This is a genomic window from Paraburkholderia caledonica (genome assembly GCF_000383275.1).
Lineage (GTDB): Bacteria > Pseudomonadota > Gammaproteobacteria > Burkholderiales > Burkholderiaceae > Paraburkholderia > Paraburkholderia caledonica.
This window is the reverse complement of sequence record NZ_KB911051.1, coordinates 57,672-115,342: the sequence shown is the minus strand read 5'-3', so window position 1 is coordinate 115,342 and position 57,671 is coordinate 57,672. Positions and strand designations below refer to the sequence as shown.

General features: G+C 60.1%; 50 protein-coding genes and 3 pseudogenes (1 of these 53 only partly in view). 26 read left to right on the top strand and 27 right to left on the bottom strand.

Features of this window, described 5'->3' with window-relative positions:
- From H281_RS0131965 to H281_RS0131950, 4 genes are all read right to left on the bottom strand, one after another.
- On the bottom strand, positions 1–8 hold the 5' end (the start) of the coding sequence (locus tag H281_RS0131965; RefSeq protein ID WP_020071203.1) for a hypothetical protein. 721 nt of this gene lie to the left of the window's left edge; only the first 8 of its 729 coding nucleotides appear in the window; it begins with the start codon at positions 6–8; its stop codon lies off the left edge, out of view.
- A 21-nt stretch (positions 9–29) separates the two neighbouring features.
- Entirely contained in the window at positions 30–896 is an 867-nt protein-coding gene (locus H281_RS0131960) for an NmrA family NAD(P)-binding protein (RefSeq protein WP_020071202.1), read from the bottom strand.
- 91 nt (positions 897–987) lie between these two features.
- The gene (locus H281_RS0131955; protein ID WP_020071201.1) at positions 988–1,395 is read right to left on the bottom strand and encodes an MAPEG family protein; all 408 of its coding nucleotides are present in this window, start codon (positions 1,393–1,395) and stop codon (positions 988–990) included.
- 16 nt (positions 1,396–1,411) lie between these two features.
- A complete protein-coding gene (locus H281_RS0131950) occupies positions 1,412–1,705 on the bottom strand; it encodes a hypothetical protein (protein ID WP_020071200.1) in 294 nt (97 codons plus the stop codon).
- 184 nt (positions 1,706–1,889) lie between these two features.
- On the opposite strand from H281_RS0131950, the gene H281_RS0131945 reads away from it, so the two are divergent.
- Both H281_RS0131945 and H281_RS0131940 read left to right on the top strand, forming a co-directional pair.
- Positions 1,890–2,855: a GlxA family transcriptional regulator gene (locus H281_RS0131945; RefSeq protein ID WP_020071199.1), complete on the top strand. Its 966-nt coding sequence runs from the start codon at positions 1,890–1,892 to the stop codon at positions 2,853–2,855.
- A gap of 387 nt (positions 2,856–3,242) precedes the next feature.
- Positions 3,243–5,591 (top strand): PAS domain S-box protein, encoded by a 2,349-nt coding sequence (locus tag H281_RS0131940; RefSeq protein ID WP_020071198.1) that lies wholly within the window; start codon positions 3,243–3,245, stop codon positions 5,589–5,591.
- Between the two features lie 297 nt (positions 5,592–5,888).
- On the opposite strand, the gene H281_RS0131935 is transcribed toward H281_RS0131940, so the two are convergent.
- Complete coding sequence (locus H281_RS0131935; RefSeq protein WP_020071197.1) at positions 5,889–7,064, bottom strand: acyltransferase family protein; 1,176 nt, start codon at positions 7,062–7,064, stop codon at positions 5,889–5,891.
- A gap of 243 nt (positions 7,065–7,307) precedes the next feature.
- Between H281_RS0131935 and H281_RS37075 the strand changes: the two genes are divergently transcribed.
- Positions 7,308–7,598 (top strand): hypothetical protein, encoded by a 291-nt coding sequence (locus tag H281_RS37075; protein ID WP_164701970.1) that lies wholly within the window; start codon positions 7,308–7,310, stop codon positions 7,596–7,598.
- A 304-nt stretch (positions 7,599–7,902) separates the two neighbouring features.
- Here H281_RS37075 and prpR read toward each other — a convergent pair whose 3' ends face one another.
- Positions 7,903–9,810: a propionate catabolism operon regulatory protein PrpR gene (gene prpR / locus H281_RS0131930; RefSeq protein ID WP_027805123.1), complete on the bottom strand. Its 1,908-nt coding sequence runs from the start codon at positions 9,808–9,810 to the stop codon at positions 7,903–7,905.
- 146 nt (positions 9,811–9,956) lie between these two features.
- Between prpR and acnA the strand changes: the two genes are divergently transcribed.
- From acnA to H281_RS0131910, 4 genes are all read left to right on the top strand, one after another.
- Entirely contained in the window at positions 9,957–12,653 is a 2,697-nt protein-coding gene (gene acnA / locus H281_RS0131925) for an aconitate hydratase AcnA (RefSeq protein ID WP_020071195.1), read from the top strand.
- Positions 12,650–13,522, top strand: coding sequence for an isocitrate lyase/PEP mutase family protein (locus H281_RS0131920; RefSeq protein ID WP_020071194.1), 873 nt, complete (start codon positions 12,650–12,652; stop codon positions 13,520–13,522). Before acnA ends, H281_RS0131920 begins: the two co-directional genes overlap by 4 nt.
- Positions 13,523–13,532: 10 nt before the next feature.
- Complete coding sequence (locus H281_RS0131915) at positions 13,533–14,765, top strand: MFS transporter (protein WP_338117955.1); 1,233 nt, start codon at positions 13,533–13,535, stop codon at positions 14,763–14,765.
- 340 nt (positions 14,766–15,105) lie between these two features.
- On the top strand, positions 15,106–15,678 hold the full coding sequence (locus H281_RS0131910; RefSeq protein ID WP_020071192.1) for a carboxymuconolactone decarboxylase family protein: 573 nt from the start codon (positions 15,106–15,108) through the stop codon (positions 15,676–15,678).
- Between the two features lie 441 nt (positions 15,679–16,119).
- Here H281_RS0131910 and H281_RS0131905 read toward each other — a convergent pair whose 3' ends face one another.
- Complete coding sequence (locus H281_RS0131905; protein ID WP_027805122.1) at positions 16,120–17,610, bottom strand: MmgE/PrpD family protein; 1,491 nt, start codon at positions 17,608–17,610, stop codon at positions 16,120–16,122.
- 825 nt (positions 17,611–18,435) lie between these two features.
- Here H281_RS0131905 and H281_RS0131895 point away from each other — a divergent pair.
- The 3 genes from H281_RS0131895 (at position 18,436) to H281_RS0131885 (ending at position 21,219) form a co-directional block, all read left to right on the top strand.
- Positions 18,436–19,161 (top strand): GntR family transcriptional regulator, encoded by a 726-nt coding sequence (locus H281_RS0131895; RefSeq protein ID WP_020071189.1) that lies wholly within the window; start codon positions 18,436–18,438, stop codon positions 19,159–19,161.
- Between the two features lie 182 nt (positions 19,162–19,343).
- Positions 19,344–19,661, top strand: coding sequence for an alpha/beta fold hydrolase (locus tag H281_RS0131890; protein ID WP_020071188.1), 318 nt, complete (start codon positions 19,344–19,346; stop codon positions 19,659–19,661).
- Position 19,662: 1 nt separating this feature from the next.
- Positions 19,663–21,219 carry a hybrid sensor histidine kinase/response regulator gene (locus H281_RS0131885; RefSeq protein WP_020071187.1) on the top strand — a complete coding sequence of 519 codons (1,557 nt, stop codon included), beginning with the start codon at positions 19,663–19,665 and terminating at the stop codon, positions 21,217–21,219.
- Positions 21,220–21,566: 347 nt separating this feature from the next.
- On the opposite strand, the gene H281_RS35675 is transcribed toward H281_RS0131885, so the two are convergent.
- The gene (locus H281_RS35675; protein ID WP_020071186.1) at positions 21,567–24,137 is read right to left on the bottom strand and encodes a hybrid sensor histidine kinase/response regulator; all 2,571 of its coding nucleotides are present in this window, start codon (positions 24,135–24,137) and stop codon (positions 21,567–21,569) included.
- Between the two features lie 451 nt (positions 24,138–24,588).
- Positions 24,589–24,768, bottom strand: a pseudogene (locus tag H281_RS37395) (FUSC family protein); the annotation flags it as partial.
- A gap of 1,263 nt (positions 24,769–26,031) precedes the next feature.
- Between H281_RS37395 and H281_RS0131860 the strand changes: the two are divergent.
- Both H281_RS0131860 and H281_RS0131855 read left to right on the top strand, forming a co-directional pair.
- The gene (locus tag H281_RS0131860; protein ID WP_020071182.1) at positions 26,032–26,289 is read left to right on the top strand and encodes a hypothetical protein; all 258 of its coding nucleotides are present in this window, start codon (positions 26,032–26,034) and stop codon (positions 26,287–26,289) included.
- A 316-nt stretch (positions 26,290–26,605) separates the two neighbouring features.
- Positions 26,606–27,469, top strand: a complete 864-nt coding sequence (locus H281_RS0131855; RefSeq protein ID WP_027805121.1) for an LD-carboxypeptidase — start codon at positions 26,606–26,608, stop codon at positions 27,467–27,469.
- A 213-nt stretch (positions 27,470–27,682) separates the two neighbouring features.
- Here the strand turns inward: H281_RS0131855 and H281_RS37575 are convergent, their stop codons facing one another.
- Positions 27,683–27,979 carry a VF_A0006 family four-cysteine protein gene (locus H281_RS37575; RefSeq protein ID WP_338117956.1) on the bottom strand — a complete coding sequence of 99 codons (297 nt, stop codon included), beginning with the start codon at positions 27,977–27,979 and terminating at the stop codon, positions 27,683–27,685.
- Positions 27,980–28,411: 432 nt separating this feature from the next.
- On the opposite strand from H281_RS37575, the gene H281_RS0131845 reads away from it, so the two are divergent.
- Both H281_RS0131845 and H281_RS0131840 read left to right on the top strand, forming a co-directional pair.
- Positions 28,412–28,927: a hypothetical protein gene (locus tag H281_RS0131845; RefSeq protein WP_020071179.1), complete on the top strand. Its 516-nt coding sequence runs from the start codon at positions 28,412–28,414 to the stop codon at positions 28,925–28,927.
- Positions 28,928–29,039: 112 nt separating this feature from the next.
- On the top strand, positions 29,040–29,387 hold the full coding sequence (locus H281_RS0131840; protein ID WP_020071178.1) for a hypothetical protein: 348 nt from the start codon (positions 29,040–29,042) through the stop codon (positions 29,385–29,387).
- Between the two features lie 64 nt (positions 29,388–29,451).
- Here H281_RS0131840 and ligD read toward each other — a convergent pair whose 3' ends face one another.
- Positions 29,452–31,419 (bottom strand): DNA ligase D, encoded by a 1,968-nt coding sequence (ligD, locus tag H281_RS35125; RefSeq protein WP_020071177.1) that lies wholly within the window; start codon positions 31,417–31,419, stop codon positions 29,452–29,454.
- 573 nt (positions 31,420–31,992) lie between these two features.
- Here ligD and H281_RS0131825 point away from each other — a divergent pair.
- From H281_RS0131825 to H281_RS36275, 3 genes are all read left to right on the top strand, one after another.
- Positions 31,993–32,187, top strand: a complete 195-nt coding sequence (locus tag H281_RS0131825) for a YqaE/Pmp3 family membrane protein (RefSeq protein ID WP_020071176.1) — start codon at positions 31,993–31,995, stop codon at positions 32,185–32,187.
- Between the two features lie 80 nt (positions 32,188–32,267).
- Complete coding sequence (locus tag H281_RS0131820; protein WP_020071175.1) at positions 32,268–33,095, top strand: hypothetical protein; 828 nt, start codon at positions 32,268–32,270, stop codon at positions 33,093–33,095.
- 412 nt (positions 33,096–33,507) lie between these two features.
- Positions 33,508–34,341, top strand: a complete 834-nt coding sequence (locus H281_RS36275; RefSeq protein WP_020071174.1) for a hypothetical protein — start codon at positions 33,508–33,510, stop codon at positions 34,339–34,341.
- Positions 34,342–34,535: 194 nt separating this feature from the next.
- Here H281_RS36275 and H281_RS0131810 read toward each other — a convergent pair whose 3' ends face one another.
- Positions 34,536–34,985, bottom strand: coding sequence for an SET domain-containing protein (locus H281_RS0131810; protein ID WP_020071173.1), 450 nt, complete (start codon positions 34,983–34,985; stop codon positions 34,536–34,538).
- Positions 34,986–35,100: 115 nt separating this feature from the next.
- Here H281_RS0131810 and H281_RS0131805 point away from each other — a divergent pair, with 115 nt between their 5' ends.
- The 6 genes from H281_RS0131805 (at position 35,101) to H281_RS36270 (ending at position 40,614) form a co-directional block, all read left to right on the top strand.
- On the top strand, positions 35,101–35,385 hold the full coding sequence (locus H281_RS0131805) for an H-NS histone family protein (protein ID WP_020071172.1): 285 nt from the start codon (positions 35,101–35,103) through the stop codon (positions 35,383–35,385).
- Positions 35,382–35,972: a nucleoside 2-deoxyribosyltransferase gene (locus tag H281_RS35115; RefSeq protein ID WP_020071171.1), complete on the top strand. Its 591-nt coding sequence runs from the start codon at positions 35,382–35,384 to the stop codon at positions 35,970–35,972. Before H281_RS0131805 ends, H281_RS35115 begins: the two co-directional genes overlap by 4 nt.
- A 31-nt stretch (positions 35,973–36,003) precedes the next feature.
- A complete protein-coding gene (locus tag H281_RS0131795) occupies positions 36,004–36,921 on the top strand; it encodes a tyrosine-type recombinase/integrase (protein WP_020071170.1) in 918 nt (305 codons plus the stop codon).
- A 72-nt stretch (positions 36,922–36,993) separates the two neighbouring features.
- Entirely contained in the window at positions 36,994–37,461 is a 468-nt protein-coding gene (locus H281_RS0131790; RefSeq protein ID WP_020071169.1) for a hypothetical protein, read from the top strand.
- A 159-nt stretch (positions 37,462–37,620) separates the two neighbouring features.
- Positions 37,621–39,102: a 3'-5' exonuclease gene (locus H281_RS0131785; RefSeq protein ID WP_020071168.1), complete on the top strand. Its 1,482-nt coding sequence runs from the start codon at positions 37,621–37,623 to the stop codon at positions 39,100–39,102.
- Between the two features lie 117 nt (positions 39,103–39,219).
- Complete coding sequence (locus H281_RS36270; RefSeq protein WP_164701968.1) at positions 39,220–40,614, top strand: DUF746 domain-containing protein; 1,395 nt, start codon at positions 39,220–39,222, stop codon at positions 40,612–40,614.
- Between the two features lie 103 nt (positions 40,615–40,717).
- Here the strand turns inward: H281_RS36270 and H281_RS0131770 are convergent, their stop codons facing one another.
- From H281_RS0131770 to H281_RS0131710, 12 genes and pseudogenes are all read right to left on the bottom strand, one after another.
- Positions 40,718–40,996, bottom strand: coding sequence for a hypothetical protein (locus H281_RS0131770; protein ID WP_020071165.1), 279 nt, complete (start codon positions 40,994–40,996; stop codon positions 40,718–40,720).
- Positions 40,993–41,476: pseudogene (locus tag H281_RS35510) on the bottom strand (DUF2778 domain-containing protein). Before H281_RS35510 ends, H281_RS0131770 begins: the two are co-directional and overlap by 4 nt.
- 264 nt (positions 41,477–41,740) lie before the next feature.
- Positions 41,741–42,691 (bottom strand): deazapurine DNA modification protein DpdA family protein, encoded by a 951-nt coding sequence (locus H281_RS0131760; RefSeq protein ID WP_020071164.1) that lies wholly within the window; start codon positions 42,689–42,691, stop codon positions 41,741–41,743.
- A 104-nt stretch (positions 42,692–42,795) separates the two neighbouring features.
- Positions 42,796–44,598: an adenine nucleotide alpha hydrolase family protein gene (locus tag H281_RS0131755; RefSeq protein WP_020071163.1), complete on the bottom strand. Its 1,803-nt coding sequence runs from the start codon at positions 44,596–44,598 to the stop codon at positions 42,796–42,798.
- Between the two features lie 66 nt (positions 44,599–44,664).
- Entirely contained in the window at positions 44,665–45,048 is a 384-nt protein-coding gene (locus H281_RS0131750; protein WP_020071162.1) for a hypothetical protein, read from the bottom strand.
- Between the two features lie 84 nt (positions 45,049–45,132).
- A complete protein-coding gene (locus H281_RS0131745; RefSeq protein WP_020071161.1) occupies positions 45,133–45,351 on the bottom strand; it encodes a hypothetical protein in 219 nt (72 codons plus the stop codon).
- Positions 45,352–45,406: 55 nt separating this feature from the next.
- Positions 45,407–45,613, bottom strand: coding sequence for a hypothetical protein (locus tag H281_RS36265; protein ID WP_084690223.1), 207 nt, complete (start codon positions 45,611–45,613; stop codon positions 45,407–45,409).
- Positions 45,614–45,644: 31 nt separating this feature from the next.
- Positions 45,645–45,830: a hypothetical protein gene (locus tag H281_RS0131740; RefSeq protein ID WP_020071160.1), complete on the bottom strand. Its 186-nt coding sequence runs from the start codon at positions 45,828–45,830 to the stop codon at positions 45,645–45,647.
- Positions 45,831–45,905: 75 nt separating this feature from the next.
- Positions 45,906–48,227, bottom strand: coding sequence for a nuclease SbcCD subunit C (locus H281_RS0131735; RefSeq protein WP_020071159.1), 2,322 nt, complete (start codon positions 48,225–48,227; stop codon positions 45,906–45,908).
- 246 nt (positions 48,228–48,473) lie between these two features.
- A pseudogene (locus tag H281_RS35100) lies at positions 48,474–49,031 on the bottom strand (metallophosphatase family protein); the annotation flags it as partial.
- Between the two features lie 374 nt (positions 49,032–49,405).
- Positions 49,406–50,866 carry a recombination directionality factor gene (locus H281_RS0131715; protein ID WP_020071155.1) on the bottom strand — a complete coding sequence of 487 codons (1,461 nt, stop codon included), beginning with the start codon at positions 50,864–50,866 and terminating at the stop codon, positions 49,406–49,408.
- Positions 50,863–51,129, bottom strand: a complete 267-nt coding sequence (locus H281_RS0131710) for a DUF7696 family protein (RefSeq protein ID WP_020071154.1) — start codon at positions 51,127–51,129, stop codon at positions 50,863–50,865. The genes H281_RS0131715 and H281_RS0131710 overlap by 4 nt, the downstream gene beginning before the upstream one ends.
- Before the next feature lie 641 nt (positions 51,130–51,770).
- Between H281_RS0131710 and H281_RS0131705 the strand changes: the two genes are divergently transcribed.
- The 3 genes from H281_RS0131705 (at position 51,771) to H281_RS0131690 (ending at position 54,215) form a co-directional block, all read left to right on the top strand.
- On the top strand, positions 51,771–52,355 hold the full coding sequence (locus H281_RS0131705; RefSeq protein ID WP_020071153.1) for an AcaB family transcriptional regulator: 585 nt from the start codon (positions 51,771–51,773) through the stop codon (positions 52,353–52,355).
- A gap of 926 nt (positions 52,356–53,281) precedes the next feature.
- Positions 53,282–53,674 carry a bactofilin family protein gene (locus H281_RS0131695; RefSeq protein ID WP_020071151.1) on the top strand — a complete coding sequence of 131 codons (393 nt, stop codon included), beginning with the start codon at positions 53,282–53,284 and terminating at the stop codon, positions 53,672–53,674.
- 28 nt (positions 53,675–53,702) lie between these two features.
- A complete protein-coding gene (locus tag H281_RS0131690) occupies positions 53,703–54,215 on the top strand; it encodes a hypothetical protein (RefSeq protein WP_020071150.1) in 513 nt (170 codons plus the stop codon).
- 97 nt (positions 54,216–54,312) lie between these two features.
- Here the strand turns inward: H281_RS0131690 and H281_RS0131685 are convergent, their stop codons facing one another.
- From H281_RS0131685 to H281_RS0131675, 3 genes are read right to left on the bottom strand one after another with little or no spacing between them, the layout of a single operon-like run.
- Positions 54,313–55,041, bottom strand: a complete 729-nt coding sequence (locus H281_RS0131685; protein WP_020071149.1) for a hypothetical protein — start codon at positions 55,039–55,041, stop codon at positions 54,313–54,315.
- Between the two features lie 16 nt (positions 55,042–55,057).
- Complete coding sequence (locus H281_RS0131680; protein ID WP_020071148.1) at positions 55,058–56,749, bottom strand: ATP-dependent helicase; 1,692 nt, start codon at positions 56,747–56,749, stop codon at positions 55,058–55,060.
- 12 nt (positions 56,750–56,761) lie between these two features.
- Entirely contained in the window at positions 56,762–57,631 is an 870-nt protein-coding gene (locus H281_RS0131675) for a hypothetical protein (protein WP_020071147.1), read from the bottom strand.
- Positions 57,632–57,671 lie beyond the last annotated feature (40 nt).

The window sequence follows — 57,671 nt, the reverse complement described above, 5'->3', positions numbered from 1 at the left end:
GATTGCATCAGCTCGCTCTCCGATCAGAGTTACGCGAAGGCCGCGCGGTTTCGCTCGACAAACTTGGGCACCGACTCCGGCTTGTGGCCGGTGATCCGCTCCACGATGTCGTTGGTCCCGGCCATGTCGCCGCGCGCGTGCTGCTGGACGATCCCCTTGAGGTGCTCCGCGCCCCAGGCGAAATCGCCCCCGAACACGATCTGGACCCACTCTTCCGGCGACACCTGCCTGTAGCGAACCTCCTTGCCGAGGGTCTTGGAAACGGCCTCGGCGATCTGCGGAGGGGCCAGCTCGACGGGTCCGAGCAGCGGATACGTCTTTCCCATGTGCTCAGCCGGATCGGCCAGGAGCACCGCGATGACCTCGGCCTGGTCGCGCGCGGAGATCGGCGCGAACTTGCCGTTGGGACCGAACGGCACGGTGTATTCGCCGTCCCGGATTTTGTGCCGGAAGTAGAGCAGCCATTCGTTGAAGGCGGTCGGCCGCAGATGCGTGACCGGCACCCCGCAGCGATCGAAAACCAGTTCCGCCAGCCAATGCTGGATGGCGGAATTGGCGATGGCGTCTTCGCGGCAGGTTCGCTGCGAAATGTTGACGATATATTCGACCTTGGCATCGAGGGCGGCCTGCGCGAAATCGACCGTCGCCTGCACGATGCCGGGTGCGACCGGATAGCAGAAATAGGCGCGCTGGATGCCCTCGAACACGGGCTGAATCGCCCGGAAGTCGAGAATGTCGGCCGCGACCACTTCCGCGCCGAGCGCCTTCAGCTTCTCCGAGCGCTCGTCTTCCTTGCGGACGAGCGCGCGAACGGGAAAGCCCCTTTCCACGAGGAGCTGCGTCGCAATGCTGCCGGTCGATCCAGCGGCACCCGAGATTAGAATTTTGGGCTTCATAGCTAAGTCCTTCAGTAGTGTTGCAATCGGATCAGCGACCCGCGGCAGCGGTTCGGGTCGTGCACGGTACAAGAGATTGAAAGGCGATCAGTCAGGCATGGCCGAGCACAGCGGCGGCGATGACCAGCGTCGCGCCAACGCCGACGACGAAGGCGAGCGTGCGCACGACAGACAGGCCAGCGGCGTAGACAACGTAATGAACGACCCGCGCACCGAGGTAGGTTTGTGCCGCCAGCACCGTCATCGGCGTGCTCACCCCGATCATCGCGAGGATGATGACGAGCGGGGCGAACACGGCGAAGTTCTCGACCGCATTGGCGTGCGCGCGTCGCGCCCGCTGAGCCCACGCCGGATCGGCCGGTGCGCTCGGGTTGGCGGGATCGCCCAACGTGCGGCCGGCCCCACGGGTCAGGGTGCGCGCGCCCATGTAGGGCACCCACATCAGAGCTGTCAGAACGGCCGTGAGCGCCAGATAGTAGATTTCCGGGGCGAGCTTCATAGGCAAAACCCCCGAGTTACTTGCCCTGAAGGAGCATGCCGAGGGGCTTCAGCGGCCCGATCGGCAGGAACTCGAAATCGAGGAAGCCGGCAGAGGCCAGCGGCATCGCGCTGACGGTCGCCTTCGCTTCGTCGACCGAAGCGACGTTCATGAAGAAGACGACGCCAGGCTTGTCTTCCGTGAAATAGAACTGCTCGATCTTACCTTCGAGGTAAAGATTGAGCGTGTGCGGCACTTCCTTCGGCATGATCTGCTTGCGATCTTCATCAGTGATCGGCTTTACGCCTTTTCCAATCGCTAGAACTTTCATGGGTAATCGCCTTTGCAATGAGGTGGTTGAGTGAGGACTCAAGTGTGAGCCCACTGCCTCGCAAGACGAACAGTCGTAAACGACAACTTTGATATCGTTCGCGCCACGTTGGAGTCACCGATTTGTGTCACCCTGTCGGGCGACGCGATATAGTCGCAAAGAGACATTTAGGTTCGGTTACGCCATGCGTATATTCTTGCTCGCCCTCGACGGCGTATTTGACACGGGTCTGACCGTGCTTCTTGACGCGCTCGGGCTCGCCCATAAATTCGCCGCCCAGCAAATGGGCGGGTCGCTGACTTTCGACGTTACGATCGTGGGCATGCGCAAGAAGGTCCGGTCCGGGCAAGGACTGGCGATTCCCGTGGAAACGGTAACCTCGGATATGAAGCCGGACTGGGTCATCGTTCCAGCATTGAATACAGGGACACCTGATCTGCTAATCCCGGCACTCCAACGGCGGGATGTGAAGGAGGCTATGGCGCAGCTCGTGAAATGGCATGATGGAGGCGCGCAGATTTCGGCATCCTGTATCGGCACGTTCCTTCTGGCCGAGGCCGGGTTGCTCGACGGCGGGGAGGCGACCACGACCTGGTGGCTCAGTCCGTTGTTCCGGCAGCGGTACCGAACGATCCGGCTCGACGAGACTCGGATGCTTGTGCCCTCGGGCAAGATCGTTACTGCCGGAGCCGCTATGGGGCATCTGGATCTAGCACTTTGGCTAGTGCGCAAGGCCAGCCCGGAGCTGGCGGCTGTCGTGTCACGCTATCTGCTTGCCGACTTTCGTTCGTCGCAAGCGCCCTACATCATTCCAAATCATCTGGCACAAGCAGATCCCGTCATCCAGCGCTTCGAACGGTGGGCGCGGGACAATCTGAAGGAAGGCTTCTCGCTAGCAAACGCAGCCCGCGCACTTGCTACGAGTCCTCGGACATTGCAACGTCGCTGCCAGGCCGTGCTCGGGAAATCACCGCTCTCCTACTTCCAGGACCTGCGCGTGGAACGCGCAAGATCGCTCGTTCACGGCAGCAACCTTGACCTTGACGCAATCGCAGCGGAGGTGGGTTACGTCGATGGGGCGACATTGGGAACTCTCTTGCGTGACCGCTTGGGAAGAGGGGTGCGCGAGTTGCGCGCTGACTTGCGCTGACAACCGTTGAACGGTGCACCGCTAAACGGGCCATGTAGTGCACGAATAACGGCAACGGCCGAACAAGCTAATGTCCTTCGTCTGCAATCGAACGGCCGCAAACTGCGGACCAAGCGTTGTCTGAGTCTTCAGGCGAAGTAGTGGACGGATGACGGATCGTGGCCTAATCCGGCAGTCAGCAAACAAGCGTCGCCGGCCAACCCGAAGTATTGGCGAACGGGTGAAATCGACCCACAACGAACGACAGGCATGCGTAGACTAACCGGCAGCTGAAGACACATAACGGGCCACTTGCGGCCGCAGCTGCACTCCTCTTTTTAAAAGCTGCCTAGGATAAAATGTCGACCGAATATTTCTTTGCAGAGACATTCAAACAGGGAGTTGCATATGCCGAGCATCCGGCAGGTGTTCAGTACGATGCGAAACTGGGGGGACGAGTGGATAGCTTCCGTCTCTGACTACTCGATCTGTGCGATCTCGGTGGAAGGCCGGATTCTGACATGGAATGCCGGTGCCACGGCCATCCACGGATATCAGCCGGACGAGATTATCGGCCATATGCTCGACATCCTTTATACGGAGGATGATCGACAGAAACAGGCGCCGTCGGCGGCCCTCGAAACCGCCCGTCTGAGAGGCCGCCACAACACCGAAGGGTGGCGCACCCGTAAGGACGGCACGACCTTCTGGGGCAGCGAGCTGATTACCGCACTGCATACGGACGGCGGAGAACTCGTCGGTTTTGTGAGCATCGTGCGCGACATCTCGGACAACAGGGCTGCGCACGAGGCCGTGCTGGACAGTGAGCGGCGCTTCCGCATGCTGGTCGACGGCGTCACTGACTATGCAATTTACATGCTATCGCCGGAAGGCGTGGTCACAAACTGGAACTCCGGCGCGCGGCACATCAAGGGCTACTTCGCCGAAGAAATCGTCGGCTCGCATTTCTCGCGCTTTTTCACGCCGGAAGATGTCGCGACCCGAGAGCCACAGCGCGAACTGACGGCCGCGGCGAGAGATGGCCGCTTCGAAACCGAAGGATGGCGGGTCAGGAAAGATGGCACCCGTTTCTGGGCGCACGTAGTGATCGATGCCATCCGCAACGACGATGGAACGCTCGCCGGCTTTGCGAAGATCACCCGTGACGTGACTACGCGGATGGAAGCGGACCGGCTTCTGGAAGAGACCAGGAAGGCCCTCTTCCAGTCACAGAAGATGGAGGCCGTCGGTAAGCTCACAGGCGGGGTCGCGCACGATTTCAACAACGTGTTGCAGGTATTGCGCGGCAACCTCGAATTGCTGGACAGCCGTCATGGCCGCGACGTTTGGACCCGCGAGCGGCTAGACAGGGCTGACGATGCAGTGGATCGCGGGGCGAAACTGGCCTCCCAACTGCTCGCCTTTGCGCGGCGCCAGCCTCTGCAACCGGTTGTGATCAATCCGGCGCCCGCGCTACGGCGCATGGATGATCTCCTGCGGCGCGCAATCGGAGAGGAGATCGAGGTTGAGACGATCGTCGCTGGCGGCCTGTGGAACACGCTGGTGGACATTCATCAGCTGGAGAATGTCATCCTCAATCTGGCAATCAACGCACGCGATGCGATGCCGGGCGGTGGAAAACTGACCATCGAACTGGCTAACGCGATGCTCGACGATGACTACGCAGCCGGGTTGCCCGACGTGCCAGCAGGCCAGTACGTCATGCTCGCCGTGACCGACACCGGCACAGGCATGCCGCCCGGTGTGCTTGAGCGGGCCTTCGACCCATTCTTCACCACGAAGCCTGAAGGTTCGGGAACCGGCCTCGGTTTAAGCATGGCCTATGGATTCATCAAGCAGAGCGGCGGACATATCCGCCTCTATAGCGAGATCGGCCATGGTACGACCGTCAAGATCTACCTGCCGCGGTCGACCGAAAAGGCAATCGAACCTCCTCCGAGACCAAGCGTCAGGTTGCTGGGCGGCAAAGAAACCATCCTCGTCGTGGAAGACGATCTGAAAGTCCAGTCTACCGTTGTCGATACGCTGTCGGCCCTTGGCTACAGCGTGCTGAAGGCAGACGACGCGGAGCAGGCGCTGAGTGTGATCCGCAGTGGCATCCATATTGACCTGCTTTTTACGGACGTCGTCATGCCCGGGCCCGTGCGCAGTCCCGACATGGCCGCCCAGGCGATCCAGCTGCTGCCGCGCCTTAAGGTGCTTTTTACTTCTGGCTATACTCAGAACGCGATTATTCATGGTGGACGGCTGGACCCGGGCGTTGAACTATTGAGCAAGCCGTACAGCCGCGAACAGCTCGCCTACAAGATTCGCCAGATGCTTGGCCCTGCCGGTGCCACGGATATAGGTACGGACGCAACCCCGCCGACAGAAAATGCCAGCACGGCATGCCTGAGGGTGCTTGTGGTCGACGACGACCCTGCGCTACTAGAAGCCACGAGCGAACTGGTCGAAATACTCGGGCACGCTGCTGCAACAACTGTCTCGCCGGAGATTGCGCTGCGTTGGCTTGCAGAACAGCCATTCGACGTGTTGTTCGCTGATCTCGCAATGCCCGGCATGGCTGGAACCGAGCTTGCCGAAAGAGCCGTTGAGTTGCGGCCGGCGCTGCAGGTCGTTTTTGCCTCGGGCAACGAAGTGCCTGATGTCCACGCGTTTCCATTCCGCTGTCGGACGTTGCGCAAGCCGTATACCCTGGAAGAACTGGGCCAGGCACTGGACAGTTCCGGCCCTTAGCCGCGCTTCTGGACGTCTGCGCAACGGGAGGGACGAATGACGCTTCCTGGCCGGCTGGGTGAGGCTGCCAACGACCGCTTACGGGCGTTCGAGTTGCAAAACCTTAACTGGCTGACTGACCGCTTGCGAGGAAGTAGCCTGATCGAGTGGGTCGACTAGCAGGGCCTGCGCGTCCCGTCGCTCGATTGAAGCGGACGTCGTCGTCGAGATGCGGCGTTTCGGGCGCATGACCATCCATCCCCAGCTTTAGCACGATAGCGCGCAACGCACGATACCCCCGCAATCAATGGGTTGATCTCAAACCCTGTCCCCGCGCGCAGAATCGAGCGGGGTTGTGCTGCCGTGTATGGCGCGTTGGGTAACCGACCCACCTCGAGAGCGCGTGACCCTTTGCGTTGTGAGGTGCTTTGCAAAAGCGTTACCTCGGTCTTCGACGAATCTGTTGGATACCATTGACAGTGGGACTGCGACGAGCAGCGTCAGCACGCCCAGCAACGACGCCATCAGCAAAGGGTTATGTTGAATCGCAACGGTTCCAAACATGGCCACCAGGGCTGCCGCAATGCCAAACACGATCGGGAAATGAAGAACATAGATGCTGTACGAGATCTTGCCGATGTAGCCGAAAAGACGGCCATCAAGAAGTGGAATCTGTTTTTTGTTGTGGAACAGACAATATACGATCAGAAAGGCAATGAGGATCTCGATCGTTTCAATGGTCTTTAGACCGATCCTCGTTTCCAGGGCGATTCTGGCATACATCAGGAGTGGTACCAGAGCCAGACCAATCAGCCGGTAATTGACGTTGCCGGATGCACGTGATGAGGGGATGACGGCTCCGAGACTGAAGGCTAACGCGTAATGGAGCGAAAAGCTCCGTGGAATCGGCGCGAACGCAAGCAACGCAATCAGAATGATAAACGGCGCGCGCGTGCGTTGATTCGTGACCATCAGGAAGATCGCGGGAAACATAACCGAATAGAACAGTTCCACCCGCAACGTCCACATCGGCCAGTTCAAATGTACATAAATAGCGGCCAGCGACAGTAGCACTGATCTGGCATCGATCTGGGACGGATATGCGTCGAGAGCCCAGGCACTGTATGCAGGTGACGATAGTCCCGTTTTTATAAGGGGCCAAAGACAGAGCGTCAGTGCGATTGAAACCCACAAGGCGGGATAAATACGGAACAACCGCTTGATATAGAACGCCTTAATCCACGACCTATCGGGGGCGCCTGATACGGCTTGCAAGGACAGCGCTAGCACGCAGCCACTCAGCACAAAGAAAATTTCGACAGCGGCCTGTCCATTCAATGTCCTGTCAACTAGTGTCGATATGAACTCTTCAAGCGAACTGGAGCCGTACCGTCCCAAGATCAACCGGTGAAGATCAAAAATTGTCCAAACGTGCGTACCTACTACCGCGAGGCATGCAACACCACGTAGCGACGTAAAGCTCCTTACATTCATTTGACTCCCTCGACTTTGATCCTGGGCCCCGTGCTTCGACAGAGATCGGTGGCGCCTCTCTTTAACGCCTTCATAAAGCGCTGCTCGTCGGTGATTAAGTTGCCAGGCCGTACGAACCCGAAGAATCGCCGAAACGCATCCACAGGAGGAAATCAGTCTATCGGAACGAGATTCTCCGTCTCCCGGACTGTCGTTATGTCTGGAGGTGTTGGCCGGAACTGAAGATTTATCGCTGTGCGCAGGATGCATTTCATTCCCGGCGAACTCGTGCCAAGCATTTTTGGAGCGGACCGAAATCTTATACGAGGCGCGCGCAATATCGCATTCCGCGAATCGCAAGTTTATAATTGTTATCGTCTCAATTCTGAAATCATCGCCTCCACAACGGAAAAGTCAGACAAGGCGTGTTGGGTGAATATAGCAATGATCAAGCGGAAAGCTGCCGGTTCCGCCTTTAATCAAGACAATTCTGATGCCCAGTTCGATGCTCGCATCCATGCGAAATCGTTGTGCTCTTTCCCTGGAAAAGGCTGACGTTTTTTCACATCTGACGTGTTATAGACCCTGTGGTGTGCCCGGTCTCTTGTTCGTCGGGAACGGCCCGTGAGCACTATTATAGTTCCAAGCACTCCGCGACCTCTCCCGCTCTTTGCTGCTCGCAAGCCGGCATTGGCCAGGTCAACCAGGCGGTGATGCAGCGTTGTGAAGTCGCTCAGCGGAACGCGGCGCTGGTCTAAGCGTCGTCGGCCCTAGAAGGCTTCCTCAACGCTCGGTCCTTCAAAGGGCCAGAATGATCGGACGCTCTCGCTTAATAGAAACCCAAGTCAGTCACAAGACGTTATCTTTGATTCAACTTGCGCCATAAGGTTGTCCTGCTGATGCCGAGGACCTCGCAGGTTTTGTCCCGATCGCCGTCGAACGATGTTAGCACCTTGCGCACTCTGTCGATCTCATGTCGTTGTCCAGATCCTTTCAACGGCATCGGATGAGCAAGCTCAGTCATTTCTGGCATCAGTTCGCACAGTTGCTCGACATCGATAGATCGCCCCGGAGCCGGAAGCGCCAAAGCCAATCTCTCCATTACGTTATACAGTTCCCGCACATTGCCGGGCCAAGCGTAACCGGTCAGCAAGCCCAAGATCGGTTGCAGCGATGTGTCAATCTCACTTGAGGTCCAATTGGGTCGCATGTGCTTCAGCAAATGCCTGGCAAGCAGCGGTAGGTCTTCCAATCGTTCGCTTAGTGGCGGCATTTCAATCGTGAGTACGTTGACCCGGTAGAAGAGATCGGCCCGAAAGGTGCCTTCGTCAACTCGGGCTTTCAGCGCGCCGTGTGTCGCGGTGATGATGCGCACGTCCACCTTGACCGGGTCGGTAGAACCTAGTCGCACAACTTCGCGCTCCTGAATGACTCGCAGCAGGCGGCTTTGTAGCGCGAGAGGCATTTCCGCGATCTCGTCGAGAAACAGAGTGCCTTGATGTGCGGATTCGATTAGACCCATCTTACCGCCCCGACGCGCTCCTGTGAACGCGCCGTCTTCGTATCCGAACAGCTCGCTCTCAAGCAGCGTGTCAGGAAATGCGCCGCAATTTATAGCGACGAACGCGTGCCTCCTGCGCGCGCTAAGGTTGTGGATGCTTTGCGCGACTATTTCCTTGCCCGTACCGGTGGCGCCGGTGACGAGCGTTGTCGCATCGCTCGCGGCGTATTGCCTGACGCGACCACGAATTTTCTTAATGACGTTGCTATTGCCAAGTAAATCGTCGATCGTGTAGCGCGCCGTGAATTGGCGCACCCGCTGCCCCGAGCGCAGTGAGTTGTTCATACGCTGCAAAGCGAGCGACTCCACGAAGGTCACGACCGCGCCGGTCCCTTGGCCCGCCTCGTCCCACTCGTGCCGATGCACGGCATAGGTAATGCCGTTTATCGTTTCCGAAGCTTCGCCCGACATGCGCGGCACCGCCGATGCCACCTCTGGTGACAACTCGGCTAGCGGTTTCCCTACGGCCTGCGATGCCGGTACTCCCAGAATCGACGCCATTTTTCCGCTTATGGCCTCAACGCGTCCGGCTTCATCGAGTGCAACCACGCCGTCGCGCAGATTCGCGAGCACCTGATCGAGCCGGCGGCGGCGCATGCCCTCGGCGCGGACAGCGCGGGCAAGATTGAGCGCGTTATCGAGGGCGGTTCGAACAGATCCCTGCGAATAAAGGAAGACCGAACGCATGCCGAAATTGTCCGCAAGTTCCGTCACGAGACCGGGGCCCACGACCACTTGGACTCCGGCATCGCGCAGGTCCAGAACGCAATTCTCGGCGTCTTGGGTCGTCGCATAGCACATTGTCACAATGTCAAATCCGAACGCTGCCAGGAACCGCGAAGCTTCGGTCGGCATCTCTCCGTGCATCACAAGCGCTATTTTCTCTGACTCCCGACGGGCCCGCCCCAACGCCTGCATGACGTCGAATCCAGTGGCGGAAACTAGGACCACGGGGATGTCCGTCCGACTCTTGACATAGTTCCCGTTTGCCCCCGCTGACACTATCACGTCAGGACGTTCGGCGCCCGCCGCGCTGATCGCCTCGAGCGCACCGTCGAAGCCTCGCTCGAGAAGGCGTATATCGGCGACATCGTCATAGCTCGACGCCAAATCGCGGTACAGCTCGCGCAAACGACTGATACCGATAGCCCAGATACGCGGTCTACGGCCGGAAACAGCAAATTGAGACTTAGTAGTCTGTTTCATGTGTGCAACGCGACATTTCGCCGATGAAACGTCCAACATACTTGGTGCCGCGAACTTTGTCTATGCCGATCAAACACTTATCGTGCTGACAGCAGCTGGCTCGCATCCTGCAAGTATGAGGACCTCAAAACAATAGGAGACGGCAGATGAGTTCGATCCGCATGGAAGACGTTCTTTGGACGACCCTTGAGACGGCAAGCGGGCCGCTTCGGTACGCCGATCTGAAACGCGCTGAGGCACAGGGGTTCGCGCCGTTGTCTGAGTTGCCAGTCTCACTGCGCATCCTGCTTGAAAACGCGATGCGCCGCGGCGGGGTTGACGACGTGGCGGCTATCCGCGATTGGCTAACTCGGCGCGAGTCAGATCGCGAGATCAGCTTCTTTCCGGTGCGCGTATTGATGCCCGATTCCTCGGCCGTGCCGCTGGTCGCCGATCTGGCCGCCATGCGTGACGCCGTGCGCAAGAAGGGCGGCGATTCCTGGCGCGTGAATCCACTGATCCCGGTGGACATCGTCGTGGATCATTCAGCGATCACGGATCATGCAGGGAGGTCGGACGCCTTTGATCTGAACCTCGCGCTGGAGTACCAACGCAATCACGAGCGCTATGCGTTTCTCAAATGGGCGCAGAACGCCTTTGACAATGTGCGCGTCGTGCCACCAGCAACAGGCATCGTGCATCAGGTTAACCTTGAATTTCTCGCCGCCGGCGTGCAGACAGTCGTTATTGACGATGTCACGTTCGTGGTTCCTGACACCCTGGTCGGCATGGACAGCCACACAACCATGGTCAATAGCATCGGCGTGCTCGGGTGGGGCGTTGGTGGCATTGAAGCGGCTGCGGCCATCCTGGGGCAACCGATCTCGATGCTACTACCGCGGGTGATCGGCTGCAGGATTTCGGGACGGCCGCGATCCGGGGTTACGTGTACTGACATCGTTCTGAGCTTGACCGAATTCCTGCGCGGTAAGAAAGTAGTCGGATGTTTTGTCGAGTTTTTTGGTGAAGGTCTTGATAACCTTCCAGTGTCCGACCGGGCGACGATCGCCAACATGGCGCCGGAGGCCGGGGCCACGATGTGCTTCTTTCCGCCCGACGCAGCGACAATCGAATATTTGCATGCGACGGGCCGATCACGCGAGCAAGTCGCAGTCGCCGAGGCAGTTTTGAAAGCGCAAGGAATATGGCGCCCAGAAGCAGGCGCCGATGAGGAACGTATAGCTTATTCCGATAGGCTCGAGTTCGATCTTTCCGCTGTCACGCCATCCATGGCAGGCCCGAAGCGGCCGCAAGATCGCGTCGATCTGAAAGACGTGTCCGCGCGATTTCATCGAGAATTCGGGCTGACCGCGGAAGGCCGCGGTTTGACGAACGGCAGTGTGGTCATCGCGGCCATCACAAGCTGCACGAACACTTCCAATGCCCGCGCAATGATCGGCGCCGGATTGATTGCGCGCAATCTGCGAGCGCGTGGCGTGAAACCAAAGGCGTGGGTCAAAACCTCCCTGTCGCCGGGCTCGCGCGTTGTGACCGATTATCTGCGCGAGTCAGGGCTCCAGGATGATCTCGATTCGCTCGGTTTCAATCTGACCGGATACGGCTGCATGACGTGCGCGGGGTCGTCAGGGCAACTGGATGCGGAGGTGGCACGACGCATCCTATCGGAGGGTCTCGTGGTGGCGACGGTCCTGTCGGGCAACCGGAATTTCGAGGGACGCACGCATCCGCTCGCTCGCGCCAACTTCCTCGGTTCGCCGGCGTTAGTCGTCGCTTACGCGTGTGCGGGAACCATCCTGCGGGATTTGACTACCGAGCCGATCGCCGACGAGGCTGACGGGCAACCTGTCATGCTCGCCGACGTGTGGCCCGACGATGCTGATATCGACGCGATATTCCGCCGTATCGTTACGCTCACGATGTTCAAGCGGGTCTATGCAACGGCCTTTCAGGGTGAAGCACGCTGGCAACGCATCGCCGCAGCCTCAGGCGACCATTTCGACTGGGATCAAGCGAGCACCTATATTCGAAGGCCCCCGTACTTCGATGCGGGGTTCGCGGATGACGGCTTCGGTATGGCTAATATCGTCGGTGCGCGCGCTCTTCTTATGCTCGGCGACAGCATCACGACCGATCATATCTCACCGGTTGGCGTCATCCGATCTGAGACCGAGGCCGGAAGGTTCCTGCACGGTGCTGGCGTCGCACCGTCCGACTTCAACACCCTGCTGTCCCGCCGCGCAAACCACGACGTGATGATGCGCGGCACCTTCGCCAACGTCCGCTTGCGCAACGAAATGACCCCCGATAGAGAAGGGCCATGGAGCCGCCATGTCCCGTCGGGGGATGTGATGCGGGTGTTCCAGGCAGCGTCTCGATATCGCGACGAACGCGTGCCGCTGATTGTCATCGCCGGCGCCGACTACGGCGCGGGATCGTCTCGTGACTGGGCAGCAAAAGGTCCGCGTCTGCTCGGCGTGCGTGCGGTCATCGCGGAATCGTTCGAGCGCATTCACCGATCGAACCTGGTGGGAATGGGCATTTTGCCGTTGCAGTTTCCCCCCGGCACGACGCGCAAGACGCTCGGTCTGACGGGTGAAGAAAGCTTCACCATTTTCGGCATTGAAGGGGCGCTTCAGCCGCACCAGCGGATCGAATGCGAAGTTTCCCGCGCCAATGGTGCGCGCGACTCGATCACGCTCATTTGCCGCCTCGACATCCCGCGCGAAATTGCATGGTATCGGCATGGCGGCGTTCTCCAATACATCGCAGCGCAACTCCTGCTACCTGCCGCCGCTGTGACCGAACAGCATCTTGCGTCTCAGCTCAATGGAGCTTCGTCATGAGTCACGAGTGCGGTGCATTTCTCAGAAGGACGCTTCAACCAAGTGCAGCATTGCTGCTACCGGGAGTGAGCAACGCGTTGGCCGCGCGCATCGCGGAAGAGGCAGGCTACGCCGCCGTTTTCGTGACGGGCGCAGGCATTGCCAATAGTTATCTGGGAGCGCCTGACATCGGACTCACGACTGTCACCGAAGTGGGCGCGCACATTAATGCAATCCGCGAGGCCGTGAGCATTCCTATCATCGCCGACGCGGACACGGGATTTGGCAACGCCCTGAACGTCATGAGGACCGTGCGTCTTTTCGAGCGTGCGGGTGCGAACTGCATCATGCTCGAAGACCAGACGTTTCCAAAACGCTGCGGACATTTTGAAGGCAAGGCAGTCGTGTCGATAGAAGAAATGACAGCAAAAATCAAGGCTGCCGTCGATGCCCGAGCGAACGCGGACACGCTCATCATGGCCCGCACCGACTCACGCGCGATCGAAGGGTTCGAGCGTTCGCTCGAACGGATCCGCACGTATCGCGATGCGGGGGCAGACGTGCTGTTCGTCGAAGCACCGTCTTCACTCGAAGAACTCGCACGCATTCCGCGCGAGGCGCCGGGCGTTCAAGTGTGCAACATGGTGATAGGGGGAAAGACGCCGCTATTACCGCAGGCGCAATTGTCGGAATTGGGCTATGCGGGCGTCATTTACGCGAACGCCGCACTGCAGGCAGCTATGTTCGCAATGAAGAACGTCTTGGAGCATTTGCGTAGTCACGGCTCGATAGAAGGACGCGAAGACCAGATCATGTCGTTCGCCGAACGGCAAAAGATGGTCAATTTCGCACGATACGACGCACTGGCGAAACAGTGCGCAAACGATTAGCAAAAAAGGCGTGAGACATCAAAGTGAACAGGAGGAGACAATGAGTAAGCGTTACCGCGTTTTGTTTTTGATATGGCTGCTGCAATTCGTGAACTATCTCGATCGTGTAAACATTTCGGTTGCCGCCCCGTCAATGATGAAGTCGCTTTCAATCGATACGGCGTCGTTCGGGTGGGTACTCGCTGCCTTTACGGTGGGCTACGCGATCATGCAATTGCCCGGTGGCCTGCTTGCCGACAAGTTCGGTGCGAAGATTATGCTCGTCTGTGCTCCTTTGCTTTGGTCTGTGTTCACTGGATTGACGGGAGTCGTGGAAACGACGGCTGCATTGATCGTCGTGCGGCTTTGCTTCGGACTGGCAGAAGGGTCGTCCAATGCAGCATGCTACAAGCTCGTAGGTGACTATTTCACCCCACGTGAGCGGGCAACGGCAAACAGTGTCTGGATTACCGCGCTCGCACTCGGACCGGCGCTGGTAGCGCCGCTGGCATCGTGGGCATTACGCTCGGTTGGTTGGGAGCGCATGTTCCTGCTGTTTTCATTGCCGGGGATTTTACTTGCCGCGGTACTGTGGTTCGCGATGCCATCTGCGCCTCCAAAGACACCGGATCATATTGACGAATCGCACGCTGCGGGGTGGCTATGGCTGCTAAAACGTCCTGGCAGCTGGCTACTTTTCTTCGGGTACCTGACCTTCAACATTTGCTTCTGGGGCTTTCTCGGATGGATGCCCGGTTACCTTGCGATCCAGCGTCATCTCGATCTCAAGGCACTGGGCTACGCCGCATCCATTCCGTATATCTGTGGCTTCGCAGGCATTCTCACAATGGGTTGGCTCGGCAGTCATGCACTCTACCGGTTTCGGGGGCAAATGGTGGCCATGGCCTATCTATGCGCGGCGGGAACGCTCTATATGGCCTATACGTCGACCGACATCCTGACTTGTCTGATTGGTTTGTGTTGCAGTGCGTTCTTCATGTACGGCGGATTTGGGCCCTATGCGTCGCTCGCGCTGGACCTCGCCCCAGTCCGCGAGCGCGCCGCTTTTGTCGGCTTCGTTAACACCGGCGGCCAGATCGGGGGAATAACGGCGCCAGTGATTGTGGGCTACGTCGTGCGTACCACGGGATCATTCAATGGAGGCTTTGATTTGATGGTGTGCGCGCTGATGGCATCAGCGGCTTGCTATCTGGCGCTCAGCTACTGCATGCAGCCTTCAACGAAGATTGCTGTGCCGGTTTAAGTCTTCGAATTGAGCGGCGCTGAAGGCCTTCCGATCAATCGCTCGGAAGCGGTAAGAAAAGAGATCGTCAGCGTACCTGTTTTGATCGTCGACGTGACATGGAGCTAGCGCGATGTTTTACGATACTTGCTACCAAGGTGCCCCGCCGTGCGGCTTTTCGGCCCGGGTGCGATCTTGCACGAGGTGACAGGCATCGGGAACGATGGGCGCAGAGCGTTCGGAACATGGACCATATGTACACGTCCGCAATTGTTCGCTTGCGACATTGAGATGTTGTGCTGTAGCCGTAGGTGCCGTGACCTTTTTGACCGAAACTTGATCGAGCATGTGGAGAGAAAATATGACGGGTCCCGAACTTTACACCCACAAAGTATCCATACCGCTTCCGCCAGATGATGAGCTACGACAAGTATTGGGCGAGAGCTACAACGCCGCAGAAACGCTTAACGTCGTCAAGATGTTTGCCGGGACACACGACATGTGTGCTGCGACAATGGGATTGGTACGCGCTGTTTTCTCAGCGGAGGGAATTGACCCAAAGGTGCGCCAAGCTATCATCTTGCGAGCTGCGGTCGTTCTGAATGCGCCTTATGAGTGGCAGGCTAACGTGGCAATGTCTCGTAATAACGGGCTTTCGGAAACGGAGATTGAGTGCATTGGTTCGCTCGATGCTAATAGTCAGCTGCCGGTTCCGTACGTTCTTGTCTGCACGGCGACAGATGAGATGTGCGCAACCGGCACCCTCACTGATGAGACTTTGCAGCAACTCCTCGACGCATATGGGCAAACGATAACGCGCAAGCTTGTTTTGATGATAGCGTGGTTCAATCTGCTCAGTCTTTTCCTGAATGGCTGCCGGGTACCTTTGGAACTTACCGACAAAATTGGGTCGAGGACATCGCCACTTGGTTAAACCTTTTCTAGCCAGAACCGATCAATTGGCGTTGTAAAGTTAAAGACGGGGCCGGCTAGAGTAGTTGGAGGGAGAAGAACTCTCCGGCACATCACGGCTTCCGTTTCCAGCTGCAATTATCAGTGCGCGGTACGCTGGTGCCACGGTTTAGCCCTGAGCCTGCACGTCATCGAGGAATTTTGCGAACCAGCGCCGTCCGCGGCAGGCGACTGGCTGGGAGGTTTCGCGGAATCTTCAGCGCCAGGAGGCTGTGCAATCGCGGGACGGCAGTGAACAGCAGCGGCGTGGATAGCAGGAAGACGGCGCGACGAACGGCCGCACCAACCCCTGACAAACTGGGTTGCCGCTCATTGCAAAGCGGACAGTCCTCAAAGAAATACGAGAACGTCCGGGCTTTGTTGGTTTCTTTCGATAAGGGGCGCTCACATCGGCCCTCCCCGCTTACTGCGGCAACGCGGCGATGGCGATATCGCCGGCGTTTGCTAGTTGCTCCACGTTCCAGCACGTGTCCAGCAGTCCGCGCGTTTGTGGCGGTGAAAGGATTCCTTCGGCGAGATCGACAAATTTGTTTTCAAGTTGCTTGTCGGCCATCGGCACCTGCGTACTGCCTATCGCGTGCTCGATGAATTTGTGCAGTCTGCGCCCGTCCTTCAGCGTAATTGTCATGTCGACCTGCTCCGGTTTGATCGCCGGGTCGATCACCGTATTTACCTTCTCGCGCAAGGCCATGGTGACCGGATCGCGCACCTTCGCATCGCTGAACTGCTTTTCGCCAGCCGCTCCATCGATCAACGCGATCGCCACCGCGTGATAAATGCTGAACTTGCCCTCCAGACCGATCTGCGGCGTCTTCTTGCCGGTTAGTTCGATGACGAGCGGATGCACGCATAGATCCACGCGCTCGATCTGATCCGGCTTCAGGTTGTACTGGTTGCGCAGCTGGATTGCCGCGTCGATCGAAGGATGAATCACGATGCCGCAAGCGAACGGCTTGTAGGTGTTGAGCGTCGACTCGTAATGCGAGCCGAGGCCCTCGGTGATCTCACGGTAGTCCTGCTTGGTGCTGATGGTGTTCGCCCAGCCGCGCTTCGCTTCAATCATGCCGTCGGAACTCGTATAGTCGCGGCCGGCCAGGAGCGCCGCGAAAATACCATTCGCCGCCGCGCGTCCGGGATTGAAGCTCTTGTTCATCGAGCCGAACGATTCGCGCAAGCCGACCGGCTGCGACGCGGCGAGCCCCAACGCCCACACCATCTGCTGCGTGCTCAAGCCCATCAACTTGCCGGTGGCGGCCGCCGAGCCGAATACACCACAGGTGCCCGTGATGTGCCACCCCACGTCGTAATGGTTCGGATATACCGCGTTGCCGATCCGCAACTCCGTTTCAACGCCCAGCACGAGCGCGTTGAGAAAGTCTTTGCCTGATACGGGGTGATACTGCGCATAGGCAAGGATCGCAGAGACGACGGGCCCCGCCGGATGAATGATCGTCTTCAGGTGAGTATCGTCGTAGTCGAAAATATGGCTGCTGACACCGTTGATGAAGGCCGCGTTCATGATGTCGAAACGCTCCCTGCGGCCTAGCAGATTCGCCTGCGGCGGCCCGGAGAACGGCATCAACGCAGCAACCGCGCGGTTCACGGTTTCGTCGTGCGAACCGCCCACCGCCACGCCGACCCAGTTCAACAGCGTGCGCACGCCTTCTTTGCGCGCCGGTGCTGGCAAGTCCTGGTAACCGGTCTTGACGATGAACTCCGCGAGAATGCGCGTCGCCTTCGGCGGACGCGCATGGGTGGCACTCGCACCGTCAGATGCCGAGGCCGCCGTTGACGCCCGCGAAGATTGCGCGAATGTAGCGGTAGAAGCAGTCGTGGATGCCAGAGCGCCCATCGCACTGGTCTTCAGAAAGTTGCGTCGGTCTCTAACGGACATAGTTGTAATTCCTTCGCTTTTGGATTTCGGTTCGTCGGCGGCATGGCAGCATGGCCGCATGGGTCGTCGCAACCAGGGCGGCGCGCATGCGACGAAGTAACATCGCAAGCGGCATGGCGCATGCGCGCTCGCCACGCCGTGATCAACGTCCTCAGTTTCTGACCATCTTTGAGCGCTTCCAGATGGTGGATTGTCTCGTCAGCCCGCCGTACTTGCGCGGCCTGAGCGGCGCGCAGAGCGAGCCGAATGCCGACGAAGTGCCGTGTGCCTGCGATGCGAACCGCGCGCGAGGTCGGGACCGAGCGCCATCGACAGACGGCACGCGAGGTCATGGCCAAGCGCGACCACGCGCAGCAGCACCTCGCCGCTTTGCCCGGTATATTCCCGCGACCACCGGCGCGGACGGTACGACGGAACTGCCAGGATGCGCTTTCGCGGCGGGCTCGAAATCGTCGATCTCGTCCGAGTGCGCACACATTGCGTTGGCAAGCGCGGCGTTCACCATCGTAGTGGGATAGCCGGCGCCCGGTCGCGCTGGCGGACGCTCTCTCGTTTGCGCCCGAGCGCGGCGCGCAGCAGTCCGAACGATAGCGCAGCGAGCGCGCCTGCCGATTGCAGCACACGCCGCCGCGAGAAGGGGTGGCTTGCCGGCCCGAGACCGGAAACCATATGTGTGGCGTCGCCGCAGGTTCTCGTGAGAAAATGCCCCAACCGCTTTAGTGTCGACAGTTTGGCCAGTCTAAACGAATCGGCGTTGCGATGGCAAGCGTAAGTTCCGCAGAACATTGCCGTGTTGTATCAGGACTGTAGTTAGAAGGAATCGTGATGAGTCAAAATGTCGACAGTTGCAGGGATGAGGACGACGGCGAATCATCGTCGGTCCGAGAGATCATCGAGTGGGTGTCGCGCGGCATCATCGAAGGCCGCCTGTTGCCGGGCGGCGATCTGAATTCCGTCGATCTGGCGAAGCGGTTCAATGTGAGCCGCACGCCCGTGCGCGAGGCGCTCTTCGTGCTGAGCCGGGAAGGACTCGTGGACTGGTCGCCCCGCCGACGGCCGCGGGTCTCGGCGGTCGACCTGAAAGAAGTGCGGGAAATCTATCACTTACGCGCGACTCTGTACGGGGAAGTGTCGGCTGCGATCGTCGCCCGGGCGAGCGACGCGGATATCGAATCACTATGGGATGCGCATCGCCGTCTTGCTGAAGTTGCGTCGCATGGGGACGTTGACGGCTATTTCTGGGCGAATGTGGCGTTTCGCGACGAAGAGCTGCGAGTGTGCGGCAACGACGTTTTCAAGGAGGTGCTGGGTTCCATGCGTATGCGCATCAACCGGCTGCGTCGCTTGAGTACGTCATTGCCGGGTCGTTTGAATCGCTCGTGCGCGGATCATCAGCGGTTATGCCGCGCGTACGCCGAACGCGATGGTGTGCTGGCCGCGGCGCTGAACCGCTCCATCGTATTGAGCGCGCTTCAGGCGATCGAACTCGCATGGGATCGAGTCCCCAACGGCGCGGATGCAGCCGTTAAGGGACGTAAGCGCAGCCGCTAGGTGGATTGGTCGGATGAACCGCGTCTGACCTATGGATATCGAGGCGCCTCTGCGTCCATCTGATCGCGCACGCGTTGCGCCCAAGCCCGCGCGCTCAGCTATCGGCATGCCGCAGTACGACGGTTGACAGAAAAAGACTTATCGCTCACATCAATCAATCGATATCCGTGAAGCATTCATCCATGGCTTCAAAGAAGAACGACAAGACACCTCGGCCCGAAGAAGTAACCGACCACGCAACGGATATCGCGAAGCACTTTGCCCGTGTGACGTTTCTCGCGGATCATCGGGCCGATCTAACGAGGGTGACCACCCCAACATTGATCATCCAGTCCAACGATGACCTGCTTGCCCCCGTTTCGGTCGGCAGGTATATGCACGAAGCGATCCCCGGCAGCGCCATGGCCCTTGTCGACAATGTGGGGCACTGCCCGCACATCAGCGCGCCTGGCCCTAGCATGGCCGCTACTGTGGACTTTCTTACGAAGCTCGCGCTTTGATATGCACCCTCCACCGGCGACCAACGGCCCAGTCGACGATGCGTATGAATACGCGCCGTGTGGACTGTTGAGGACCGAACCCGACGGCATCATCGTGCGCGTAAATGCCACATTCTGCCGCTGGCTTGGGTTCAAGGCGACAGACCTGCTCGGCCGACGCCGGATTCAGGACCTGCTCACGATGGGTGGCCGTGTCTTCCATCAGACCCACTGGGCGCCGCTGCTCCAGATGCAACGCTCGGTGGCAGAAGTAAAGCTTGAATTTCGTCACCGCGATGGGCATAAGGTCGCCATGTTGATCAATGCGGTGAGGCGCTCCAGCGATGAGGCAGCATTCGACGACTTCGCATGCATCATCGTTCACGACCGTCACAAGTACGAAAAGGAGTTGGTCTACGCGAGGCGCCGGACCGAGGAAGCGCTTGAAGCAAAGATCGAGGCAGAGGAAGCACTGAGACTGGCCAATCGGCATAAGGACGAATTTCTGGCGACGCTCGCGCATGAACTGAGAAATCCCTTGGCACCTATCCAGGCTGCCCTGAATTTTCTGAGCCGTAAGGAGTTCGCCGAGCCGGACGTGCGACTGTCCTTCGGCGTGCTGGAACGGCAGGTCGCCCAGATTGGTAGACTGGTTGATGACCTTCTCGACGTGGCGCGCATCGCCGAAGGCAAGATTGAATTGCGTATCCAGCGCATCGATCTGATCCCGATGTTGAATACGGCCATTGAAGGTTCGCGCGAACTGCTGCGGTCAAAATCGGACGAGTTTGTCGCGGATCTGCCAGACCGCCCCATTTATATCGATGCAGACCCCGCCCGTGTTGTCCAGATCGCCCAGAACCTGCTCAACAATGCCGCAAAGTACACGCCTCCAGGCGGGCGCATCGGGCTTACAGTAAGCTGGGACGATACCCACGCGATCATAGCGGTGAGCGACACCGGAATCGGCATCTCAGCCGAGAATCTCCCGGCCCTGTTCAGCATCTTTTCGCAACTCCCTTCTGGGAAGTCATATGCTCAGGGCGGCCTCGGCATCGGGCTTTCGCTGGTTCGCGCGCTGTCAGAAGCGCACGGCGGAGCGGCTACTGCCACGAGTCTGGGCGCGAGCAGGGGTAGCGAATTCACGGTTCGTCTGCCGCTCGCGCCCGTACAGGAAACAGCAGTCAAGGATGAAAGAATGATGTTAGCTGCCGCACCTGGTAGCAGGCGCCGGGTTCTCGTCGTAGACGACAGTGAAGACGCAGTTTTCAGCCTGTGCATGCTGCTCGAATCAGACGGTTTCGAAACACGGTCAGCCAGCACCGGAAACGGGGCCATTTCCATGGCCAGCAAAGCCGATGTAGTCCTGCTCGACATCGGACTGCCCGATATGGATGGTTATGACGTGGCCCGGCAGATCCGGGCAGACCCTCGCAACAGCGGCGTGTTGCTGGTGGCGGTGACAGGCTGGAGCCAGAATCGCGACCGGGAGGCTGCGGCCGGCGCCGGATTTGATCACCACCTAACCAAGCCGGTGGACTACGCGCGGCTTTTAGAGATACTCAATACGGCCGGATAGTTGATGCTGCTTCGAATACGCAGCGGTCGAACGGCCGGTTCGGGCGTGGGCCATTGTCCCTTTCGGGTCGCCCCCGGGCCGCTGGCGTTACGATGACGTGCTGCGGTTCGATGCACGACGATATGGGAAGTACGCGTCCCAATCCACATCCGGTCATTGGACATGTGCTGAGGAATCCTCGACAATTCGCCCCCCGGACATCGATCCGACGGCTACCGGAAGCGCCACTGACGCTTTGCGCTGATTGCGCCACCGCCCACAGAGCAGTGTTTGAGATTGTGAGCAATCACTGTGGCTCCCCCGCGCCGATAACCTTCATCACCTCCCGCGATCGCTCTTCGAGCCGCTTATGTCGACTCAGCACAATCGTTGACGACGCGGACTACCCGCTGAGGGTCGACGGGCTTGACGAAATGCTGTTCAAAGCCGACGGCCGTACTTCGGACCCTGTCTGCATCCTGTCCATAGCCGGTGAGAGCAATCAGGCGGCATGGCTCGTTGCCCAGGATCGAACGGATTTTCTCCGCGAGCTCGTAGCCGCTCATTACGGGCAGACCAATGTCCAGTATGGCGATTTCGGGCCTGAAGCGCTCCACTGCAGCCAATGCTGCTACAGGGTGGTGATACACCTTCACCTCGTGACCCTCAAGCTCGAGCAACGTGCCAAGCGCATCGACCGCATCGACGTTGTCGTCCACGAGCATGATGCGACGTCTTAGGACGACTGCGGGCGTGGCAATCGTCTGCACCGCCGCAGGGACTGCCGTCTTCTCGTACCGCGAGCGTACCGGCAGCCTCACGATGAACTTGCTACCCTGGCCTAGGCCCTGACTTCTGGCTTCGACGGTTCCCCCGTGCAGCTCAACGATGTTTCTGACAAGCGAAAGCCCAATGCCAAGTCCCCCCCTGGCCCGATCCAGACTTCTTTTGCCCTGGAAGAAGAGTTCGAATATGCGCGGCAACAGTTCTTCTGCGATGCCCGCTCCGTTGTCTGTAACACTGATGCATAGATGTTCCTCGCCCTCCCTGGTCCCACACACCACAATGTCCCCTCCATCGCCTGTATAGCGTGCCGCATTGGTCAGCAGATTCGAGACCACTTGCGTCAGACGCACGGAATCGCCCTCGAGGCGCAGGCCGTCCTCCAGATCGACGCGCAGTGTATGCCCGCGCTGCTCAAGCAGCGGACTCACCATCTCGATGGCCTTCGCAACCACGTGGTCGATTTCAACGACACCGATGTCAAGGTCAATCCTGCCTCGCGTGATGCGCGACACGTCGAGCAGGTCGTCCACGAGACGGACCATATGGTGTACCTGACGCCTGATGATCTGCTGTTCCCTGTCGGTGGTGGTGTCGCCGCGCCTGCTCATCAGTTCCAGCGCCATTACGATGGGCGACAGAGGGTTGCGCAATTCGTGGCCGAGCATGGCGAGGAACTCGTCTTTGGCCGAGTTAGCCTCAGCAAGTTTGGCAAGCAACGCGGATCGTTCGAGATTGGCCTGTTCGAGAACCTGGCGGTTCCGTACGTGCTCCGTCACATCGACTGCAACCAACACAATGCTGTGAACTTCGCCCTCCGTTCCGTCCAGCGGCTCAAGGTTGATTGTTATAAAGCGCTCCTGCCGGGCTTGCTCTCCGGTACCGGCGAAAAGACGGAGCTCTCCCCCAGTGAACGGTTGCCCCGTCGCTCGCACCTGGTGCAACAACCTGGCGAGCTCGCTGTCGTGAAGTTCCGGGAATGCGTCCGCGAACGCCGTGCCCTCGATATCTGAGCGACCGGCCAGTTCACAGAAGCGACGATTGGCAAGCTCAAAGACAAGATCCGGTCCGGTCAACAACGCGGCAGCGACCGGGGCGTTGAGAAGCATCCGGTTGCGCTGCGCGAGCGCTTGATCACGCTCATGCCGTTCCGTGGCGTCCCGGGTGAAACAGCGCGTGTATCGCAGTTGCCCGTCCTCAAAGAATCCGTTGGAATGGATCAGTACGTGCTTTATCCGCCCGTCCCGGCATCGCAGGCGCGCCGGCTGGTCGTAGATCGTTTCGCCGCTGCCGAGCCGGTCGAGGATGCTCTCAATCACCGCGCGGTCTACGTGGAACTCTGCGATATGGCGCCCCACGTATTCTTCCCATCGGTAGCCCAGCATCGCCAGTTCGGCCTTGTTTGCCCAGAGAACCGTGCCGTCTGCGGCGACCTTGTGAATGCCCTCCGCCGCGTTCTCGACGAAATCGGTAATCTCCTTCTCGCGTAGCTTCAGGGTCTGCTCGGCGGCGACCCGTCGGGCGACCTCCGCCCGCAGCGCGCGGGCCTGCTGCTCAAGCTCGGCAAGTCGTGAGTGCAGAGGTCCACCTTCCGTCGCGGAAAGATGGCCAACAGAACACGCATGATCGTGCTCCGCGCATATCCGCCGGAAGGCATCCGCCGATTCTGCATTGGGGAACTGGTGCCATGGATATCCGCAGAACAAAGAAAATGAAGCTTGCGCTGACAGACGGTTCCACAGTTGCTCCAGGCGGATAGCGGCCTGCTGTAATCCCCGCTCGCAGAGCAACGCGACCATTTCACCGAACGCGTTGACCGTGTGTCCATCGCGGCAAGCCTTTTTTACTATCGCGCCCACGACGTCGTCGAACCGACTCTCGTCGGGCCAGTCGTCAACCATGAACTGTGCAAGCGTATCGTCGGCATCAAGCGTGATGAGTTGTCCGGGATACCACGTCTCCGGATGCTGCGCCGAGCCGAAGCCAATGAGACGGCGACGCAGTTCGTTGATGTGCCCCGCCGTAGCGATGACTATGCCAACGCCTCCCGAACGAAGAGCGTCATCAATGAAGTCGGCCACTTCTGCCAGAAGCTGCATGTCGTCGTCGTAGAAGCGGACGAAATGCGAGGATTGCTCCGAAAGGTCGGGAAACATTTAAGACTCCGAGTCTGTTTGGCCGTCGCTGCAAAGAACTCGATCGTCGTGACGGTGCGCGAGCCGATGGCGGGCACCGATAAGGGCCAAGACTTCACGGTGAAAGGCGGGCCACCAGAAATTGCGTAGTTTGGGCTTGGGGCCGCCGAGCTTGGGGAGAACCTAGTATGAGGATAACACCTTGCGCCATCCGCAGTGCTTGGCGTTCGGCCTCGATGCCATCTGTCCGTCAAGAGAGGTGCGGCGCCGGCAGTTGGGAAAACTGCATCTTGCTCCGGGCGGCCAACGACTTAAACCGTCTGCGGACGGCAGCAACGCGGCTATAAAGCGCCACCCAAATACTAATCAAGATGACCAGGTTCCCAGGAGGGTTGCTGTGGGACGAAAGTCCTGTACCTGCCCATGCCTGCTGAAATCGCGGAAAGTGCCGCGCCGTTGAAGCCGCAGCCTATCAGGGGCCGGAGGTTCGGATTGGAAAAATAAGCATGGCCGCAGCGAGGCCAACTGATCCGCCGAGGAGCGTCTCCCACGCTCGGGCGGCAAGCAAGCGAACTGAGTGCACACCGCTTGCCGCGAGTGTGACGATCAGCGTGAAGGCGAACGCCCCGCAGGCGATGTCGTAGCGCCCCGGCGTGATGATTTGCGCAGTGCGTGCCAATGAGAGGTGTCCAGTAGCGAGGCACTGAACGAATGGTTCAACGGCGCTGCGGTCGGCTTGAAAGTCCAATGGGTAGGCGGCGCTTTGCAGTTGGATATCGAAGCGTCGGAAGGGAGCTTTGTTGGGTATCTCGTGGCTGTAGCGGCAAAGGCCATTGCCTCGGGAGAATGGACACGCCTGAAGAGCTGTCCTGATTGCCAATGGGCTTTCTACGCCAACGCAACGCCGAATGTCCGGCCATCAGCCGCCACTGTCCCGGCTCAGGAAGCCTATGCTCCATAGATTTTCCGCGCTGGGGGACCTCCTTCGATCTAGAAAGTTGCTAGACCGCGCATATAGTTTCCGCGCTTGGACGTCGAGGGGGGAGTTCAAGGGCTTTGAGTACCGCGAGCAGATTACGTTGGCGGGTAGTCGGCAAGTTACAACGCCAACGCAGTGCCCCGTAACCAATGGTCAGAAAGTAGCTCCCACAGGCAATCGCAACGATCGAATCCATTATCACAGTTGTTGACCTTCCGCTTGGGTCACCGCGCGCTAGATATTCGAAAACGCTGACAGCCATTGCGCCGGCCACGACGAATCTGCAGGCCTGCTTCCATCTGCTTCTCCCCCAGAATCGAGGGAGCCGCGGTAGATAGTAAAGCTGCCTGTCTGGCGCAAACTCAAGGGAACCGGCCGAAAACGCCACGAAAGCACGCGGGTCAGACGGATGGCGAAGACCGTATACAAGATGTTGGCCGGACAAACCTTCCGAGGCGATTGCAAGTCGTATGTGATCGCCCTCCGCAAGCGGCAGCTTTACTTCGCTGTAGTGGGGGATGCCGCTCGCCGCTGTATATAAGACGACCGAAATTCCGTTCACCTTGAATCGAAATGAGTGCATCGTTCCGTGGGTAACGCCATATTGGGTTCCCTCGGTTTTCACCCGGAGATCAGTAAGCTCTAACTCGGTGACGTCGCCTTCCAATTGGACAATCAGCGCATGCCGCAACTGATGCTTGACAGCTTCTGCGAGCGTCTCGTCGACAGCGGTCTCGACGGATTCCGGTGATCCGGTTGAGGACAGACGGCTTCGTTTCCTAATTTGGTGTGCCATTCGTCTGCGGGAAAAGTACGATGGACGAAGAATAACGTGATCGCAACGTTTATGGTCAGTGATCGACGATCGACTACAACCGGACGATCGAGATAGGCTCTAGTTTTGCAATGAAACCGACCAGAATGGAAAACCCATCAATGGAAGCTGTCGTTACGTTGCGCCAAGCGTATCTGATCATGTTCGAGTTTCTTGAGCGGGAATGGAAGCGTCTCGATAGACCCGAGGTGCTCGGCGCACTTCTCAGTAACCTTGCTCTGTGGGGCGACATGCATGGACAGGGAGCGCCTATGGACGCTGCTGTTTTTCCAGAATGGCTTGAATGCGCTCAGCGCGTGCTTCGCGATGACGAACTTGGGGGCTATGCAAACGCCGACATCAAATTATCGCGCGAATAGCATGTGAGTGTCCGATTCAAGGCGCCCCGATCGTCTGCATTGGCTCGGCTTATGTCTCCCGCATACGGCCCGCGGTCCAAGGCTATCGTTTCACCATCCGCAGGAGGCGTGCGACCGAGAAGTGATGATCGACTTCGTCGCCCGAATCGCTGACAATCGATTTCGAACGGAGCTCCGACTGGTGACAAGGAGTTGGGTTCAGCGCAACGATGTCTGGTTTCCAGGACGAACTCGGGTTTTTGCGTGGAGCATACCTCAGCGTTGCCTACAAACACGTCGGCATCCGTCGACCGGTCAATACAGTGGAGCAACCGACGTGACAGTGGAAGGCAAACGGGTGGCGGTCGTCGCCCCGGCAGGCGTTCCTGACATGAACAACCTCGCGCAGGCGATTTGTCTGCTCGAGAGTTGGGGATTGTCTGTCTCCGTAGGCGCGCACGTGGCTGACCGGTTCCGGTATCTCGCGGGATCCCATCAGCATCGCATAAGCGATCTGCTTGCGGCGTTGATGGACCCGGCGGTCGATATCATCTGGATCGCACGCGCCGGCTATGGCTGTGCGCACGTGCTGTCGTCGCTACCCGCAACCGTTCCATGCGAGAAAACCGTGATCGGCTTTTCCGATGCGACCGCACTTTTCTACGCTCTGCGACAGATTCCCGGCATCAGTGTGATTCATGGGCCGACGCTCAACGGCCTCGCGACGAAAGTTGACGAGATGTCGCGCCGCAATGTTCTCGATACTCTTACAGGAGTCACGCCGGCGCCGCTGCCGCTCGAACGGTTGCGTGGACCGGCTGATTCGATCAGTGGGCCACTCGTCGGCGGCAACCTCACGGTTCTCGCGAGCACGGCCGGCAGCCGTTGGCAACCGGACTTTCGCGACTCGATTGTGGTGCTGGAGGACGTAACTGAACTCGCATACCGCATTGACCGCAGCGCTATGACGCTGCGTCACGCCGGCATCCTGGACGGCGCGCGTGCGATTGTGCTCGGAGAGTTCGTCCGCTGTCCGTTGCCAGCCGGGGCCGACTACTCGCTTGCGGACGTGCTGCTGGACGTGTTGGCGCCGCTCGGCGTCCCAATCTATGGAGGATTCCCCGTTGGACATGGCGAGCGCAATCTGTCATGGGTAGTCGGGCGACCCGTCGAGATTCGCGAAGGCATGTTGCTGCGATAGCTTGCCTTTCGTGTACCCCTTTTGATCAGCGATCGACGGGTCGACGGAGCCTGTGGGCGAGTATGCGTATTGTTTGCCTGCGGTCGCTCGCTGACGCCGCGAAGCGTACTGAGCGCCGCCATACTCGCGAGGCCGCCTCCTTCGTCGACAATCTTCGGAATTGCGCTTAGCCGCGCGAACTGGCGATGCTGCATCCACCGTCGGCCAGCCTTCTTACAGCCCCCCTCGCCGCGTGCATACCGCATTGATCCTCATAATCGCGAATTGCTCTCTGGCTCCAGGCATGTTTTGAAGAATGCATTCGTGATAAGCCCGCTCACGCGGCAGGAGCATCTCGCTATTTCTATACAGCGCGTAGCATGACCGTTGAATGTAGTTCGAGGCAACTTGACTGCGGGCGTCGCGCAACCCGACAAGCAAACACTCGTCATATGAGGAACCGCTATCGGCCAATGCAGGGTGCATTGTTACCAATGCTGATAGGCATATTGCCGCTCGGGCGGCATGCATCCGTATAACGCTTATGGGCATTGCTAGGCTCTCGATTTTGTGATTTTCTGGCGATGGCTTCATCCCACGCTTTGACAAAAGTTTATCAAAGCAAGGCCCACCCCACCCACGGCATGCTGAAACGACTCGCGTGCTCATGCAATCACCAGCGGCCGGGTCGCACATCAGCTGAGCTTCCGGGATCGGCCGCGACGAGACATTCGACACGACCACCCGAATTGGCGACAATTCACGGACCTATAGCGATCAAGATAATGAAGGCGGGGGCAAATTTGCCGACGATGCTTGATCTTGCCAACGTTGACGATGATTACGGGCTCATGCGAAGGACAGACGAGCCGGTCTTACGCGTTCCGGACTGGTGATGCGTATCTCGGCTAACTTAATCTTAGATTAGCTGTCAGCACCGATCTTCTAGTCTGCAATCGCAGGATGGCCATTTTCGCGATGAACTTGCAACCCTTTTCCTGGACCCAAATTTTGGTTAAAAGTCGATGGATCGGCGTGGTCTTCGCGCTTTGCAGCGCTAATGCCTGGGCGCAATTTGACGGCGGGAACATAAATGATATTTTGACCGTCTCGGGCTCTTTGCAAATCGGCAAGCTTGCGCGCCCTGCGCCGGACGGCGCGAGCTTCAGAGCGACTTTGAACGGTTCGCCTTTCGACCAGCTTTACGGTCTCCGCTTCGTTTACTACACCGATTCGCCTGCGGAAGGCAAGCCCGCCTCGCGCGTCGTCATTGAAGACTTTATTAATGGCTTTTCAGACGCGCCGTCGGTCACTCTGTACGACTTCCAAAAGAAGCCAGCTACCGTGTTGCCCATCAGTGAAAGGCTCGATGTCGATGATGTTCGGTGGACCAGTAATTCCGTTGATCTGAGGGCAAACGGCCAGTGGTTTGCATTCTCAGGCCACAAGTTGATCCGGATTCGCCCCGTAGACAAATGACAACGACGCCCGAAGATTTTCGATTCCCGTTTTCTCCGCGTGGTTGCCGTATTAGATACGGCCTCCAGCCGATACTCAGGGCGCTAATGAGTGGATCCGCGGGTGACCATACATGAAGAAAGCGATCAAGCACATGACGCGCGCCATCGGGGGCTGCGTTTTGTTTCCTACAGCGGCGTGGCTTTTCATATCGACCGATATACCTCGCGCGCCAAGCGCGCCGCCTGGGAGCCGTGAGTGGATGGCCTACGTTAGTGACCATTATTTCGATATTTCGGACGGGGAAGGACACGGCCCCGATCCGGGGAGCGAGGAATGGCTGCACAGCGTGGAGAGGCAAGCGAAACTTCAAGACCACAACGATCTTCCATTTAGCGAAGGCTGCAAGATGGTCCAACAGCAGCTCGTGCGGCACGTTTTTATCCTCAACCGGCCGCTGGGCTGGATTTTCATGCTGTGAAAGAAACTGATCTGGTCGCGTTCCGGCGGCCGCCCGTCAGCCGGAGGGCCGCGGCTAACCACACTCATACCAGACCCACTGCACGCCGCATGGCTGCCGTGATGCCCTGCCGTGTCTGCCAGTAGCCTTGCCACGGGTCTTTTTTCAGCGAACGCTGGCGCTCGATGGCTTTAGGCATTGTCCACTCATCGCTGCGGCGAATTTCCTGAAGCTCGTCCCAGGAGACAGGCATCGAGACGCCCATGCCGGGGCGGGCTCGCACGGAGAAGGCGGCAACTGTGCTTGCCCCACGGCTGTTACGCAGATAGTCGATAAAGATCTTTCCGACGCGATTCCTTGGACCGAGCACTGCCGAAAAGCGCTGCGGCACGACCCGCGCCATATGCTTCGCAACTGCGTGGGCGAACGCCTTGGCTTCGCTCCATCCCTGTCGGCGCGTCAGAGGCACAGCGATGTGAAAGCCTTTCCCGCCGCTCGTCTTCGGAAAAGAGCGCAGGCCAATCTCGTCGAGCGCGACCTTCATCAGACTGGCGGCTTCAAGCATTGCGGTCCATGGCAGGGCGGGGTCCGGATCGAGATCAAAGATGATGCGGTCGGGGTGCTCCAGATCCGGCGCGGCCGCATTCCACGTGTGAATCTCAACGACGCTCATCTGGGCGAGTCCGACCAGCGCTTCTTCGCTATTCGCGATCAGTAGCGGAGGGTGCCGCGGGTGTAGCTCAGGAGGCAGTTCTGTAACGCCGGGAATGCGCGCCTTCTCGCTGTGCTTCTGGAAAAAAAGCTCGCCCGTGATCCCGTCGGGGACGCGCACGAGCGCGAGCGGACGATTATGCAGATGCGGCAACGCCCACTGAGCGATCGCCGCGTAGTACTCGACCAGCTCCCTCTTCGTGTGCCCGGTGACTTCGTCCATCACCCGTTGCGGATTCGTGATACGAACCCCCGCGATCCTGAGACTTCCCTTCGGCCCCGGCACCTCGCGAGTCGAGCCGGCGTCGATTTCCACCGGCTCACCGCCTTCAATCGCCACCATGGTCTCTTCGGTCACTGCGGCCGCCGGCTTATCATCGCGGACCGCATGAAACACGGGGTGCCTGACTTCGCCGCCCGGGGTCCATTCAAGGAAAGAACATTCAACGACGATCGACGGTTCAATCCACAGGTAATCGCGTTCCTTTTCCGGCTTGGGAAGGTTGTAGAAAGCCGCGCTGTCGCTGCGCACTGCATTGGCTCGAGCGACGAACGCGGTGGCCGCCCGGGACGAGAAATACGGCCTTACGCTGCCGGCATAGCGCAGCGATCCATCCTTCTCATGCACGCCGAGCAGCAGTGAATGCACGCCCGAGCGCGCGCCCCTCGCGCGAGTGAACCCGCCGACGACAAATTCCTGGCGAAGGTAGCACTTGATCTTCACCCAGGCTGCTGACCGCCCGGAGCGGTACGGCGCGTCTCCGCGCTTGCCAATGATGCCCTCAAGCTTCATCTTGCAAGCCGATGCGACGAGCGAGACCGGGTCCTGCGGAAAGTCCTCGGAGAATCGGATAGCGTCGGAAGTGTGTTCCGCGATCAGATCCCTCAACAGCGCTCTGCGCGATCGCAGCGGCTGCTCGCGAAGGTCGGTACCGTTGAGCCATAGCAGGTCGAACACGAACATGACGATCTCTGCTGTGCTGCGCCGGTCGAAGGCGTTCTGCAACGCGTTGAAGTCTGGCTGGCCGCTTGAATCGAGCACGACCGCCTCGCCGTCGAGCCACGCGCTATCGACCTGCAGCCCATTGCAGGCGTCCGCGAGACGCGGCATCCGCTCGGTCCAGTCATGACCTTTGCGGGTGAAGATCGTTGCGATGCCTCCCTCGATACGTGTCATCACGCGATAACCGTCGAACTTGATTTCGTAGGACCAGTCGCCTCCCTTCGGCGGACGGTCCACCAGTGTCGCCAGTTGCGGCTGTATCAACGCCGGCGGTCCACCTTCGCTTTGATCCGCTTGCGCGGCAACGCGCGCAGGATTGACCCGGCTCCAGCGCCCCATGTCATTCCCCCGCCTCATGAGGAGGGGCGTCGCTCAGCCATCCGAGCACCTCCGGGCGATTGCTAAAAGCAGGGGACGATATCCAGTTTTCAAACGTCGGCTGCCAGTCCTCCCAGTATAGTCGTTGATGTCGAACTCCTCCTCGATCGCGTCCGTTCCACGCTCACACAAGAACGCGAACACAACCCCGCTCCCGTTCCAGTAAGCAACCATGCACTCATTCAGGTCAGCGGCGGTGCCTCGCGGTAAATCCCGGAGCATCATTGCAAGCTGTTGAACAAACTGATCTCGGGTCATGACAGTCCTCTCGACCCCGCGCGCGGGTAGTCCATAGACGAATGCGTGAATCGGAATGCATACCGGGCCGTGTCGCAGTGGCCTGTCCCAGGACAGCAGTTTCTATACCGCACTCGGCTACCTTGCAGCCCGGTTGGACTCCGCAGCCTTTGGGCAGCACGGCGCCAGCCGCTGCCGTTAAGTTTCATTAAAGATCGGGGCGCTCCAGCCGTTAAATACTACGATTATCTCGAGTGGCGCCCGTCGGAATAAATTCATTAACCAAAGGAATTAAAAATGCGTCTACTGCTCGCCATCATTCTGCCGTGGCTCCAGTTCTTCACCATCGGTCGCCCCTTCGCCGGCATCATCTGCCTGCTGCTTCAGCTGACAATAATCGGCTGGGTTCCGGCGGCGATCTGGTCCGTTTTCGCTTTAAGTCAGTACAAGACGGACCAGAAGATCGAACGTGCACTCGCAGGTCGCGGCTGACTGAAGCGGTTGGCGACAACCGAAGAAACGGCGCTGTTATCGGCGCTAGTTGAAACATAAAGTCATGAACGGGAAGTTTCGTGAATCGTAGAATCGCTTTCGCAGTTTTCTGCATTCTTCACCTCAGTGCGTGCGCGGTGGACCATGCCACGACGCCACCCACCGCGGGCAGCGGGGCAGCAACGAATGCGACAGCGGCATCAAACGCTGAAGCGCTGGTTGAGCAGGCAGTCGAGGAGCAACGGCTCAGAGAGCTTGGCGTGCAGCCAGGAACAAAGAAAGCGGCGATCATGATGAGGTGGTACCGCACGATCAGGGAGGCTCCTGATCTCAAGGCCGCATTTCCGGCAGGCATTCCGCCCTCCCAGACTCCTCAGGGGCAAGTGGTCTTTGCCGACGGTATGTCGCGAGTCACGCCGGCCAGAAGAGCCGAATTCTGGTCATTGTATGCTCGCGTGGCTGCTGCGCATTTACCCGACGACTGCTACGGGCTGGCCTCGCCGACTGCGATCTCAAGCCGGTTGATGGCGTTCCCGAACCTCACAGACGAAGACACTGACGAGTACCTGGGGCTTACTGCCGCGATGCTGCATGCGAGCGCCCAGCATGCGCCGGAGCATGTGCCCACGCCTGCCGAACTTATGGCTGCTTCGACCGCGTTGGGCAAAATGATGGTGACAGAAGTCAAAAGCAAAGCGGACGCGGATCATCTCGCGCGCGTTCTGGTCAACCGGAGCACCGCTTCCATTGCGGATGCCTGTTGGGTTACGAAAGTATCGATCCGTGCCATCGACAGAATGCCGCCTGAGGAAAAGGACGTCCTATTGGCCAGTGCGTATCATCAGGCCGTAGTCGCAGCGGCAGCACCGGCATCATCAGCGGCACCGGCGGCCGGCAGCCGCAATTGACAGACCTCCGCACGGCCAGAGGGGACCGCGATAATGGAAGGGAACTGGCGAGAGTTTGACGACGGCGCAGAGGGCTCGCAGGAAGGGCGCTTCAGTTGTGGGCGCCCTGCAAACATGTCCATGCGATTTCTAACGTGGCTCTACCTGACGTGCGCGATCGCGCTTATCGGACTCGTACTCGGGTCCGTAAAACCGGTTCTGTCTCACTACACCTCGCCGCAACCGATCCCACATGTGCGTATGTTTTCCCTCCGTAGTACAGGGCTGTTAATAAGCGGAGCGCTTCTTCTATCCGGCTTAGGGTGGCGAGGGCGCGGCCAGCCGCATCGAGGTGAACGGCGCCTGGACTGCCGGCGCGAACGGCCCTTACGACCGTAGTCGTGAAACGCTCGCCTCACTGAGAGAAATGTAGATGCAGATTGGCAAACATCCGGCAATCCGAAACGCGGTCCGAATCGTAAGCGCGTTTTCGTACGTTGCCTCGATGCTGCTCCCGGCGTTTGCCGAACCCGACAGCGCGCACAAGCTGCTCTGGTGGAAGGGCTATAGTGTCCTGGCGATGGGTTGGCTGGGTATTTTCAATCTGCAGTTCGCGTGGCTCGGCAACCTGGCAGTCGCGATCTCCGTGATTCGGCCGTCGAGAGCCTTGTCTGCCATATTGACGTTCTGCGCTATCTCGGCGCTTCTGTGGCATGAACTTCCCACGGATGCCACTACCAAGTACATCCGCGATTTCGGGCCAGGGTACTATGCATGGCTTTTTGCGTTGATCAGCGCCGCCGTGGTCCCGTTCCTTGGAGAGCCTCTCAAGTTCCCGTCCGTAACTTTCCTGAAGCAATATCTGTCGTTCCGTCGGCCCAGGCCAAGTCGCGACGACGCCTCTACAATGCCGCGTGCGCGCCCCAACGTTCAAGTGGGACCACTGAGTCGATGGGTGGTTACCGTCATGGATGGCCGGGTTGTTGCGCTCGACCCGACAAAGAGCAAACGTGAGATCGCGCTGGACAGCCTTGATTCGGTGATTATCGAGACAACTGATGACGGTCCCTACAGGGCGGATATGTGGTGGCTCCTGTATGGGCTTGACGGCAAACTGGCATGTGCGTTTCCCCAAGGCGCGCGCGGCGAGACGATGGTGGTTGAAACACTGATGTCGCTGCCGGATTTTGACCACCGCGCGATGATCGAAGCTGAGACAGCCTTGCACAGTGCAATATTTCCTGTCTGGCAAAAGACGCGGGCATGAGAAGCCGATGCGATAAGAGTTGTTTCGTACCGCCAGAACTTGAGCTGCAGATCCGTCGCTGGGGCCCATGCCCGGCGCCGCAGTACGTCGCCGAGGCCGTTGCGGCCAGGCGGACTCGTCCATATCCACGGCGCGCCGTATAGCCGCGATCCTAACCGGATCGACCCGATCGACGGTGGCCCTGCAGACCGTTGCTAACCGGAGCGTCCCGTGGACGCAAGCATCGTCCCGCGGCATCGACGGTGACCGCAACGGCACCCGTATTGGGCGCGCACGTCTGCTGGCAGGCGGCCCTCTACTGAGAGCCCATACGTAATGAAAAGCTCCTCTCCCGGCTTGATATCTGAAACCGCGTGGATGTGCACTCTTTCACCGGACTCGATGGCCTCGCAATTGGCGACGCACGCGTGATTGAGCCAGCGCGCGCTGTTGCCGCCAAGCGAGCCGTCGATGACCCGCCCATCGGATAGTCCAAAAAGGAACGTGTGGCCCTCCTTCCCGAAACGGCGATGGCGAGTGATGGCCTGCTTCCAGCTCATGACCGTGCCGGCGTACTCGAGGATGAGTTCGCCCGCGCTGATTGGTCGTAGCGCAAACACGCCTCGACCGTGAACGCCCGAGCGGCGAACAGCAATTCTTTTCATCAGTACCTGTTGCAGTGAATGTCGAACGCGCGCTCGTTAGCGTGACCAGCAGCAGACTTGACAGCAACTCGCGCCTGGTAGAATCGTCCATCATACCCAACGGGAATTCAACCACATGGAACGCTATAAAGATCTGCTTGCGCAGAAGGAGCAACTCGAAAAGCTGATCGCCGAAGCCCGCAAGAAAGAGGCCGCAGCCGAGCTCGAACGGGTGCGCGAAGCCGTCGAGGAGTTCGGTTTCACGCCAGAAGACGTCTTTGGAAAGCGTCGCAGAGATGCCGGGGTGCCCGTGGCGCCGAAGTATCGCAATCCCGAGACTGGAGACACGTGGAGCGGGCGCGGCCGCGCACCGCACTGGATCAAGGATCAGGACCTCGAACGCTTCCGCATCAAAGAATGAGTGGCGCGCAGCACGACGTTGTCAAGGCCCGGATCTATCTCGCCGGGTTTGACGTTTTCCGCGTCGATGCACTCGACTACGGTCGCTCGCTTCGGCGGATGTGCGCGGACGCCGGATTCGAGGGCCTCTACCCGCTCGATGCGCTGGCGCCGGCTGACCTGTCACCGCAGGAAAAAGCTGCGTGGGTCTATCGCTCCAACCTGGCAGCGATCCGCCGCGCGGACATTGTCATGGCCAACGTAGCAGATTTTCGCGGCGCGGGCGAGCCTGATAGCGGCACCGCGTTCGAGATCGGGTTCGCGGCTGCGCTTGGGAAACCCATCTGGGCTTACAGGGAGGACGTCACCGAGTTGCGCGAGCGCGTACCATGCAGCGCAACCATGCTCGGCGATGTCTGCGAACGCGGCTTTCTGGTCGAGGATTTCGGGCTTTCCCTCAACCTGATGCTCGCGTGCGCCGCAACGATCGTCCAGGGCGGTCCGCTCGCATGCCTGCATGCTATCTCCATCGCCTATGAGGGTGGTACGACAGCCCCTTCTTCCTGGAGGCGGGATGGCGGATCGGAGATTCGCCAGGTGCAGGGTTGATGCCAATTCAGTATATAAGGTGCTGAATGCTATGAACGAATCGCATCTCTGGGTAGCGGAGCCGCACACCGCCTATCTCCAGTGGCAGACGACCGAGGCGGCCGGCGCGGACCGCCGCCGGTTCTCCCAACGCTCGATCGTGCAGCACAAGGCGATGTTCGACCGGTTCCTGCGCCATCTGCTCACCCGAGGCGTGGCACTCGCGACGTTCGGGCCCGAGCACCTTGAGTCATTCTTTGACGACGTCGAAAACCGCTGTGCGCCAGGGACAACCACGCGCCTGCGTTACGTCAAGCTGATCGACCGGCTGTGCCGCCATCTGGTCGACGTCGGCCTGCGTCACAGCAATCCGGCGGCAACCTTCGCGCTCTCGGCAGCCTGGCCCGAGGACGAGCCCGAACCGCTCTTTCTCGATCCGAACGCAGACACCGCCCTCCAGGGCTACGTCCAACCCGACGCCGGCGACGATGCCCGCCTGTGCCGCAACCGCGCTGTCGTAGCGCTGCTGCTGGGCGCGGGCCTCACTGCGGCCGAACTCCGCGGCGCGCGATGGCGCGACGTGGTCATCGAAGGGATAAGGCCGCAGGTATCCGTTCCAAAGCGAGGGGCACGCCTCGAGCGGACCGTGGCCCTTCCCGCTTTCTCGACGGCTGCACTTGCGGCATGGCAACGACGTCATCCGGTGCCCGACGGCGCGCTTCTTTTCCCCGCGCCGCGCACAGATGACAAGCCGATCAACGATGTGCTGCTCGGTGCGATCGTCCGCGACGCACTGGACGCGATCGGCTTTGCTGCGCCGGACATGAGCCCGCGCGTGTTGCGCAATACCTTCGCACGTCGTCAGCTGCTGTCCGGCCGCACCAACGAACAGACGAGCGCAATGCTGGGTCTGGCCAGTCATCGCACCGTTATCCGCATCCGCGACACCATCAGTGCCCGGACGACTTGACTTCGCGTCCCGCTCCGTAGGCTGGTCTTGCCGGTTCGTCTGTGCCGGCACAACCTTTGTCCGGAGTGCTACATGCCATACAAAACATCATTCATGGACATGGCTTATCCCGATGAAACGGGCCGGCCATGCGCCCTTCAGTTCCGCATTGCGCTTACCGCAACAACTGAGCGTCTGGCGATTGTCCATCTGCTTGAGACGAAGAGTGGGTACCAGGGTCCGATGGAGTCATCCATCGTCCGGGACCAGATCCTGAATCGCATTCTGGATACTCACCTCCGCGGTGTTCCGTTGAACTCCATCCGGCTCGTCGTCGAGAGCGGCGAAGGCTCGTCGCTGTTTCCGATCGATTTCGACATTGGGGACTACATCAAGCGTGGCAATCCGTACGAGGCGACACATATCACCACGGGGCGTGGACTGTTCCGGGAACGTGTTGCCATCAGGTCTGAATCCGTCGTCGCGGGGCATACGCGAGTACACACCAGTCACGCCGAGCCCGTCGCCGTGCCGCGCGACATAGCTAACGCGCTGCGCTAGGCGTGTGACGCGGTCGCCGGTTCACAAGCCCGAAAGGCGGTGCTGTTACGCCGTCTTTCGACGGGGCGTGCGCCTGCGCGACCGGTCAGAATGTCCTGGAGTACATGCGTCCCGCAACCCGCATCACAGCCCTTCGCTGCCCACAGCATTCGAGAGCGTATGAAAACAATCAAGCCGACGAACGAACAGCTCGACACACTCGAGACGGTCGCCTCCGGCGCTACGGTAAAAGTCAAAGCGTACGCCGGTGCCGGCAAGACCTCGACGCTCGGGATGATCGCCGAACGGTACAGCACGAAGCGTGGCCAGTACCTCGCCTTCAACAAGGACATTGCGGCCGAAGCAAAGCGGAAGTTTCCGCGCAACGTCATGTGTCAGACGGTCCATTCGGTCGCCTTCCGGGCCACCGACAAGGCGCTCACCGCGCGGCTGAATCTTCCAAAGGAGCCACCTCACCTTCTCGCTGCCAGGTACGGGCTTGGCCCCGTCCGCGTTCCGACGATTATTGGCAAAAACGTCGAGCTATCCGCCTTTCAGGTCGGCCGCCTCGTTGCAGATGGCGCTGCTCGCTTTTGCCGGTCCGCGCAGGACGAGCCAGAGGCGTGGCACATTCCAGTCGACGAGATGATCACCGAGCAGTCGGCCGACGAGTTGCGCGCGATGCTTTTGCCCTTCGTGGTACGACACTGGAACGAAAGCATCGATCCGCAGGGAAAGACCGCCATCACCCCGGACACGTATCTGAAGACGTGGGAGCGGTCGCGTCCGCAGATCGGCGCCGATTTCATCCTGTTCGATGAAGCGCAGGACAGCGACGGTCTGATGCTGTCGGTCCTGCGTCGCCAGCAGCATGCGCAGGTCATCTACGTGGGCGATCCCTATCAGCAGATCTACGAGTGGCGCGGCGCGGTCAACGCGATGGATCTGATCAAGGCACGCGAGTGCGCGCTCACCGAGTCGTTTCGCTTCGGACCGCACTTTGCCGCGCTTGCTTCACGCGTTCTGAACCTCCTCGGCGAGCGCGTACCGCTTCGCGGCCAGCCCCACATAACGTCTGCATTCTTCGAGGAGTATGACCCTGCCCGTAGCTTCGACGCCATCCTCTGCCGCAAGAACGTGACCGTTATCGGGACCCTGGCTAACGGCCTGCAGAGTGGGCATAAGGTCGCCGTGCGCGCGAACATTGAAGAGATCCTCGCATTTGCTGACGGCGCGGACCGCCTGATGCGGGGTCAACGCACCTACAGCCCGGCGTCGCTCGCGCTGTTTGAAACGTGGCGCGACGTGCAGGACTATGCGTCGAGCTACGCCGGCCGCGATCTGTTGCCAATCGTTCAGATCATCGACCGTGAGGGAACCGCCTTTCTGCGCGACATGCTGTCACGCGTGAGCCCCGAAGCGGAGGCCGACTACGTTGTGTCGACTATTCACCGCGCCAAAGGACTTGAGTGGAACCGTGTGAAGGTCTGCGGCGATTTCCGCTTCAAGACGGACGACGATGGACGCACTACGCTTACCGACGAGGAGAAGCGCCTGCTGTATGTGGGCCTTACACGCGCCCGGAATGAAATGGACGTGTCAGAGTTGCGCAACGATCTGCTTAAAGTTTTCCGCGACTCCGGCACATCGGGACAAGGATGATTCCCGGCCGGCCCGTGTGCCATACGATTAAAATCGGTTTCTGTCCCAATGGCCCGATATGTGATGGCAAGAAAACGCAGCGTGATAGAGCGGTCAACCGGCTCTGGGGCGGTCCCTGTGATTACCGCAGTGTTCGATGCAGACGATCCACTGACGCGCGGTAAGGACCGCGACTACGGCGAGAGCGAGATTCCCGCCCTCACGGCATTTGTTGGCACGTTATGGGCGGAACTGCATTCGGTCGACGCGCTTCCTGTCCCACCCTGCCCGCACTGCAACGGTGGCCGGGGTCGGTTTCATACGCGGGCAAACGCGTACCACGCGGTGCCGTACTTCCGCTGCGCCGACTGTCGTCGCTTATACACCCGTCTGACGGGAAGTCCGGTTGCCCGACTGCGGTTCGCGACGAAGATGCCGGAATTCTTCCGGCTATTGTCCCAGCCATTGCCGCTCGAGGAGGTCTCGCGACGTCTCGGCATCGACTACAGCGCCATCTCCAACTGGCTGATGCGGTTCCGGCAACTGATCGCAATGAATGATCCGGACGGCCGTTGGACGCCGCTAGTTAGGCTCGGTCTCAAATACCGCCCGCTCGGAACCTGTACCAGATGCGGATATGAGGGGCAGCTCAATAATGGCGGCTTCAGCGTTGACAACCGACGGCAGGTGAAATGTCCCTCATGCGGTTGCCATTGGCCCCTCAACGTGAGCTCAGACGCGAGCGCCGTCCCCGTCGTGGTCGTCAATGACCTGGCGCAGAACGCGGCGGAGCGCCGCCGCCGTGCTGGACTTGACGCGCCAGATCTGCCACGTGTCCGGGTGGGCTCCGTTCGGACGGAGACGCGCGTTACGCCAGCCGTGGTGCCCGCGCCTTCGGTCGCTCCGCTCGACGCCGGCCGGTTTGATCTCGGTGGGCCGCTGCGACACAACAGTCCTTTGCCGCGCAGGTGGGCCGAGGACCACGAACTGACGAAGTTTCTGCGACGCCACATCGATCGCGTGCTGTCAGACAGTGTCGAGCCTCCGCCTTGCCCGCATTGCGGCAGCCACGTTACGAGGCTTGCTTCTGCCAGGCGCGCAGACTCGCCTTTGCCCCAATTCCAGTGTCGCGCTTGCGCCCGTCTTTATTCGCGGGCGACCCGTACGCCATTGGCGAAAATGTTGCGCAAGGACATTGCTTACGGGATCCTTCCGCTTCTGTCCCAGCATCGGCCGCTCGCAGATGCCGCAGATCGACTGGACACAACACCGGAGGTCATCAAGGCATGGGTCACGCGGTTTCGCGAATGGTTACTGGTACTGGATCCTGCGGGTAACTACGAAAAGCGCGTGCGACTTGGTCTTAAAGCACCTTGGCCGGTGATGGACTGCCCGCACTGCCTGAACCAGGTCGAGGCGCGACCGCACGGTTTCAAACGGACAAGGAAGCGGACGGCGGCTGAACTCAGGCGACGCCTGTTCCGCTGCACCGGATGCAACGGCTTCTTCGACGTCAGCATCGACGCCCTTTAAGTCTATGGCGCGCGTGCCCGGCACGCACAGCCGCCGCCCCTGTAGAGCACAACACAAAGATCGCGGGTGACACCGTCGTGCTCACCGGAATATTGGGGCGCGCTTACCGGCCTGCGTGGCCCTGCCTTTGCCGCTGAATAAACACCGATGCAACGCAGACGAGGAGCACAGCAGTGATGAAGCTGACGGCGAGCAGCACGCAGAGCACTACGCTTTCTTCGCCTTCCATGCCGACGGCGCCGAATATACGAAATAACGGCGTCAGCGCAGTCCATACGGCGTCGCTACCAACCCAGCGCGCAAGCGGATCAATTCGCGAAAGGCCAATGAATACGAGTGGAGTGAGCAGGACCGCAAGGCCCACGCGCAAGAGACCTTTCATCGCACGTCCACCGTTCCGTAGTAGGGGATATCCGTACCGGGGATCACCGCTGACGGCTGAGATAGGAGGTAGGCGCTTAGACGGTCAAACTGCGCCTGCGACGTCAGCGTTATGCAGCCGTCGCTGATCCCCCAGGCGGCCGTTCGGATGCAACCGGAAATTGCCGCGCTTCACGCCGTTCACGAATGTCCAGTCGTCAACCTTGCCGTCGGCGCTGTACAGCGCGAACCAACTCGCCCGGTCGCTGTTTGACCACATATCCAGCGCGAGGTCCCGAACGCGCCCTAGTCGCCCACCTGTCTCGCGCCTGATGATGTAGTAGCGACCCTTCGGGATGGGACCGGCACCGACGACAGCGGTGTCTGCAGGGTTATCGACGTGATCCTTGTTGCCGGAGAAAGCCGCTACTCCGCCAAAACCGCTGCATAGGAGCGTCGAGACCTTCAGTCCATTGAGTGCAAATGTGCATTGCGCTGGCATACCAGTCCTTTGAACCTGTGACTGCCGTAAGGTATGCCAAACTGCCACATCTGCGCAATTGCCGCAGCGTAGTCGTTCGGAGAATATGCTGCGCGCATTGATAACCTGACAGGGATGCTGCGCTAGTGCTTCAGCACGCTTTGCGGGCAATTTCTCAAAGCTGCGCTCCCTCCAAACGGGGCTATGGGACGCTGCCCATCCCAGACGAAAAAAAAGCCCGGGGTTCCAGAGGAACCCGCGGGCTGATCACAATGCTATCGGGGCCTAGCCGTTGAACGAGAGGCGAAACTGATCGCCGCTCCGAGGAGCGACCCGGCGCGACGCGCTGCTCATCCAACGATCCATCTCGGCCGCCCGGTGAGCAATCGTATTGGGCGTTCCCGCCTGCCGCGCTTTCACGCGGGCCGCAAAGTCCGGCGCCATGGAATCCACGCTTGCCACCCAGTCATACATCTTGACGCGCGCCAGGGCTTGCCCTTTTACGCCGAACAGGTGGAGTTTGGAACCGGCCGGCAGGTGCGCTTCGAGGCCTTCAAGGATGGCGAACAGCCCGTGCCGGCGATCGGTCAGGTGCCGCCGACAGACCGAACCCAGACCGATAAGAACCGGCGCCGCAACCCACGGCATCCACCGCTCCCACACCTGGAGCAACAGGTCGATGCTTCGTCGGTAATCGTCAACTTTCCAACCCTGTGCAACGGGTACCGGAATCCGGACAGTGTTCTGCACGACTTCGGCGTTACAACTTGCCGCTAGCTGATCCTGCCAGGCATAAACGACCCGCAGCATCGCTTCGAGCAACGTCGCCGTTGCGTTCACCCGATAGTCGACTGCATCCTGATCCGCTGCGAGCTCAGGTTCACAGCACATGTCCGGCTGGGCAACCCAGGATGCCCCTGAACAGGATGCCAGTTCGACGAACTGCTCCATCGTCCAGGGATACACGCCTGCGATTCCGCTTTGTCCACCCTTTGACTGGAAAAGCTTCATCGCCGAAAAACCCGCGCTATCCAGGGCAAAGTCGATTTCCGTGAGATCGGTCGCTCGCGGGATACGGAATTGGCCGGTCTGCCGGTTCCAGAAGGCGGACGCCGACACCATCGCGGGGTAACCTTCGTTGAAAGCGTGGAACGCAAGCCGGCCGCCACTGTGAGGGATGCCGACCCGCACGACGAGCCCGTCATCTACATGAGCGTTTTTCTGCAGCACCGGCATGCCGGGAACGCGTGGTCCTATAGTCATTTGCCACTCCAAAAAAAGTGCGGAGCAGCCCTTTCGCGGGGATGCCCCGCAAGGGATAGAAAAAAGTCGTTTATCGGTTACGCAGCGAGTGCGAACAGATCAAGCTGCGCGGCCTCGATGACGTGCGCCTCTGTGTCGCTGAGCGCGTTGTCGATGAGATACCGGTCCAGTTCCGTCGGCGAAAGATTCAAACGCTCCGCGAGCCGCGCGAAATACTGACCGCGCACCGCCATGTCCTGATAGCGTTGAGCGGTTCCGGCTGGGAGCGTCAGGATCGCTTCGTTAAGCCAGAAGCGCGCGGACTCGATCGCCGGATGGCCTTGGACACGCGAATACCAGGCGTGATCGAATGAACAGGTGACAAACTCGCAAGCGCGTACAGCGTCGACGTGCAATTGATCGCTTTCCTCGAAGTACACAACCCGCTCACCCTGCTTCGTTTGCGCATACGTCGAGATGCGCTGGGGGTGCCGATATGGGTTCCACTGCTCCGCCAGGTAATCACGCAATCCATCAGCCGGAGCCTCGGCATCAAAGCGCCCGACGTGGTACCAACCATAGTTGGGTACCGGAACCTTGGGAAATGGCTCCACCTTTGGAATGACATACCGCCTACTCAGCCGGTGCACTTCGTACCACGCGGACAGCGCCGGAAAAGCATGCGGCGCGTAGTGGTGCATTGACAGCATGAAGTCGATCGCCACCAGTTGAGCCGGTGTGACCATCTCGAACTGCACCTCGCACAACTCCCGGTTCTCCGCGTTGTCCTCGATGCGTCCCGCAGCGAGATCCGCGTCGTGCTGCTCAGCCCGTTCTACCTCCAGCGCGTCAAGTGTCAACAGATAGCGTAGGAGATCGAAACGTGCCTGGAAGCTCAGTGTATCGGCCTGAATGCGCACACAACCATCGGCATTCAGGGTGCGCCCGACCAGCTCCCGCCGGCTCATATCCCATTGCGTGGCCATCAGATAGTTCCGGAAGTCGTTGAGCCCAGACATGTACGCGTGCTCAGGCTCACGGATCATCGACTCGAGTGAGCGATCCCGCTCGCCAACGACGCAGCAGAACACGCAGCCAAAGCGCGAGCCGCAGGCGGCACGCTGACCATCCTCGCCAAGGACCACTCCACACATTCCATCGTTGCCGGCCCGGTACAGATCCGAAAGACGTTTGATGGAACGCTCGGAAAACGCGCAGGGAAATGGGCGCTTTGACGCGTCGGCGAAAAGAGTGAGCATCGTCCAGACGTCGTCGACCGACCAGTCGCGCAATGGAGAGATTGCGAGCGCACCCCGCGCGTCGCGGACCGGAGCATTGGCGCTGTCGCCACGAGCAAGCATGGCTGCGCCTCGTGAGACGCTCTCGGCCGCCCGATTTCCGAGAACAGTTACGATCTCGCGGTCACCTCGCGCAGTCGCCTCACGCTCCAGCAGCGAGCGCAGTCGCCCCTGAGGGATCAGCTTCCAGTCGGTCGCGCACGCTCTCGTGCGCTTTCCGTTGCGAACGCCATTCTCAGGCGTGCGGACCAGCGTTCCGCGGCCGATCGTAGACACCACGAACTGCATGGCAAGTGAAGGTGCAGCGACGTGCGTGGTGACGTCGAGCATGTGGTCCGCTACAAAGTTATCGATCTCTTCAAGCATCGTTTCTATGTGCCGGGCGAGGCTGACGTTCTCGATTGTCGTATTGGCTGTCGATACGTAGTGCGCGGGTTGACGTCCTTGCTCCGCACTTACTCGCCGGACCGCTTCGAGCATCAGTATTACCGCGCAGGTCGAGTCTTTCCCACTCGCAGTTCCGCACAGCGGGTGGCCCGCCTTGATAAGTCCAACGAGCACGGCAATCGCCGTCTCGATCTTTGTCAGGATTTCGTCGAACATCGAATGCTCCGTTGTTGACAGGAACGCACCCCTACGGGAGCGATCCCGTAGAGGTGAGAATGCAAGCTATGAAGATTGCGCTGCCTGGATATGCTTCATCCAGGTCGCGGCTGACGGAAGACGCCTGACGAGCTCAAGCAGACCTGAGTCGTCGTGGCTTCGCGCCTCCACAAATGTGTCGTTAAATATCGCGGCCTGGAGATAGAAGAGAAATGCGAGCGCTTCGGTACCATGTTCTTCGGCTACCGCGCCAAGGGTCCCAACTTCGCCCAGTAGTTCACGGACAAAGTTCGCGGACAGACTCGCGCGATGCATCGTCACGATAGCCGCGACCGCAACATCCGAGGCAGTTCCCACGTCGTTCTCAGGAATGTCACCGTCTGCGATTGCGCCCGAATCGGCGAGACACCGCATCACATCATCGAAAAAATCCGTACAAGAGTAAGTCATTGGCCTGCTCCACAAGATGATTGCCGGCAGGCTGTCCCCGTCCGGGGCGCTGCCCCGGCGGGTGAATGAAAGATAGGTCAGAGGTCAGGTCGACACACGGTCGCCGGGACGCGAGTCGCGTCGCGGCCCCGTAAACACGGCTACTCTCAGACGCCGATCAAACGGCGAAGGAGTTGCCCGAGATGCGCGTCCCGCTTTGCCTGCACCAACGGACAAAGCGGCCACCGACTGCTGCTCCCAGAGCAGGCATGCGATGGCGAGCAATGCGCCGAGTGCCGCCGCGGTTGTGATCTGCTTTTTCATGAAGGCTCTCCATGCGAAAGGCCCCGACACTCGTTCGAGGTCGAGGCCTTGCGGATCAGGAACAGGTTTTAGGGTGCGCAACCGGGAAGACCAGCACGCGACCGTCGTTGCAGATGATGAAGTCACCCGGTTCACCTCGCGGCTGCCGGATGACAATCGTTGAGACGTGCCTTGAGGGCACCGGCTCGGCCTGCGGTTGAATCGTGCAGGCGCACAGCGATGAACTACCCGCTGCAATGAGCAGCAAAATCAGGTTTTGCATGGATTTAACTCAGCTTCAAGAGGTGAGCCGCTTACGCGGCCCGCGATTCGAGGGGGATGCTGGCGTGGTGCGTTACCCATTTGCCGCCGACGAGAACGTCACGCAGGAGCGTGCCGTTCAGGACGTAGCTATGGACCGTGCCCGTGCGCCGCGTGGCAGGGCGAACAGAAACGGTGAGCGCTTCGGTTCGTGCATACATGTCGTGCTTCAGTTTCATTGCGTTCCTCGTTAAAAAAAGCGAAGGAACGCCCCTGTGGGGAGCGTCCCCACAGGGTTGAAAGAAAAAAGATATTCAGGCGGCGAGCGCCTCGACATCGATAACGGCGTCCGCTTCGGCAACCAGGTCCGGCGTTTGCGAGATGAAAAACTCCCGCTCGTAGCCGCCCTGCCGCAGAACTTCCCGCTTCATGCGCATGAACTGCAGCTTGCGCTGCGGATCAAGCGGACCATCGGACTCGTCGCTGAACAGCGTCTGATATGGCTGACCGGCGTTGCTTGCCAGATACAGCGCAATGCCACGGGTCAGACATTCGTTGATCCAGACCTTCTGGCCACCCGACATCACCGTCACTGCCTTGGTGCTGTCGATATCAGCGTCGTGCACGAGGATTTCAAATCCCTCGCGCAGTTCGCCGCTTGCCAGTGCGCGTTGAGTCTGGATCTCGACCGTGAAGCGCATGCCGTAACAGGCAAGCAACAGGTCGTTCACCATCTTCGTCAGCGCTGGGCCCGCATCGTCGATCGTCAGGGCAATCACACCTTCGTTGCCAAGACCCTTCGCAAGCAGCTTCCAGCTGGCGATCTCGTCAGAGATGCGGTTCGCACGCGATTGCGTCGCGTCGAATCCCGCAAGCTCGTTAGCGATCGCCTGCCGCTCGACCTCACGCGTCGCCTGTGAACGGATCAGCGATTCGATCCGTGCATCGGCTGCAGTGATGCCGTCACGACATTGCGTCAGTTGCCGGTCCAGATCAGCAATGGCAGCGGTCACATCCTCGACACCGAGCCGCGCAACTTCTGCGTCCAGCTCACCCGCCTGCAACGACAGGCTGTCCTGCTGGACCTGTCGTCGCTCGCGAACAGCCTTCACCTCGGTTTCCACAGCGGTCAGTTCTTCACTGGCCTTGCGAACGCCTTCGGTTGCTGCATCAAGCAATGGCTTGCGTGCCGCAAGATCGACTGCTGCCTGGAGTTCGCTTCGTGTGGCCGAAATCTGGTCGGACAGCGTCTTCAGTTCGGCGCGCCGCGTAGCAAGCTGCTGCACTTCGGGCGTCAGACGATCCACCGCTTCGCGGCTCGTGCGAAACGCGACACGAAGGTTGTTGAGCGAAATGCGCTGCTCGGGAACCTTCGCATTGGCGTCACGCGCCTGGGCAAGCAGAGGGCACGTGTTATGCATCGCGTGGCCCGCACAGGGAACGGCAGCGATCACGCTAGCCTGCTGTTCCAGAGACTTGAGCAACGACGCCTTCGACTCACCCTCGGACATGAGCCCGTTGATGCGTGAAGTGGCCGCAGTCAATTCAAGCTGCTTGGCCTCCAGTGCCGCGATGGCCTGCTGCATTGGCTCAACGCGCGCTTCAAGGGCTGCTAGACGTGCCTGGGCACCGTCGCGCGCAGCGCTAGCACCCAGGATGGCATCACGCTGCCCGATCACCGCGTTGTGACCGGCAATCGACTCGCGCAAGGCAGACAGGCGCTGCGCAAAGCGGCGATCGTCAGCCGCGCTGTCGTTCGCCAGCGCCTGCAACGACGAAGCGATCTGACTGCGTCGTCCGGCCAGTTCCCGCAACCGCGCTTGCGCATCCACGTTCGCAGTCTGTTTTGCAACCAGAACTGCGCGCTGATCACTCAGCCTGACTGCGCTCGCATTGAGTGCCTCCCGGCTCTCCCGAGCCGCGACGAGTGACTGGACATCTGAAGCGATGGCCTGATCAATCTGCACAACACGGTCGCGCTTCGCTCCGAGTGCAACAAGCTGCTGGTGCGTCGCATCGAGCGCACGACCGAGAACCTTGACGACGTCGCCGGCTTTCGCCGCCAGCGTGCGCAGATGGTCGATATGAAGAAGCTCCGCGAGCAGTGCCTTGATTTCGCTCGCACCATAGGACGCGAGCGGACGGCGGTTCTGCGCGGAAAAGACGCTGGTGAAAAATGACTCCAGCGAGCCGCACACCGACTCGACGCACGCATCGTAGGTGTCGGCTTTCCCGTCCGACACCGTACCGTCTCCGGTCTGCATCGGTTGCCATGTGCCGCTCGGATCGCACCATGCAAGGAAATACTCAGCCTTGCCAGTTTTCCCCGGTTTGCGGAATGCAAACGATGAGCGGTAACGGACGCCGCCGTGCTCCCATTCAAACTCCTTGAGCGCGTGCGTCCCGTACAGGTGGTCCCAGTACGAGAATCCGTCAACAGACAGCTTGGACGCGTGCGACGGCATGATCCGGTACGGATGCAGGTTATCCATGATCGTGGATTTCCCCGCGCCGTTCGGCCCTGTCAACGCGATAAGGCCTGTCGGCAGCGACGTGAGATCCAGTGAAACGCTCTCGCGTTTCATGCCATCGCGCACACCGATGAAACCCGTCAGGGTCAGCTTTAGTGGGCGCATGAGGCGGCCTCCGGATGCGGGGCGTCGAAGAGGTAGTCCGACGGCAGCCACGGCACATCGTCGTCATTGGCGTACATGGTGCCGACGACTGGATCTGCCGCAGAATGCGACGCGGCCGACGCCTGTGCCGCAGCCGCCCTTTCAGCGGCCAGCTGCTCGGCGGCAAGCTGCTCTGCCGCCTTCGCTTCAAGCGCGCCTGAGACAGCTTCCTCAACAAGGTCGCAGGCCTGCGCGTAATCGGCGCTTACCCGCTGCCCGAAGCTGCGTGTTCACGCGGCCTGCCGCCGCAAGATATGCGGCAAGCACATCGCCAAGTTCCGTACCGGCAGCGAGCGCGCCAACGCTCGCGGCCAGTTGGCCTTTGTTGACCGTCGGAAGGCACGTGAACACGAGTTCTGGCCTCACGCCGATGAACTGCTCCAACTCGACATCCGAAAAGACCGGACCAGTCGAGGGCCAGAAGCGGCCGTCGATCAGCGCGACCTGGGAAACGCGGTCGGCAACGTGCACCTGATGAGCGCCGCCCATCAACGCAAAGTTGTCGAGCGTGCCCGGAGGTTCGTGAGAGAACGTACCTTGCAGCATTAGTACGGGCATCGCGTTAGCGAGCCGGTGCACCTGGGTAGCAAGCGCGTGCAGGGACGGCGCATGAGCGTCGAGCCGATGATCGGTCGAATCGCCGGAAATGACTCCCACCTGTGCGCCGCTCGCGATCGCGTCACCCACCGCAAAGCTGAAGCAGCGTTCGGATTCGGCCAGATTATCCGGTGCGTAGTGCAGGTCAGAAAAATGAGCGAGTTTCAAGTTCGCCTCCGTAAAAAGCACAAAGGCCGCCCGAAGGCAGCCTCATGGATGAACACCCGCGAGGGTGTGAAGAAAGGATGATCAGTTCATAGCGAGCGCATCGCGAACGCAACGTCGTGATAGGTGAAACGGCAGGGATGCCAGTTGCTGAACACATCGTCCGCGCCAAAAAACGCGGTGCAATTGTCGATCTTGCGCACAGGACGACTCCTTGAAACCAGACAGGAAATGGGCCGCCGAGGCGGGCTCTTTTCGATGCGCAGTTGCGCGGTCGAAAGCATTTGAGCAAACGCGGGCTTGCTGAAATGTTCTCGCAATCGAAACGGGAAGGAAACCAGCCCCGAAGGGCTGGCAAGGATTGAAGGTACGTCAGGTCAATCGAGAAACGTTGGTTGTCTGGCCGCGGCGATCTCGAGATCGAACGCTTCACGGTCGGTCAGTGCCTGCACGAGTCGCTCGTTCATCTGGTCGACGTCCTGCTCGCGCTCGATCCAGCCGCGCCCGAACCTCGTATGGGCGTAGATGCGGAAGTCCTGTTTGCGATCCTCCGCGCTCAGGCCAAGCCGTTGCAGCAGGTCGGACATCCGGTCGCGCTTGTCTGCAAGCGTTTCCGTCGATCCGGCCGTCGCCGGCTGTGCGGCGAGCACGTGTTGCAGCAATGGACCGGTGGTAGCCGCATTGCCTGCAGCTGCCGTCGAAGCGGTGGTGACGGTCGCCGCCGCGGCTTCGTTTGCCGTCGCGGCTTCAGTTTCAACAGCTACCGTCGTGCCGACACGTGTGCCAGCCTCCGGGTCGACGGACGCTTCCATCGCGACACCTTCGGCAACCGCGTTACCGATCGCTGTATCGACGTCGCCGCCGAGCCGCACGACATTGCCGCCCGCTTCGATCAGCGCAACCGCCTGGCTCGCCGCTTCCAGCGCGGAAGGCGCATCGTCCGCAGCGTCGAGCAACGCACCGATATCGATGTCTGCATCGAGTACCGTTAGCATCTGGCTCGCTCTCACTGCCTCGCCGTGCTCGTTGATCCGCGTAATGTCGAACTCACGCTTTGTGATCCAGAATCGCGTGCCTGTGAGTTTGCCCCGAGCAAGCTGCACCGTCTGCATCGCCGAGTAGGCCTTCTGCAGAACGTAGATCGAGTTCGTCGGCAGTTCAATCAGACCGAGCCCCTTGATGTCCGGCACCGCGAACACGAAGCTCGCAGACAGATTGCAGTGTCGCGCCTGATACTGCGGGCACTGTTCCGGGTCGCAGATGCCGTCCGGAATCGCCTCATCCTGACGACGGATGACGGTGCGTCCGCCGAAGTGCCGGATCACACGTTGCGCACGCGGATCGCGCTCGATCTTTGCATAGGTCATGCAATAGCGGATTCCATCGCGCTCGTACTGGGAGAAGAACTTCCGACCATTTGTGCCGTACACGGTCATCTGGTTCGGCAGGTTCTGCATCCAGTCGTTGAACGCGAACAGCACGGGAAACCGGTAGAGCTTCACGCCGTCGCCGCGGTCCTCGCCATAGAGCCGGAGAATTTCGTCGGCCACGTCCGGATTATTGAAGTCCGAGCGGCGGCAGGTGAAATACGCGGTGTTCTTCGGCACGAGGGCGTTTTTCAGATTGCACTTCGATTCGAGCACGGAAGCGATCGTATCGAACGAATCACCTGCTGCGACCATCGTGCTGTACAACTCGACTGCACGCGCGTTGCCACGGGCTTTCGAGGTGAGGACTTTAATGCCCGGGCGAATGTGCCCGATCACCGGCGGACGCAACGCGCGCTCTTCAACGACGCTGCGAACAGGGCCGTTGACCAGATTGACTACTGCGTTCATGAGGGTTTCCTCGCTAGAAAGAAAATGGCCGTGGTGCGCAACTCGCTGGCTGACTGCTCCAGTTCGTGTGCGGCCGCGTCTCCGCGGCGCTCGGCTATGTGGGAAAGAAAAACGCGTCGATCAGGATCGCTGTACTTCGCGATCTGGGCGACCTCGCAACGCGCCCGCCATGCTGGCGATGCGGTATCTGCAGTGGCGCGCTCCTCGGCAATCGTGCGGTTGATCGCTTCGGCAATGCGCTCATCAAGACGGTCGGGAAGCATTAAAGACCTCCTTCTGGACAGGACAACAGGACGAAAAAAAACGCGTCCCTCGGAGTGAGGAACGCGTTTCGGGATTCGATGAAAAATGACCTGAGCGCCACAACCCTTCCGGGGTCGTGGCGCTCAGGGAGCCGAGGGCTCATATACGAGGACGTTAGTCGTCCTCGCGCAGCATGGTCACGCTGCGCAACAGCCCATTTTCGGAAAATGCATTCCGCCGCAGGATCACGGTTCAGTCGACTTCGATCGTTCTACCCAGACGGGCTCTGGAGAGAGAACACCCGATGTCCGGGTCCAAACGATGTCGCGGCGCAAATGAATGCGGCCGGCGACGAGTTTTACGACTGAATGAATGGGGAGCGCGGGCGAGGCGCTCATCAGAAAGAAAATTCCACACCAGTAGCCAACTGGTCGGAGCATGCCTCGGGGTAAAACTGCGGGCACGGCTTGGTACAGAAGATGGACTCCGGGCTGGCCGGGTCATGTCGATGCGTCAGAGACGCGAGAAGTAGAGTCAGTATTGCGCAAAAGTGGGCGCGTATAACCCCGAAAGGTCGCGAAAACAGCGCAGCTTTTGCCTGAGTCAATGTGTGCTAACGCACGCAGAATTGGAGGTGAGAGAGACCACCCGAAAAAATACCATGGCCGCAGTTCCTGATTTCCTCCCGGAGCCAGAGCGCCCGGACAAAGACGCACCCACAGCCGACAGCACACCGCTGAGCGGGCTGAAGCCTATTGAGCGCCTGACCAGTGACACGCGTATCGCCCGGATCAATCCGGAATCCGATACAACAACGGTCCTGCGCTATAGCTCGCAGTTTGCCCGCGACTACATCCGCTCCGACTACAACTTCTGCGCGGCAAAGATCGCCGTCGCGCGAGGCGGTAAGGTCCGCGCTCTTGAGACCGCATTGCGGGAAACTGCCGAGTGGTTCCGGAAGACCGATGGCTGGCTCGCGCGTCATGAGCTACGCGCCATTGATATGCCGCACGAAGAGATCGAGCTCGTCGTCACGCGACCGCTCGCCGGGTTGCTGGTTCGCTGCCTCACGCAGTTCGACCGCATCTTTGTCAAATCGCTGGCGGCCGTTGTGATGGGAAAGATCACGCCTGAAGCCCGCGCCCGGATGCTTTCGAACGCGGAACGGCGGCTTAAGCACATCGTTCACGTTTGCATGCCTGACAACGACCAGTACGAGTTCGACGGCGAACGCCGGGGCTCCTGAACCGCATCATCCCGTCGTAGACTTCGCCGGCACTTGACCTTGCTGCCGGATGGATACGCTCGTCCCATCACCCTGTTGGAGAGGAAATGGACATCAGAGAAATTCAGGCGCTGCACGCGCAATATACTGCTCAGCCAGTCATCATCGATCTGTCCCGCCATACCGCGGCCATGCCGATGCTGCCCGCACCCGAGGGCTCAGCGAGCGGTTCACTTTCGGCCCGCGCGCTCATGTCGAGGATGCGCAGCGCCGGACGACCCGCATTGCTTGCGCTTGCTATCGCCGCAATCGCCGGTGCGGGTGGCGTAAGCGCCGCCCGGATCTGGCAGGCGATGCATGCAACGGCTCACGTCCAGCACGACGCGCAGACCCCCGGCCGGTCTGCACCGGCAGTGGCCCAGCAGCCCGCATCCGCTGACATGCCGGTTAACGCCGCGCCACCTCGACCATTGACCTCCGGCGATCTCGACACTGCAATGACGGGCGGACGCACGCCGCTTTCTCATGTCGACCCGAAGGCCCTCTCGGCTCCGACGCCAGTCGTGGTTGCGCCAGCGCATGACTCGCAGGCCGCGGTAGTGACGCAGGCGGCCGCTTCGCCTATCAGGGCGACACGTGCAACCGTAACAGTGCCCGCGGCGCAGACGCCACCGCAAGCGTCAGAACCCGTCGCTACACAGCCCGCCCAGCGCCAGGACCCTGCCGCCGCGCGAGTTGCGGCAAACACAGCAGCGAACCCTGCCTCGCAGGCCGAAAGTGCGCAGCCTGGGGCTACCCGTCCGGCGTTGCGTCCAATTCATCACATCAAGCCACATCGTGAAGCTGTTCCTTCAGTGACCCACGACGCTCCCGCAGCGCCACCTGCGCAACCCACCGCACCGGCCGCGAAGTCCGGCGATGTTCAACTGTTCTGACGAGGTCCCGGCATGAAATCTCAACCACTTAACGTAACGCTGCTTTCCACCGGACTTTCGATCCACGGAAATGTCATCCTCGACCACGGTCTCAGCAGTTTCGGCATTGTCGATGGCAGTGTCGTCTCGAACTCGGGGCTGCTTCACATCGGCCAGGGCGGAATGGTGAAAGGTCAGGTCGAGGGCGAGCACGTGCGGATTGACGGCACGGTCGAGGGCGACGTACACGCGCGAGGTGTGCTCGAAATCAACGGACGCGTAAAGGGCAACGTCTACTACTACGGCACGATCCGGCTGGGTCCCCGCGCGACGCTCGAAGGTCAGATCAAGCGCAAAAGCGAACTGACGATCGAAAACTCGAGCAACGTCCAGCAGCTCTCACGTGCGGCCGCCGGCAACACCTGAGCAATCACTTCCGATCCGGAGAAAACAGTTGAAGAGAAAACTCGCAATCGCGCTTGCAGTCATCGGATTAGCCAGTGTAACCGCGCAATTACGCGCTGCAACGATGCCGCAGGAACTCGATATTGCCTGGCTGAAGGACGGCCAGCAGATCCAGGTAGCGAGCCATCTGCTCTTTTCAGAGGCGTTCGGCGCCAGCCCCTTCGCATTGTTCAGCGGAACCAGCACGCCCTATGCCACCTGCGCCGGCGACGGTCCGACAAGAACTGCGAGAAGTGAGAGCCTGTTCGTAGGCCGGGCGCTGCTGATCAGGCCCATCACGATCGACTCCAGTAAGGCGCAACTGACCGTATCGGCGCGTGATACGACGCTCGAAGGCATGCATCCGGCAGGCACCGCAGACTGCCGCTCGGAGGTCCCCGATGTGCACGGTCTGTCTGAGAACGACATTCACGTCGATGTTCCGGTTGGCCAGACGGTCGACGTGCCGCTCAGGGACAGCCGCTATCGCCTGACTCTTACACTGCGCGTCATATCACCCTGACGCAAACACACCGCCGTATCGGACAATGCAAGAAGGGGCGCATCCGCATGGAGCGCCCCTTCTTATTTTGGCGGCTGTGACGCTAGCGCGAGTCGACCTAATCCCACATCTCCGCGGACCCACGATAGTAGAGCGCCTGATAACCGGGCATATGGACCACATGCCTGCGCCGATCAACTGTTAGCCCGCGGGCTTCCAGCCACAGTGCGAGCCATTCAAGCGTTCGCTCCAATGCGTATTCGTTGGCATCGCGAACAGCGCGCAAAACGTGGTGGCCGCCGAGGGCCACATACGGAGCAGAGTTACCGAGGAACACGAACGGCGAATTGAGGTGCGCGCGCTGCCACGCCAGCGCAAACAGTTCAGCCATTTCCGTCACCGCGATGAACGGCACGGTGTCCGTTTCCGCGATACCGGTGTCCTGTTGCCGCGAAGGGAAGGAAACCCGCTGGTCCAGCCTCGATCCGTATGCTTGCAGCACGGGCTGGTTCGCCCGGCGCCACCCGTCGATTACATCCTGGCTTACCCCGGTGCGCAGCCGCAAGCTCTCGTCGAGCCACGCCAGGCACTGACGACTGGACGTGAGACAGAAGCCGGCGACCGCGAGGGGCACCCAATCGTCACGACCGAGGGCGTAGTGGAAGTCTTCCCCGTCAGAGTGCCAGTAGCACTGGGCGTCTGCGCTAGCGCGCTCATAGTCGAATTCCCGCATGGACACCCGATGTAGCGCAGGCGGTTCTACCGCCGGTTGTTGCGCGTCTTCCGGGACGATCCTTAGGGACGACGCCGGCACGTGACCCAGCACGCCGAACAGGCGCTTCAGCATTAACAGCTCCATTGAGTCAGCGAACCTCGGATTCGATGACGAATCGTGAGACCGGGTTCTTCTTGATCGTAGCGATGGTGAGCGTGTCCCGGGCGCGCGTCATGGCGACATAGAAAAGCCGACGCTCCTCCGATTCAGTAGCTTTCTCGTCGGGAACGACGCCTTCCTCGGCGCGAGTAATCCACACGTGATCCCATTCGAGGCCCTTCGAACTGTGCATGGTCGTGAGCACCAGTGCACCGTCCGCAGGCTTGTTGTTGTCACGTTTCAGATACTCGATGCGCTCGCCAAACGTCCCCGTCAGGCGCGACAGCACATCGTATGTTGCCTGGATCGCGCGCTTTGCCTGATCGTCGCGGGCGTAGGTCATCATCATTTCAAGTACCCCGTCGAGCGCCAGCGAATAGAACTTGCGTTCGGACATCTGCGTCCACTCCGCGAGCCGTTTCATGAAGGCGCGATACGCGCTTGCGGTGTCCTCCGGCAAGCCGAGACCGACGAGGTCCTTTTTTGCGCGCTGGACAAGCTCCGCGCCCATGTCCTGGTGCAGTGCACTGAGATGCGTCGAACTCATGCCGGTGTACCCGAGCACAGCGTCCAGCCCATTCTGCTTGCGACCTTCGACTATCAGCAGCAGGTTGCACATCAGCGCGCCCTGAGGCCGGTTGAGCACCGAACTGCCCGAGGCACGGTAGTAAGGCACGCCGTGAGAGCGGCAAACGGCTTCGATCGGGTCGAGAATGCGATTGGTGCGCGCGAGAATCGCGCACGATTTACCCGCGCCGAGTTGGGGTTGGAGTTGCTCGACGGCGGCCACAGCGTCCGCGTACTCATCGTCAAAGCGGCGCGCGGTAATCGCGCCCCCGGCACCGCGTTCGGCCCGCAGCACCTTCGCCACGCGCTCGACGTTGTTCCGGATGACCCGGTCGGCCGCCGACAGGATCTCAGCGCGGCAGCGGTAATTGCTGCCGAGCACGACGCGTTGCGCACTGAAGGATTCCGCGAAGCTCTCCATGCCGCGAAACCCGAGCGCGGCGCGAAAGCCGTAGATGCTCTGGTCATCGTCACCGACAACCGTGACGTTCGCGCCCGCCCTTGCGTGAAGCTCGACCCAACGATACTGCAGCGGGTCGGTATCCTGGAATTCATCAACAAGCAGATCGGTGAACCCGTACGGTTCGATGTCCCCGCTTTCCATGCCAGCCACGGACAGCCGCAACATGTCCTGAAAGTCGATCTTGCCGTTGCGCGTGAGTGCTTCCTGATAGGCATGGTAAAGCTGGGCGTCGGGACTGTTGGCGTCCACGCGCCCAAAGTTGGTCTTGATCCGCTCGATGACGGGAATCACCTCGTCGACCTTCCATTGAAGCCCAAGCTCTGCAAGCACCCGCGCGAGAAGACCTGCGCGGTCCCCATCCGTCGCAATATCGCGCTTTCCTAGCTGTCGGTTCGCGAGCGAATGGAACGTCCCAGCGATCAGCCGACTTCTCGCGCCGGCACCGGCCAATGCGAGAATCCGGTCGCGCAGCTCCACGGCCGCGTCCTTGCTGAATGTCACCGCGCCGACGACTGCGCGCGGATCGGCAAGGCGCAAGGCTGCCTTCGCGGCGATAGTCTTCGTCTTGCCCGCGCCCGGACATGCAATGGCGACACAGTGCCGGCGAAGTTCCGCCACCTCGCGCTGCTGCGGATTGAGCCCATCAAGCATTGAAGGCTCCGGTTAGCGGCCCCGCACCGTCGTCATCAGGCGCAAGTGGGTCATGTAGCCGCGCACACCGACTGGATGGAACTTGCGCAGGAAGCGGGTGGTTTCCTCGTCCACGTCGGACTGATCACGCACGCCGTTCCAGACCAGGAAGTCGAAGTGATCCATCACCTTGTCGAACTTCAGCAGAAGCGAGAGAACGCGCATGGAGAAACGCGAGTAGGCTTCGACCTGGATATCGAGCGAAGGCTTCGTGACCGTCGGCGCGAACACAATGTCGCCCTGCTCCTTCATTCTGCCCTCCGTCTTCTCGCGGAAGCCGGCCGCTACGTTCAGTTGCTCTTCGACGTAGGATTCGAGTTCGCCGACCTGTTTTTCAAACCAGGCGGTGACGGTGCCAAGATCTTCGGTGCCGAAGGTGGATCGCCCGAAGCGCTGCAGGTTGATGCTCATGCGGTTCAGATACGGCCACCACTGCTCGAACAGCGGTTTGAGACGGGTATGGTTCAGCCGCACGGTAGCCTGCACGACGGCAGCGCCGGACAACTGCCTGTTCATCAGCTCGCGGCCGATTTCCCGGCGGCGCTGCACGATCGCAACGCGCTCTGCCGGCGAGAGTTCGCGAAACAGCTTTCGCGTACGGGCGACCTGTTCGCGCTTTTCCGCGGCCTCCGAATCGCTGATCATCCCTTCCTTCTGAAGGGTGTTTGCAGCTTCCTCCATCTGCTGGAGTTCGGCCTCGATTTCACCGCCGTCCGCGCCGTCGGTAACCAGGCTCGCCGGCCCGACCGGGGTAGCGTCTCCCGCGGCCGCGTTAACTCCCGCTGGCTTTTCAACAGGTTCAGTGGCGGCGTCTGGCTTCGATTCTTCGGTGATGGCGCTCATATTTGTGTCCCTTGGTAAGTGCACGCGCCCGCGCGCGGCA

Coding starts and splice junctions, on each gene's coding strand:
- H281_RS0131935 (WP_020071197.1), bottom strand. CDS start 7,064: ATGAATGTAAGGAGCTTTACGTCGCTACGTGGTGTTGCATGCCTCGCG.
- H281_RS0131680 (WP_020071148.1), bottom strand. CDS start 56,749: ATGCTTGATGGGCTCAATCCGCAGCAGCGCGAGGTGGCGGAACTTCGC.
- H281_RS0131755 (WP_020071163.1), bottom strand. CDS start 44,598: ATGTTCGACGAAATCCTGACAAAGATCGAGACGGCGATTGCCGTGCTC.
- H281_RS0131760 (WP_020071164.1), bottom strand. CDS start 42,691: ATGCCGGTGCTGCAGAAAAACGCTCATGTAGATGACGGGCTCGTCGTG.
- H281_RS0131825 (WP_020071176.1), top strand. CDS start 31,993: ATGCGTCTACTGCTCGCCATCATTCTGCCGTGGCTCCAGTTCTTCACC.
- H281_RS0131715 (WP_020071155.1), bottom strand. CDS start 50,866: ATGAACGCAGTAGTCAATCTGGTCAACGGCCCTGTTCGCAGCGTCGTT.
- H281_RS37075 (WP_164701970.1), top strand. CDS start 7,308: ATGCATTTCATTCCCGGCGAACTCGTGCCAAGCATTTTTGGAGCGGAC.
- H281_RS0131785 (WP_020071168.1), top strand. CDS start 37,621: ATGAAAACAATCAAGCCGACGAACGAACAGCTCGACACACTCGAGACG.
- H281_RS0131740 (WP_020071160.1), bottom strand. CDS start 45,830: ATGAAACTGAAGCACGACATGTATGCACGAACCGAAGCGCTCACCGTT.
- H281_RS0131955 (WP_020071201.1), bottom strand. CDS start 1,395: ATGAAGCTCGCCCCGGAAATCTACTATCTGGCGCTCACGGCCGTTCTG.
- H281_RS0131860 (WP_020071182.1), top strand. CDS start 26,032: ATGGAAGCTGTCGTTACGTTGCGCCAAGCGTATCTGATCATGTTCGAG.
- H281_RS36265 (WP_084690223.1), bottom strand. CDS start 45,613: ATGCAAAACCTGATTTTGCTGCTCATTGCAGCGGGTAGTTCATCGCTG.
- H281_RS0131685 (WP_020071149.1), bottom strand. CDS start 55,041: ATGCTGAAGCGCCTGTTCGGCGTGCTGGGTCACGTGCCGGCGTCGTCC.
- H281_RS0131810 (WP_020071173.1), bottom strand. CDS start 34,985: ATGAAAAGAATTGCTGTTCGCCGCTCGGGCGTTCACGGTCGAGGCGTG.
- H281_RS35115 (WP_020071171.1), top strand. CDS start 35,382: ATGAGTGGCGCGCAGCACGACGTTGTCAAGGCCCGGATCTATCTCGCC.
- H281_RS35675 (WP_020071186.1), bottom strand. CDS start 24,137: ATGTTTCCCGACCTTTCGGAGCAATCCTCGCATTTCGTCCGCTTCTAC.
- H281_RS0131885 (WP_020071187.1), top strand. CDS start 19,663: ATGCACCCTCCACCGGCGACCAACGGCCCAGTCGACGATGCGTATGAA.
- H281_RS0131790 (WP_020071169.1), top strand. CDS start 36,994: ATGCCATACAAAACATCATTCATGGACATGGCTTATCCCGATGAAACG.
- H281_RS37575 (WP_338117956.1), bottom strand. CDS start 27,979: ATGCATGCCGCCCGAGCGGCAATATGCCTATCAGCATTGGTAACAATG.
- H281_RS0131795 (WP_020071170.1), top strand. CDS start 36,004: ATGAACGAATCGCATCTCTGGGTAGCGGAGCCGCACACCGCCTATCTC.
- H281_RS0131950 (WP_020071200.1), bottom strand. CDS start 1,705: ATGAAAGTTCTAGCGATTGGAAAAGGCGTAAAGCCGATCACTGATGAA.
- H281_RS0131735 (WP_020071159.1), bottom strand. CDS start 48,227: ATGCGCCCACTAAAGCTGACCCTGACGGGTTTCATCGGTGTGCGCGAT.
- H281_RS0131905 (WP_027805122.1), bottom strand. CDS start 17,610: ATGTCCGTTAGAGACCGACGCAACTTTCTGAAGACCAGTGCGATGGGC.
- H281_RS0131710 (WP_020071154.1), bottom strand. CDS start 51,129: ATGCTTCCCGACCGTCTTGATGAGCGCATTGCCGAAGCGATCAACCGC.
- prpR (WP_027805123.1), bottom strand. CDS start 9,810: ATGAAACAGACTACTAAGTCTCAATTTGCTGTTTCCGGCCGTAGACCG.
- H281_RS0131695 (WP_020071151.1), top strand. CDS start 53,282: ATGAAATCTCAACCACTTAACGTAACGCTGCTTTCCACCGGACTTTCG.
- H281_RS0131960 (WP_020071202.1), bottom strand. CDS start 896: ATGAAGCCCAAAATTCTAATCTCGGGTGCCGCTGGATCGACCGGCAGC.
- H281_RS0131945 (WP_020071199.1), top strand. CDS start 1,890: ATGCGTATATTCTTGCTCGCCCTCGACGGCGTATTTGACACGGGTCTG.
- H281_RS0131920 (WP_020071194.1), top strand. CDS start 12,650: ATGAGTCACGAGTGCGGTGCATTTCTCAGAAGGACGCTTCAACCAAGT.
- H281_RS36275 (WP_020071174.1), top strand. CDS start 33,508: ATGCAGATTGGCAAACATCCGGCAATCCGAAACGCGGTCCGAATCGTA.
- H281_RS0131890 (WP_020071188.1), top strand. CDS start 19,344: ATGGCTTCAAAGAAGAACGACAAGACACCTCGGCCCGAAGAAGTAACC.
- H281_RS0131940 (WP_020071198.1), top strand. CDS start 3,243: ATGCCGAGCATCCGGCAGGTGTTCAGTACGATGCGAAACTGGGGGGAC.
- H281_RS0131840 (WP_020071178.1), top strand. CDS start 29,040: ATGAAGAAAGCGATCAAGCACATGACGCGCGCCATCGGGGGCTGCGTT.
- H281_RS0131910 (WP_020071192.1), top strand. CDS start 15,106: ATGACGGGTCCCGAACTTTACACCCACAAAGTATCCATACCGCTTCCG.
- acnA (WP_020071195.1), top strand. CDS start 9,957: ATGAGTTCGATCCGCATGGAAGACGTTCTTTGGACGACCCTTGAGACG.
- ligD (WP_020071177.1), bottom strand. CDS start 31,419: ATGGGGCGCTGGAGCCGGGTCAATCCTGCGCGCGTTGCCGCGCAAGCG.
- H281_RS0131845 (WP_020071179.1), top strand. CDS start 28,412: ATGGCCATTTTCGCGATGAACTTGCAACCCTTTTCCTGGACCCAAATT.
- H281_RS0131895 (WP_020071189.1), top strand. CDS start 18,436: ATGAGTCAAAATGTCGACAGTTGCAGGGATGAGGACGACGGCGAATCA.
- H281_RS0131770 (WP_020071165.1), bottom strand. CDS start 40,996: ATGAAAGGTCTCTTGCGCGTGGGCCTTGCGGTCCTGCTCACTCCACTC.
- H281_RS0131675 (WP_020071147.1), bottom strand. CDS start 57,631: ATGAGCGCCATCACCGAAGAATCGAAGCCAGACGCCGCCACTGAACCT.
- H281_RS0131705 (WP_020071153.1), top strand. CDS start 51,771: ATGGCCGCAGTTCCTGATTTCCTCCCGGAGCCAGAGCGCCCGGACAAA.
- H281_RS0131805 (WP_020071172.1), top strand. CDS start 35,101: ATGGAACGCTATAAAGATCTGCTTGCGCAGAAGGAGCAACTCGAAAAG.
- H281_RS0131745 (WP_020071161.1), bottom strand. CDS start 45,351: ATGAAAAAGCAGATCACAACCGCGGCGGCACTCGGCGCATTGCTCGCC.
- H281_RS0131750 (WP_020071162.1), bottom strand. CDS start 45,048: ATGACTTACTCTTGTACGGATTTTTTCGATGATGTGATGCGGTGTCTC.